The 56,300-nt window shown below is 58.4% G+C and carries 61 protein-coding genes and 2 pseudogenes (2 of these 63 running past the window's edge); 30 read left to right on the plus strand and 33 right to left on the minus strand.

Going from position 1 to position 56,300, the window contains the following annotated elements; translation table 11 throughout:
- From AB3X55_09400 to comE, 3 genes are all read left to right on the plus strand, one after another.
- Positions 1–432: the end of a zinc-binding dehydrogenase gene (locus tag AB3X55_09400; GenBank protein MEX0503798.1), read on the plus strand. 552 nt of this gene lie to the left of the window's left edge; 432 of the gene's 984 nt are visible here — the last part of the coding sequence; the start codon falls outside the window, past its left edge; its stop codon occupies positions 430–432.
- Between the two features lie 81 nt (positions 433–513).
- Positions 514–1,017, plus strand: a complete 504-nt coding sequence (gene comD / locus AB3X55_09405) for a sulfopyruvate decarboxylase subunit alpha (protein MEX0503799.1) — start codon at positions 514–516, stop codon at positions 1,015–1,017.
- 1 nt (position 1,018) lies between these two features.
- A complete protein-coding gene (comE, locus tag AB3X55_09410; GenBank protein MEX0503800.1) occupies positions 1,019–1,573 on the plus strand; it encodes a sulfopyruvate decarboxylase subunit beta in 555 nt (184 codons plus the stop codon).
- A gap of 66 nt (positions 1,574–1,639) precedes the next feature.
- On the opposite strand, the pseudogene AB3X55_09415 reads toward comE, so the two are convergent.
- From AB3X55_09415 to AB3X55_09440, 6 genes and pseudogenes are all read right to left on the minus strand, one after another.
- Positions 1,640–3,205, minus strand: a pseudogene (locus tag AB3X55_09415) (TRAP transporter large permease subunit).
- A gap of 114 nt (positions 3,206–3,319) precedes the next feature.
- Positions 3,320–3,733: pseudogene (locus AB3X55_09420) on the minus strand (TRAP transporter small permease subunit).
- A gap of 33 nt (positions 3,734–3,766) precedes the next feature.
- Entirely contained in the window at positions 3,767–3,889 is a 123-nt protein-coding gene (locus AB3X55_09425) for a hypothetical protein (GenBank protein ID MEX0503801.1), read from the minus strand.
- Between the two features lie 97 nt (positions 3,890–3,986).
- Positions 3,987–5,093 carry a TRAP transporter substrate-binding protein gene (locus tag AB3X55_09430; protein ID MEX0503802.1) on the minus strand — a complete coding sequence of 369 codons (1,107 nt, stop codon included), beginning with the start codon at positions 5,091–5,093 and terminating at the stop codon, positions 3,987–3,989.
- A 241-nt stretch (positions 5,094–5,334) separates the two neighbouring features.
- Positions 5,335–6,948 (minus strand): GMC family oxidoreductase, encoded by a 1,614-nt coding sequence (locus tag AB3X55_09435; GenBank protein ID MEX0503803.1) that lies wholly within the window; start codon positions 6,946–6,948, stop codon positions 5,335–5,337.
- 137 nt (positions 6,949–7,085) lie between these two features.
- On the minus strand, positions 7,086–7,289 hold the full coding sequence (locus AB3X55_09440) for a hypothetical protein (protein ID MEX0503804.1): 204 nt from the start codon (positions 7,287–7,289) through the stop codon (positions 7,086–7,088).
- Between the two features lie 194 nt (positions 7,290–7,483).
- Between AB3X55_09440 and AB3X55_09445 the strand changes: the two genes are divergently transcribed.
- Positions 7,484–8,131 carry a TIGR02466 family protein gene (locus tag AB3X55_09445; GenBank protein MEX0503805.1) on the plus strand — a complete coding sequence of 216 codons (648 nt, stop codon included), beginning with the start codon at positions 7,484–7,486 and terminating at the stop codon, positions 8,129–8,131.
- Between the two features lie 22 nt (positions 8,132–8,153).
- On the opposite strand, the gene AB3X55_09450 is transcribed toward AB3X55_09445, so the two are convergent.
- The 11 genes from AB3X55_09450 to AB3X55_09500 form a co-directional block, all read right to left on the minus strand.
- The gene (locus AB3X55_09450; GenBank protein ID MEX0503806.1) at positions 8,154–8,906 is read right to left on the minus strand and encodes a S1C family serine protease; all 753 of its coding nucleotides are present in this window, start codon (positions 8,904–8,906) and stop codon (positions 8,154–8,156) included.
- Positions 8,893–9,015: a hypothetical protein gene (locus AB3X55_09455; protein ID MEX0503807.1), complete on the minus strand. Its 123-nt coding sequence runs from the start codon at positions 9,013–9,015 to the stop codon at positions 8,893–8,895. The genes AB3X55_09450 and AB3X55_09455 overlap by 14 nt, the downstream gene beginning before the upstream one ends.
- Before the next feature lie 35 nt (positions 9,016–9,050).
- A complete protein-coding gene (locus tag AB3X55_09460; protein MEX0503808.1) occupies positions 9,051–10,442 on the minus strand; it encodes a c-type cytochrome in 1,392 nt (463 codons plus the stop codon).
- A 23-nt stretch (positions 10,443–10,465) separates the two neighbouring features.
- Positions 10,466–11,521 carry a formate dehydrogenase subunit gamma gene (locus AB3X55_09465; protein MEX0503809.1) on the minus strand — a complete coding sequence of 352 codons (1,056 nt, stop codon included), beginning with the start codon at positions 11,519–11,521 and terminating at the stop codon, positions 10,466–10,468.
- A 52-nt stretch (positions 11,522–11,573) separates the two neighbouring features.
- The gene (locus AB3X55_09470; protein ID MEX0503810.1) at positions 11,574–11,768 is read right to left on the minus strand and encodes a hypothetical protein; all 195 of its coding nucleotides are present in this window, start codon (positions 11,766–11,768) and stop codon (positions 11,574–11,576) included.
- 114 nt (positions 11,769–11,882) lie between these two features.
- The gene (fdh3B, locus tag AB3X55_09475; protein MEX0503811.1) at positions 11,883–12,473 is read right to left on the minus strand and encodes a formate dehydrogenase FDH3 subunit beta; all 591 of its coding nucleotides are present in this window, start codon (positions 12,471–12,473) and stop codon (positions 11,883–11,885) included.
- A gap of 11 nt (positions 12,474–12,484) precedes the next feature.
- Complete coding sequence (locus tag AB3X55_09480; GenBank protein ID MEX0503812.1) at positions 12,485–15,376, minus strand: formate dehydrogenase subunit alpha; 2,892 nt, start codon at positions 15,374–15,376, stop codon at positions 12,485–12,487.
- A gap of 27 nt (positions 15,377–15,403) precedes the next feature.
- Positions 15,404–15,601 (minus strand): ubiquinol-cytochrome c reductase iron-sulfur subunit N-terminal domain-containing protein, encoded by a 198-nt coding sequence (locus AB3X55_09485; protein ID MEX0503813.1) that lies wholly within the window; start codon positions 15,599–15,601, stop codon positions 15,404–15,406.
- Between the two features lie 64 nt (positions 15,602–15,665).
- Positions 15,666–16,283, minus strand: a complete 618-nt coding sequence (locus AB3X55_09490; protein MEX0503814.1) for a molecular chaperone — start codon at positions 16,281–16,283, stop codon at positions 15,666–15,668.
- A gap of 218 nt (positions 16,284–16,501) precedes the next feature.
- Positions 16,502–17,302 carry a DUF3306 domain-containing protein gene (locus AB3X55_09495; GenBank protein MEX0503815.1) on the minus strand — a complete coding sequence of 267 codons (801 nt, stop codon included), beginning with the start codon at positions 17,300–17,302 and terminating at the stop codon, positions 16,502–16,504.
- Positions 17,303–17,317: 15 nt separating this feature from the next.
- Positions 17,318–17,926 (minus strand): DUF3305 domain-containing protein, encoded by a 609-nt coding sequence (locus AB3X55_09500; protein MEX0503816.1) that lies wholly within the window; start codon positions 17,924–17,926, stop codon positions 17,318–17,320.
- Positions 17,927–18,112: 186 nt separating this feature from the next.
- Here AB3X55_09500 and AB3X55_09505 point away from each other — a divergent pair, with 186 nt between their 5' ends.
- Entirely contained in the window at positions 18,113–20,137 is a 2,025-nt protein-coding gene (locus AB3X55_09505) for a 4Fe-4S dicluster domain-containing protein (GenBank protein ID MEX0503817.1), read from the plus strand.
- Positions 20,138–20,188: 51 nt separating this feature from the next.
- On the opposite strand, the gene AB3X55_09510 is transcribed toward AB3X55_09505, so the two are convergent.
- The 7 genes from AB3X55_09510 to AB3X55_09540 are packed head-to-tail and all read right to left on the minus strand — an operon-like array spanning position 20,189 to position 24,593.
- A complete protein-coding gene (locus tag AB3X55_09510) occupies positions 20,189–21,175 on the minus strand; it encodes a DUF6352 family protein (protein ID MEX0503818.1) in 987 nt (328 codons plus the stop codon).
- 30 nt (positions 21,176–21,205) lie between these two features.
- Complete coding sequence (locus AB3X55_09515; GenBank protein ID MEX0503819.1) at positions 21,206–21,703, minus strand: DUF6505 family protein; 498 nt, start codon at positions 21,701–21,703, stop codon at positions 21,206–21,208.
- Between the two features lie 10 nt (positions 21,704–21,713).
- Positions 21,714–22,505 carry a biotin/lipoate--protein ligase family protein gene (locus AB3X55_09520; protein MEX0503820.1) on the minus strand — a complete coding sequence of 264 codons (792 nt, stop codon included), beginning with the start codon at positions 22,503–22,505 and terminating at the stop codon, positions 21,714–21,716.
- On the minus strand, positions 22,502–23,584 hold the full coding sequence (locus tag AB3X55_09525) for an Mrp/NBP35 family ATP-binding protein (GenBank protein MEX0503821.1): 1,083 nt from the start codon (positions 23,582–23,584) through the stop codon (positions 22,502–22,504). The genes AB3X55_09520 and AB3X55_09525 overlap by 4 nt, the downstream gene beginning before the upstream one ends.
- Positions 23,577–23,813 (minus strand): DUF6494 family protein, encoded by a 237-nt coding sequence (locus AB3X55_09530; protein ID MEX0503822.1) that lies wholly within the window; start codon positions 23,811–23,813, stop codon positions 23,577–23,579. Before AB3X55_09530 ends, AB3X55_09525 begins: the two co-directional genes overlap by 8 nt.
- Positions 23,814–23,846: 33 nt before the next feature.
- Complete coding sequence (locus AB3X55_09535) at positions 23,847–24,281, minus strand: cytochrome c (GenBank protein ID MEX0503823.1); 435 nt, start codon at positions 24,279–24,281, stop codon at positions 23,847–23,849.
- 9 nt (positions 24,282–24,290) lie between these two features.
- Entirely contained in the window at positions 24,291–24,593 is a 303-nt protein-coding gene (locus AB3X55_09540) for a DUF3144 domain-containing protein (GenBank protein MEX0503824.1), read from the minus strand.
- A 272-nt stretch (positions 24,594–24,865) separates the two neighbouring features.
- Between AB3X55_09540 and AB3X55_09545 the strand changes: the two genes are divergently transcribed.
- The 5 genes from AB3X55_09545 to AB3X55_09565 all read left to right on the plus strand — a co-directional run bounded on the left by AB3X55_09545 (position 24,866) and on the right by AB3X55_09565 (position 29,614).
- Positions 24,866–25,717 carry a substrate-binding domain-containing protein gene (locus tag AB3X55_09545; GenBank protein ID MEX0503825.1) on the plus strand — a complete coding sequence of 284 codons (852 nt, stop codon included), beginning with the start codon at positions 24,866–24,868 and terminating at the stop codon, positions 25,715–25,717.
- A gap of 115 nt (positions 25,718–25,832) precedes the next feature.
- On the plus strand, positions 25,833–26,765 hold the full coding sequence (locus tag AB3X55_09550; GenBank protein MEX0503826.1) for a phosphotransferase: 933 nt from the start codon (positions 25,833–25,835) through the stop codon (positions 26,763–26,765).
- Between the two features lie 46 nt (positions 26,766–26,811).
- The gene (locus AB3X55_09555; protein ID MEX0503827.1) at positions 26,812–27,420 is read left to right on the plus strand and encodes a histidine phosphatase family protein; all 609 of its coding nucleotides are present in this window, start codon (positions 26,812–26,814) and stop codon (positions 27,418–27,420) included.
- A 469-nt stretch (positions 27,421–27,889) separates the two neighbouring features.
- On the plus strand, positions 27,890–28,324 hold the full coding sequence (locus tag AB3X55_09560) for an Hsp20 family protein (GenBank protein ID MEX0503828.1): 435 nt from the start codon (positions 27,890–27,892) through the stop codon (positions 28,322–28,324).
- A gap of 369 nt (positions 28,325–28,693) precedes the next feature.
- The gene (locus AB3X55_09565) at positions 28,694–29,614 is read left to right on the plus strand and encodes a glutathione S-transferase family protein (GenBank protein MEX0503829.1); all 921 of its coding nucleotides are present in this window, start codon (positions 28,694–28,696) and stop codon (positions 29,612–29,614) included.
- A 10-nt stretch (positions 29,615–29,624) separates the two neighbouring features.
- On the opposite strand, the gene AB3X55_09570 is transcribed toward AB3X55_09565, so the two are convergent.
- Together AB3X55_09570 and AB3X55_09575 are read right to left on the minus strand one after the other, a co-directional pair.
- Positions 29,625–30,605, minus strand: a complete 981-nt coding sequence (locus AB3X55_09570) for a 2-hydroxyacid dehydrogenase (GenBank protein ID MEX0503830.1) — start codon at positions 30,603–30,605, stop codon at positions 29,625–29,627.
- Positions 30,606–30,682: 77 nt separating this feature from the next.
- Positions 30,683–32,194 carry a UxaA family hydrolase gene (locus AB3X55_09575; GenBank protein MEX0503831.1) on the minus strand — a complete coding sequence of 504 codons (1,512 nt, stop codon included), beginning with the start codon at positions 32,192–32,194 and terminating at the stop codon, positions 30,683–30,685.
- A 344-nt stretch (positions 32,195–32,538) separates the two neighbouring features.
- Here AB3X55_09575 and AB3X55_09580 point away from each other — a divergent pair, with 344 nt between their 5' ends.
- The 5 genes from AB3X55_09580 to AB3X55_09600 are packed head-to-tail and all read left to right on the plus strand — an operon-like array spanning position 32,539 to position 37,654.
- Positions 32,539–33,282, plus strand: a complete 744-nt coding sequence (locus AB3X55_09580; GenBank protein MEX0503832.1) for an SDR family oxidoreductase — start codon at positions 32,539–32,541, stop codon at positions 33,280–33,282.
- Positions 33,283–33,327: 45 nt separating this feature from the next.
- The gene (locus AB3X55_09585; GenBank protein ID MEX0503833.1) at positions 33,328–35,133 is read left to right on the plus strand and encodes an IlvD/Edd family dehydratase; all 1,806 of its coding nucleotides are present in this window, start codon (positions 33,328–33,330) and stop codon (positions 35,131–35,133) included.
- 49 nt (positions 35,134–35,182) lie between these two features.
- On the plus strand, positions 35,183–36,034 hold the full coding sequence (locus AB3X55_09590; protein ID MEX0503834.1) for a fumarylacetoacetate hydrolase family protein: 852 nt from the start codon (positions 35,183–35,185) through the stop codon (positions 36,032–36,034).
- Positions 36,035–36,042: 8 nt separating this feature from the next.
- Positions 36,043–37,029, plus strand: coding sequence for a 2-dehydro-3-deoxygalactonokinase (locus AB3X55_09595; GenBank protein MEX0503835.1), 987 nt, complete (start codon positions 36,043–36,045; stop codon positions 37,027–37,029).
- A complete protein-coding gene (locus tag AB3X55_09600) occupies positions 37,016–37,654 on the plus strand; it encodes a 2-dehydro-3-deoxy-6-phosphogalactonate aldolase (protein ID MEX0503836.1) in 639 nt (212 codons plus the stop codon). The genes AB3X55_09595 and AB3X55_09600 overlap by 14 nt, the downstream gene beginning before the upstream one ends.
- 24 nt (positions 37,655–37,678) lie before the next feature.
- Here the strand turns inward: AB3X55_09600 and AB3X55_09605 are convergent, their stop codons facing one another.
- From AB3X55_09605 to AB3X55_09620, 4 genes are all read right to left on the minus strand, one after another.
- Positions 37,679–38,593 (minus strand): sugar kinase, encoded by a 915-nt coding sequence (locus tag AB3X55_09605; protein MEX0503837.1) that lies wholly within the window; start codon positions 38,591–38,593, stop codon positions 37,679–37,681.
- Positions 38,594–38,620: 27 nt separating this feature from the next.
- Positions 38,621–39,706, minus strand: a complete 1,086-nt coding sequence (locus tag AB3X55_09610) for an alanine racemase (GenBank protein ID MEX0503838.1) — start codon at positions 39,704–39,706, stop codon at positions 38,621–38,623.
- Positions 39,707–39,766: 60 nt separating this feature from the next.
- On the minus strand, positions 39,767–39,961 hold the full coding sequence (locus AB3X55_09615) for a hypothetical protein (GenBank protein ID MEX0503839.1): 195 nt from the start codon (positions 39,959–39,961) through the stop codon (positions 39,767–39,769).
- Between the two features lie 129 nt (positions 39,962–40,090).
- A complete protein-coding gene (locus AB3X55_09620) occupies positions 40,091–40,333 on the minus strand; it encodes a hypothetical protein (protein ID MEX0503840.1) in 243 nt (80 codons plus the stop codon).
- 273 nt (positions 40,334–40,606) lie between these two features.
- On the opposite strand from AB3X55_09620, the gene AB3X55_09625 reads away from it, so the two are divergent.
- The 6 genes from AB3X55_09625 to AB3X55_09650 all read left to right on the plus strand — a co-directional run bounded on the left by AB3X55_09625 (position 40,607) and on the right by AB3X55_09650 (position 45,613).
- Complete coding sequence (locus AB3X55_09625; protein ID MEX0503841.1) at positions 40,607–40,819, plus strand: hypothetical protein; 213 nt, start codon at positions 40,607–40,609, stop codon at positions 40,817–40,819.
- Between the two features lie 70 nt (positions 40,820–40,889).
- Positions 40,890–41,972: a fatty acid desaturase family protein gene (locus AB3X55_09630; GenBank protein ID MEX0503842.1), complete on the plus strand. Its 1,083-nt coding sequence runs from the start codon at positions 40,890–40,892 to the stop codon at positions 41,970–41,972.
- A gap of 440 nt (positions 41,973–42,412) precedes the next feature.
- Positions 42,413–43,594: a zinc-binding dehydrogenase gene (locus tag AB3X55_09635; protein MEX0503843.1), complete on the plus strand. Its 1,182-nt coding sequence runs from the start codon at positions 42,413–42,415 to the stop codon at positions 43,592–43,594.
- The gene (locus AB3X55_09640; GenBank protein ID MEX0503844.1) at positions 43,584–44,612 is read left to right on the plus strand and encodes a proline racemase family protein; all 1,029 of its coding nucleotides are present in this window, start codon (positions 43,584–43,586) and stop codon (positions 44,610–44,612) included. Before AB3X55_09635 ends, AB3X55_09640 begins: the two co-directional genes overlap by 11 nt.
- 136 nt (positions 44,613–44,748) lie before the next feature.
- Entirely contained in the window at positions 44,749–45,321 is a 573-nt protein-coding gene (locus tag AB3X55_09645; GenBank protein ID MEX0503845.1) for a hypothetical protein, read from the plus strand.
- 100 nt (positions 45,322–45,421) lie between these two features.
- Positions 45,422–45,613, plus strand: a complete 192-nt coding sequence (locus tag AB3X55_09650) for a hypothetical protein (protein ID MEX0503846.1) — start codon at positions 45,422–45,424, stop codon at positions 45,611–45,613.
- Between the two features lie 122 nt (positions 45,614–45,735).
- Here AB3X55_09650 and AB3X55_09655 read toward each other — a convergent pair whose 3' ends face one another.
- Positions 45,736–45,894 carry a hypothetical protein gene (locus AB3X55_09655; protein ID MEX0503847.1) on the minus strand — a complete coding sequence of 53 codons (159 nt, stop codon included), beginning with the start codon at positions 45,892–45,894 and terminating at the stop codon, positions 45,736–45,738.
- A 183-nt stretch (positions 45,895–46,077) separates the two neighbouring features.
- Here AB3X55_09655 and AB3X55_09660 point away from each other — a divergent pair, with 183 nt between their 5' ends.
- Both AB3X55_09660 and AB3X55_09665 read left to right on the plus strand, forming a co-directional pair.
- Positions 46,078–46,827 (plus strand): glucosamine-6-phosphate deaminase, encoded by a 750-nt coding sequence (locus AB3X55_09660; GenBank protein MEX0503848.1) that lies wholly within the window; start codon positions 46,078–46,080, stop codon positions 46,825–46,827.
- 16 nt (positions 46,828–46,843) lie between these two features.
- A complete protein-coding gene (locus AB3X55_09665) occupies positions 46,844–47,593 on the plus strand; it encodes an N-acetylmuramic acid 6-phosphate etherase (protein ID MEX0503849.1) in 750 nt (249 codons plus the stop codon).
- A 26-nt stretch (positions 47,594–47,619) separates the two neighbouring features.
- Here AB3X55_09665 and AB3X55_09670 read toward each other — a convergent pair whose 3' ends face one another.
- Positions 47,620–48,510 carry a BadF/BadG/BcrA/BcrD ATPase family protein gene (locus AB3X55_09670; GenBank protein MEX0503850.1) on the minus strand — a complete coding sequence of 297 codons (891 nt, stop codon included), beginning with the start codon at positions 48,508–48,510 and terminating at the stop codon, positions 47,620–47,622.
- Positions 48,511–48,781: 271 nt separating this feature from the next.
- Here AB3X55_09670 and AB3X55_09675 point away from each other — a divergent pair, with 271 nt between their 5' ends.
- The 5 genes from AB3X55_09675 (at position 48,782) to AB3X55_09695 (ending at position 53,962) form a co-directional block, all read left to right on the plus strand.
- Entirely contained in the window at positions 48,782–49,984 is a 1,203-nt protein-coding gene (locus AB3X55_09675) for an ABC transporter substrate-binding protein (protein ID MEX0503851.1), read from the plus strand.
- Positions 49,985–50,107: 123 nt separating this feature from the next.
- Entirely contained in the window at positions 50,108–51,043 is a 936-nt protein-coding gene (locus AB3X55_09680; protein MEX0503852.1) for a carbohydrate ABC transporter permease, read from the plus strand.
- Between the two features lie 16 nt (positions 51,044–51,059).
- Positions 51,060–51,899, plus strand: a complete 840-nt coding sequence (locus tag AB3X55_09685) for a carbohydrate ABC transporter permease (GenBank protein MEX0503853.1) — start codon at positions 51,060–51,062, stop codon at positions 51,897–51,899.
- Between the two features lie 8 nt (positions 51,900–51,907).
- Positions 51,908–52,945, plus strand: coding sequence for a Gfo/Idh/MocA family protein (locus AB3X55_09690; protein MEX0503854.1), 1,038 nt, complete (start codon positions 51,908–51,910; stop codon positions 52,943–52,945).
- 18 nt (positions 52,946–52,963) lie between these two features.
- Positions 52,964–53,962 carry an ABC transporter ATP-binding protein gene (locus tag AB3X55_09695; protein ID MEX0503855.1) on the plus strand — a complete coding sequence of 333 codons (999 nt, stop codon included), beginning with the start codon at positions 52,964–52,966 and terminating at the stop codon, positions 53,960–53,962.
- A 44-nt stretch (positions 53,963–54,006) separates the two neighbouring features.
- Here the strand turns inward: AB3X55_09695 and AB3X55_09700 are convergent, their stop codons facing one another.
- Complete coding sequence (locus AB3X55_09700; protein ID MEX0503856.1) at positions 54,007–54,936, minus strand: LysR family transcriptional regulator; 930 nt, start codon at positions 54,934–54,936, stop codon at positions 54,007–54,009.
- A gap of 185 nt (positions 54,937–55,121) precedes the next feature.
- On the opposite strand from AB3X55_09700, the gene AB3X55_09705 reads away from it, so the two are divergent.
- A complete protein-coding gene (locus AB3X55_09705; protein MEX0503857.1) occupies positions 55,122–55,988 on the plus strand; it encodes a hypothetical protein in 867 nt (288 codons plus the stop codon).
- 282 nt (positions 55,989–56,270) lie between these two features.
- Positions 56,271–56,300 carry the beginning of a GntR family transcriptional regulator gene (locus AB3X55_09710; protein ID MEX0503858.1) on the plus strand. Its footprint extends 711 nt past the window's final position, so 30 of the gene's 741 nt are visible here — the first part of the coding sequence; it begins with the start codon at positions 56,271–56,273; the stop codon falls past the right edge of the window.

A 56,300-nucleotide genomic window follows, 5' to 3' on the forward strand; every position in this document is an offset into this window, starting at 1 on the left:
AACATTGTGATCCTCGAACCGACGGCAGATCGCCGGGCGATCATTGAACAGGCGGGACAACACCGGGCCCTTGACCCTGACAGGCTGGATCCAGACAGTCAGTTCGATATTGTCATTGATGCCGTTGGCTATGCCGCGAGCCGTGCTATGGCGTGCAAACATGCGCGCCCGGGCGGGATCATCGTCCATATCGGTCTCGGGGAAGCAAGTGGGGGGATCGACTCACGGCGGCTGACGTTGCAGGAAATCACCTTCATGGGCATCTATACCTATACATCGGAAGATTTCCGCAACACCGCGGCGGCCATCTTCAATGGTGATTTCGGCACATTGGACTGGGTGGAAATGCGTGACCTCAAGGATGGTGCCGCAGCTTTTTCCGATCTCAGAACCCACAGGGTGGCGTCGCCAAAAATTATCCTGACCCCATAGGCCCGGACGCCGGGTCACGGTAAGATCAAACGCACAGGAACCCGGGTTTCAATTCACGGGACATGTTACAGAGAGAGGCACATGCAAGAGGATATCAACAAGAGGATCGTCGATGACTTTGTCGCGAATGACGTATCCTTCATCACGACAGTACCGTGCAAACAATTGGCCGGGGTCATTGCCGAGATTGATGCGCGCAAGGAAATCCACCATATCCCATCAAACAAGGAAGATGAGGGCATGGGGCTTTGCGCCGGTGCGTTCATGGGGGGCAAGCGTCCTGCAATCATCATGCAGAACACGGCCATCGGCGTGACAATCAATACCTTGGCGACGCTCACGCAATATTACCGGATGCCGCTGCCGATGCTGATTTCCTATCGTGGTGAACTTGGCGAGCCTGTCGCGTGCCAGGTCGAGATGGCCGTTCACACAAAGGCCCTTCTGGCGCAGATGCACATCCCGACCTATCACTTCCATCAACGCAATGACGTTGAGGAGCTGGACAAGATTCTGAAATACACATTCATGTGCAACAAACCGGTCGCCATTCTGACAGACGCGTCCTTCTGGGGAGGATATTGAGATGATTCGTTCCGAGATATTGAAGGAAATCGCACCTATCCTTCGCGATCATCTGGTGGTGTGCAACATCGGCATTCCAAGCCAGGAACTGCATGCCATCGACGACCAGCCAAGCAATTTCTACATGCTGGGCACAATGGGGCTTGCGTCTTCGATTGGGTTGGGGCTTGCGCTGGCGCAGCCAAAGCCGGTCATCTCGATTGATGGTGACGGGTCGGTACTGACCAATCTGGGAACATTGCCGACCATCGCGAACAACCCGGCTGACAACTTCATCCTGCTGATCATCGACAATGGCTCTTATGGTTCGACCGGCGATCAGCCAACCTATGCTGGCCGCAAGACATCACTCGCCAAGGTCGCCGAGGCCTGTGGTTGCGAGACCGTGATCGAATGTGCCGCCGAGGACACAGGACGAGTGCTTCAGGACGCGCTGGATTCCGGCAAGATGACGATCATTGTCTGCAAATGTGAAAGCGGCAATGCCAAGATGCCGGTGATCACAATGGACCCGGTCGTCATTCGCGATCGCTTCATGACAAGCGTCAAGGCCTAGCGACCATCAGCTGACAGGTGGCCGGGCGCCCGTCCGGCCGCGCTTGCGCCGGTCATCATGGCCGGCTCAATCTCCATAGATCAGATTTGGCAGCCACAGGGCGATTTGCGGGAACAGGAAGATCAGGACAAGACCGATCACCTGAATCACCATGAACTGCATCATGCCAAGATAGATATCCTTCAGATCCCAGTCCGGCACGACGCCCTTCAGGAAATAGGCCGACAGCGCCACCGGCGGGCTGAGCCAGGCAGTCTGCAGATTCACCGCGACAAGAATGCCGAACCAGACAAGATTGACGTCAAGCTTGATCAGTACCGGTATCAGGAGCGGCACGATAATCAGTACGATCGGCACCCATTCCAACGGCCATCCCAGAAGGAAGATCATCGCCATCACCATGATCAGAATCAGGGTTGGTGACAGCTGCCATGCCAGCAGAAATTCGGTGATCATGGTCGGCGTGCCAAGCCGCGAGAACACCGCACCGAAGAAATTGGACGCCGCGACAAGGAACAGGATCAGTACGGAGATTTAAAGCGTCTTGATCAGCGCGTCATAGAACATTCGTGTTGTCAGCTTGCGGTAGGCGATGGTCAGCAACAGCGCCCCGAACGCGCCGCATCCGGCGCCCTCGGTCGGTGTGGCCCAGCCAAACAGAATTGATCCAAGGGCAAAGGCCACCAGCGCCGAGGGCGGCACCAACCCCATGAAGAATTCATGCCACAGATCGGAAAAGAAGAATCCCCCTGGCCGCGCTGTCCGAACCCAGCGTGACGCACCATACATGATGCCGGCCCAGACAAGCGGGACGATCAGCGAGGACAGGGGGAAGAGACCGGCCAGCGATCCTGACAATCCCATCACCATCAGGGTGAAGAGCATGATGATCGAACCAATGACCAGCACGGCCTCAAGCCAGTAATAGGGTGATGTTGGCGGCTGTTCCGCGTCAGTGAGTGTCGGTCCGAGGTCCGGGTTGAGCCAGCATCGGATCAGGGCGTAGGCGGCATAGAGACCGGCAAGCATAATGCCGGGGATGATCGCCGCCGCAAACAGATCGGTCACCGGGACTTCCAGAACAGGCCCCATCACAACCAGCATGATGGAGGGCGGGATCAGGATGCCGAGCGTACCGCCAGCGGTGATGGTGCCGGCGGCAAGCCGCACATCATACCCCGATCGATTCATCGTCTTCGCCGCCATGATGCCAAGGATCGTCACCGAGGCACCGACAATGCCGGTGGCGGCGGCAAAGATTGTGGAGACAAACAGAACCGCCAGATAGAGCGCCCCACGGGTGCGTGAAAGCATCAGCTGGACCGAGGTTAACAGCCGCTCCATCAGACCCGCCTGTTCCATCAGAATGCCCATGAAGACAAATAGCGGCACCGCGGCAAGCGTCTGTTCCAGCATCACATTGTTGAATTGCAGACTTTGCAGATGAAAGACGAGCTTGGTGCCGAAACCCCAGGCACCGAATACGAAACCAAGGAAGATCAGGGTGAAGGAAATTGGAAAACCGACAAAAATCGCCAGCAACATCACCGTGATCATGAAAACCCCGATCATCTGCGGTGAGACGCCGCCAGCACCCTTCAGACTGATGGCGAACAGCGACCATTCGGGCATCGCCTTCGGGAAGAAGACATTCAGGAAAATGATTGCCAGCACCAGCGCGTAGACTGGCAGCAGGCGGATGATCCATCGCCGTATCGACGGCGACAGATTGTGGATTGCCCGCGCCAGTTCGGCCACGCCCTGCAGAATGAGCAGTGCAATGCCGACCGGCATGGCCGTGCGCATCGGCGCCAGCGGTGCCATCAGCGCCGAATCCATGGTCAGCTCCCAGCGACTCCATGTCTTCACACTGTATTCAAACGTGATCCAGAAGAAGAACAGCATCGCCGGGAAATAGAACAGCAGATACAGAAGACCATCGACAAGCGCCTGGGTCTGCGGCGGCCAGTTGCGGTACAGAAAGTCAGCCCGGATGTGGATGCCGCGCATCAGCGCATAACCTGCACCAAGCATGAACATGGCACCTGACAGCATGCGACTGGTGTCGTAGGCCCAGTCGGTCGGTGCCACGAACAGCTTGCGCGCCACCACCTCATAGACCATGGCGATGATGACCGGCACAAGAAGCAGACAGGTCATCCGCCCGGCCCAGTTGTTCAGAATATCAATTCGCTAGATGATCCGGCGCATCGCCGGATGCATATCCGCGGGCGTTGCGCCGACCGTGCCGGCGCGTCGTTCCGCAATCAGTTCGTCAGCCGTTTCAAGCTGATCAATATCTGGTTCCTGTGCCATGGCTTCCCTCCCCGGACCGGCATGAGTCGGCATCACCTTTCAACATGATGTGAAAAAGCGGTGGGCCATCCCGTGGACAGCCCACCGCGACACATGGTTACTTCACACTGTCGGCAAAGGCCTTGCCGAGACCCGCATTGGATGCCTGCGCACCGGCCCAGAAGGGAACGGCGATGGCTGCGAAATCCTTTTGCGACTGCCACACCTCGGCAAAGAAGGCGTTATTTTCGGCATTTTCCTCAAGCAGGTTGCTGGCAGCCTCCATATAGGCCGGAAAGTAATCTGCCGGCGTATCATGAAGAATCACCCCGTGATTGTCGGTCAGGTCCTTGAGGGCCTTGCCGTTCTCGATGATGCGGTATGAGATGGCACGCATCAGCGAGGCATTGGCGGCAACCTCGATGGCCTTCTTCTGCGTCGGTGTCAGCGCGTCATAGACATCACCGTTCAGATACAGATCGGCGTTCACGACAACCTGATGCAGGCCCTGGAGATAATAATGTTTCAGGACCTTCTGGAACCCGAAGATGGAGTCAGGCTTCGGACAACACCATTCGGCGGCGTCGATGGTGCCCTTTTCCAGCGCCGGCAGGATGTCACCGCCGCCCATGGCGACCGACGCAACGCCGATATCCTTGTAGGACTGCCCCGGAATGCCGGGAGGCGTACGGAACCGGTATTTGCGGAAATCATCCATCGAATTGATCGGCTCCTTGAACCAGCCAAGTGCCTCGGGGCCAACAGGCTGCAGCATGAAGCCCTTTACATTCACACCCATCTCGTCCCACAGCCGGTCATACAGCTCCTTGCCGCCGCCATATTGGAACCAGGACATGAAGGCGATGTTGTCGATGCCGACACCGGCACCGGCGACAGGCGAGCCGAACAGCATGGCCGCCGGATGCTTGCCCGACCAGTAATGGGTCCAGGCAAAACCGCCATCAACAAGGCCGGAATCCACCGCATCGATGATGTCACTGACACCGACAACAGCGCCTGCCGGCAGAAGCTCAAACTTCACCTCACCCTTGGTAAGGGCCTCGACATCACTTGCGAAGCTGTTGACCATGACGGCTTCATCCGCGCTCAGCGGCACCGCCAACTGGATTTTCAAGGTTGTTGCCGCCATGGCACTGGTCATCATGATTGCGCCCGCAGCAATGCCGGCGACACTCGCGCCGACAATCGTCAAGAGTTTAGACATAGTGTCCTCCCTGCTCTCTATCGCCTTCGCGGTACAAAATTGATCCAACGTCGCCAAAGGCTCCGCGACGCCCTTACCTCAATCACATTCCTTTCTTTGGTCCCACGCAGGTCACGTTGACCTGCCGTTTCGCAAAAACCCGTTTGTCATGGCCATCATCATGCCGATCACCAGCGCGTTGTCCCCCGACAGGATGATGTCGGCAAAATGAACTGCAGGATGTCGGTGATCGTCTCGAAACTCACATCGCATCCTCCAGCACCATCCCCGATGCCTTTTCACCGATCATGATGGACGGCGCGTTGGTATTGCCGGATGTAATCACCGGCATGATCGAGGCATCGGCGACACGAAGCCCGTCGATACCGTGAACACGAAGCCGTGCATCGACAACAGCCATCGGATCCTGCCCCATCTTGCAGGTTCCGGTCGGGTGATAGATTGTCGTTGCCGTATTGCGTGCCCATTCCAGAATCGCCTCATCATCATCCACCGCCACTGTCGGACCAGGTGAATATTCACCCGTGATCATCGAGGCAACCGGCTCGGCCCGGCAGACCGCGCGGGCAATCTTGATGCCGGCAACAAGCGTGTCACGATCGGTCCGTGTCGCCAGATAATTCGGGTGAATGGCGACATGGTCGTCTGGCGAGGCGGACTTCAAGGCCAGATGGCCGGTACTTTCCGGACGAAGCTGAAGCACCGAAGCGGTAAAGGCCGAAAATTTATGCGTGCCTTCACCCGGCCTGTCGGCGCTGAACGGCTGGATATGAAACTGGATATCGGGTGTTTCCAGTTCAGGGCGGGTTTTCAGGAACGCCGTGCCAAGGCTTGCCGCCATTGCCATCGGCCCGGTGCGCCGCATCGCATATTCCAGCGCAATGCCAAGATATTGCAGCGGGTGACGGGTCTCGCTGTTGATCGTGCTGGCCGTGGTCTGATAGACGGGCCGCGCCTGAAGATGATCCTGAAGATTCTTGCCGACCCCCGGCAGGTCCCTGACCAGCGTAATACCATGCTGCCGCAATTCGGACCCGGCGCCAATTCCCGACAGCATCAGAAGATGAGGTGACCCAAGAGAGCCGGCAGACAGGATCACTTCATGCCGCGCCCGAACGTCAACAAGGTCGGTGCCGCGCCGCACCTGAATGCCGACAGCACGCCGCCCCTCCAGGATCAGCCTCTCGGTCTGCGCCCCGGTGAAGATATGCAGATTGCCACGGTTGCGAGCCGGCTTCAAAAAGGCGGCCGCGCTGCTGCATCGGCGGCCATTGCGCATTGTCATCTGGAAATAGCCGACGCCTTCCTGATCCTCGGTGTTGTAGTCAGAGGTATATGGATAGCCAAGCGACGTCGCCGCCTCGACCCAGGCATCGATCACCGGACGTTTCAGGCGGTTTGCCACAACATTCAGCGGACCGCCCTTGCCCCTGACATCGGATGCGGGGTCCGGCTCCGGTCCATTGCCTTCCCAGTTCTCCATACGGCGGAACAGCGGCAATACATCGTCCCAGGCCCAGCCGATATTGCCAAGCTGGCGCCAATGATCGAAATCCTGCGGCTGTCCGCGCACGAAAAGAAGGCCATTGATGGAACTGCTGCCGCCAAGAACACGTCCACGCGGCCAGTTGATGGCGCGGCCATTCAGACCCGGATCAGGTTCCGTTCGATAACACCAGTCGGTTGCCGGGTTGCCCATCGTCTTGAAATAGCCGACAGGAATATGAATCCACGGGTTTGTATCACGCCCGCCAGCCTCGAACAGCGCCACCTGATACCGTCCATCCTGCGACAGGCGATTCGCCAGCACACAGCCAGCCGAACCGGCACCAACAATGATAAAATCAAATTCCATTCCAAACCCCAGATATCGACACCACCACCATCATATTCTTCAGGTTTTTTTCATTTTATTCAATACAATAGAGGGACGCACACATGGGTAAGCAACGCAAGCCCCTGTCAGTCACAATAAAGGGAGGTGGCAGGGTTTTACCCGGTCTCGGCAAGCGTATGTTGGCGGCGCGCCTCCTCAAGCGCCCTGACGGCAAGAACGGCCACCAGATAATAGGCTGAAAACTGGTCCAGCAGCGTGTCGGTCAAAGGTGTATCGGCATCTCCCGAATGGGGGGACGTCCCGCCACCGTCACGGCTGCCGGATGATGGAGAATCCGATTGGTCTTCCCTTTCGGTCATGCCATGTCTGCCATACTGCCACTCATTCCCCGATCCCTTGTTCCGCCCCGGGCACCTCCCTCCAGTGTCAACGCCAGCGCCGTTACACGTCAAGACACGCGTTGCATCCATTCACCTGCGGCAATGCCCCGCTGTTACCGGCCCGGCTTTACCGCTATTCTGCGGTCACGTCATCACGCTTTGGAGTGTTCATCATGGCCACGCCCCCACCCCCCGAGGGACAACCGCAATTCCTGAATCTCTGGCCAACTCAATTCATGCGAATCCGGCTTCCCGGTGCCGAAATGGCAAACCCCGCGCTGTCGGCGGCGATCATGGAGCGCAATGCCGAGATCGATGATATGACGGTTGATTACACGGCCGACAATCTGTTCACCATGGATCACCCGGCAATACAGTGGCTGCGACAATGCTGTGACCGGGCCGTCCTCGATTACGCGACCGCAGCCGGCATCGACTATCAGCTTGAATGGACACTTCAGGGCTGGGGCAATGTGAATTTCCGCGGGGATTACCACAATCTTCACAACCACCCGCATTCCTGGCTGTCGGGGACCTATTATGTGAATGTTCCCGACCAGAGCGACGCGGAAACCTATCGGTCAGACCTCAATCCGGCATCAATCAGCTTCTTCGATCCGCGGCCACAGGCCAACATGAATGCCATCCGGGGCGACGGGCAGGTCGATCCGGAACATCGGATCCTTCCAAGTGGCGGCGATCTGTTGCTGTGGCCGGCCTTCCTGCATCATCTGGTGCATCCGAACATGGCCGAGGTGCCGCGGATTTCGGTATCTTTCAACGTCGTGCTGAAATGGAAACCAGACTATATCCCGCGCTGATCGCCACCGGTCGGGTGCCCGATCACCGGGCCTGCGGGATGGACGGATTGGACTGACGGATCTCGTCCAGTGATTCCAGTATCATCGGCACGGACACCGCAAAATTCACCCCGGCGTCGATATCGGCTTCCTTGGTGAAAATGCCGTCAATCAGGCCGATGAGCCGTCCCTGCGGGTCGACAAGCGCGCCACCCGAAGCGCCGGGATTGACCGCGGCGTCAGTCTGCACAAAATCCTCTATGGCATTGAAGCCCACATCGCGGCGATGAACAGCCGAGACAACACCGCAGCTGAAGCTGAGGCCGAGGCCAAAGCTGTTGCCAATGGCACAGGCGTGAAGCCCCACTTCCGGCTCTTCCCGGCGCAGCACAATCGGCTGCCCGGCCAGGCTTGATCTCAGCACCGCAAGATCACGTGCCCCGTCAATGGCGACAATTTCGGCCTCGTGGCGGCCCCCGTCACTGTCAACGGTCTCGACCCTGACAGCCCGCGCCACCACATGCGCGGCGGTAAGAATGTAATGGTCGGGCGCTCCGGTGCCGAAATAAAAGCCGGTGCCGGCCGGTGCCGTGCCGGGCGGCGCGCCAAAGCCTGGACGCTCAAATCCGGGCCAGGTCGGCTCGACCACCACCACTGAAGGCGCGGCGGCGCTGTAAGTCACAGGCCCGTGATCCGCGCGCGGTGCAGATGCCAGCATGAACAGGCCAGCCAGCACGCAAAACCATGCGGCACCGCCACGCCAGCGCTGTGTCAGGTCAAGTCTAAAGCCGGACATCCGGTCCGGACAGAACCGATGCGGTATCCATGCCTGTCGTCTGCAGCATATAGAAGGCGACTACCGCAATCACGATTGCGATACCGGAACTGATAAGGAACATTTTCATCTCTGTCTCCTTGGCAGACGGCGACGAGGCCGCCGTCACTGTTCAACTATTGTCTCTTTGGTAGCCATTTTCAAGAACGTTACAAGATCAATCCGGTCCTGCGCGTTCTTCATTCGCTGGATCGGCATTTTGGTGCCGGGCGTAACCACATCGGGCCCGTCTGCGAACAGGCGGTTGATGGAGTCCTCGTTCCACACGATGTCAGAATCCAGAAGCGCCCTCGAATAGGGATAGCCTGCCAGCGTTCCCGCCGTGCGGCCGAACACACCGAACAGCGTTGGTCCAGCACGGCGCTTGCCGTCCGGACTCAGCGTATGGCACACGCTGCATTTCCGGGCAAATTGCCGCTCTCCATTGCTGATGGCGTCGGTCGGGTGGAAGCGACGTGCCGGGCCGGGTCTGACGAGATATTCCGGCGGAAATTCGAACAATTCCCATCTGGTGATGAAATCATCCAGCCCGGCCACCACAAGCGATTTGCCGTCCGGCATGATCACCACCGACCAGATCGGGCCATTGGCAGCGTTGAAGTCACGCACGATAGTCCAGTCGGATGTGTTGATGACCACAACACGGCCCTTGGCATTGCCGAACGCCAGCATCTGGTAAACAGGGCTGCCATAGATCGCCAGAACCGGTACCCGTTCATCACCAAGCCGCATCACCTCTTCGCCTGTCGACAGTCTTTCGACATTCATCGTGCCGTCGGACGATCCATAGGCGACAATGTCGTTGTCCTCATCGATCGCAAAGACCGATACGCTCCACCCGTTGCGGACAATGCTGCGGAGATATTCACCATTCGACAGACGCCATTTGCGGATCTGCCCATCATATCCGGCGCTGAAAAGATGCTCGCCATCGGCCGAGAACTGCACACCATTTACCGGGCCGTCATGACCACGGATGAAACGGCTGTTGTCGCCGGCGGCGTCAAGGTCGCCATCAAGCGGCCAGATCCCTATGGACCCGTCCCAGCTTGCCGAGGCAAGCAATGTTCCATCCTCCGAAAAGGCAAGATTGACGATCTTGCCCTGGTGACCGGTCAGGATGATTGGCTGCGGATCCTCAAGCTCCAATATGGACTGCGGCCACAGATAGATGCGGCCATCATCGCCAGCCGTGGCCAAAATCCTGCCGTCTGGTGAAAACCGCGCCGTATTCACGGCGGCTTCATGCGCATATAGCGTATTGCGTTCTGTGATATCCGGCGCCTGCCAGATCACCGCCGAATAGTCGAAACTTGCCGATACAAGCGTGCTGCCATCCGGTGACAAGGTAAGATCGCGAACCGGACCGCCATGTGCCGTGTATCGGTCAAAGGCACTCGCAGTGCTGACAGCTGAGAATGACAGCATCAGGACAAGCAAGGCCGCCCGGACAAGTCCGGACGGCCTCAGCGATATCAGATTGGCGTCACGTGCCACGGTTTCACCCGGCGCCGACGGTTCTATTCCGCCGGCTTGGCTGCCTTCTGGTCCTCTTCCTCGACCCAGAGGCTGTGGTGTTCCTTGGCCCAGTTGCGGTCGACACGGCCGGAGTTCATGGCGTCAAGCGCCCCTTCCATGCCAACCGAACCGATATAGATGTGAGCCATGATCATCACGATCAGCGCCAGTGACACAAAACCGTGCCACAGCTGGTTCAGCTGCTGTTCCTGAAGCGCTGTAAAGTCTGTCGGCAGGTTGAAGCCAAGGCCATTCAACAGCGCGAAGGTATCGGCAAACATCGTGGTCTGGAACGGGAACATCAGCGCGATGCCGGACATGCTGACCGACAGGCCGCCGATCATGACAGCCCAGAAGATGATCTTCTGACCGGCATTGAACTTCTTTGCCGGAGGATGGACACCTTTCTTGACGATGCCGCCGCCCATCTTGATCCATTGCAGATCGACCTTGTTCGGGATGTTGTGGCGCACCCACAGGATAAAGGACAGCGCCAGACCAACCATGAAGGCAAACGCCAGGAAGTTATGCGCGTATTTGCCGGCCGCGGTCAGCGCGGCAAACGCGTCCTTGCCGATAACAGGCAACAATACATAACGACCATAAAGCATGTTGAGGCCCGTGATGCCAAGGATCACAAACGATCCCGCCATCAACCAGTGGGCAAATCGGTCTATTGTTCCAAACCGCAGGATGGTGTCACCCGACGGCCCGCTGTCGATCCTGATCTTGCCCCGGACCATATAGAACAGTCCAAGCACGAAAATGACGACAATCAGTCCAATCGCACCAAAGGCCGAGATGGGGCCGTTTCGAAAGGCGCGCCAGTTGTCGCCTTCGGACTGGATCATCACCGCTGACAATTCGTTCTTCATCTGTGTGCTGCCGGCATTTCCCGTCCGCACAAAGCGCCACAGATCGGAATCCGAGTTCAGTCCGAGCGAGTCACCCGGAACCGCGCCCGCCTGCTGTGCCACGGCATCGGCAGGAAGGTTTGTTGCACCACAAAACAGCACCGCCAGCAGCGCGAGAATTCTGAATGCGTTTCCTTGCATCATGATATCACCCCTTGTCGGTCCGGTTGCCGGAAGGCACCCCGGATATCGGTACCTAGTACCAGGCCTGAAGGTTTGTCCTGGCTTCGATTTCGCGAAGCTGTTCATTCGAAAGCGACTGATCTGCGGGCCCCAGATAGGTTCCCTTTTGATATTGCAGGATCCGGCCACGCTCTTCCTGTTCGCAAGCCTGCAGAAATCCGGCAATCGCAATCAGCGCGAGCATGCCCGTGAGTTTTTGACCGGTCATGGCGTCCAGCTCCCTGTCCAGCCACGCCGGAGACGTGGCCTGATAGTCTGTTGAATCTCTGATAGTGGAGACTCCCCCGCCGAAGCGGGGGAGTCCGATTTTGGTGACAGCCTGTTAGCTCTTGATCGTGTAGGCCGTGCCCCAGCCCCAGGCGCCGGATCCGAACCCGCGGGCGACAACACGCTCGCGGAAGATGTTCGAGACCTGGTCGCCATCGCCGGCCAGAAGCGCCTTGGTCGAGCACATTTCCGCACAGATCGGAAGCTTGCCCTCAGCCAGACGGTTACGGCCGTACTTCTGGAACTCGGACTGACTCATGTCATCCTCTGGGCCACCGGCGCAGAAGGTACATTTGTCCATCTTGCCACGCGATCCATAGTTCCCGGCCTGCGGGTACTGCGGCGCGCCGAACGGGCACGCATAGAAGCAGTAACCACACCCGATGCACAGATCCTTCGAATGCAGAACCACACCCTGATCGGTCTGGTAGAAGCAATCGACAGGACAGACGGCCATGCAAGGCGCGTCTGAACAGTGCATGCAGGCAACCGAGATCGAACGTTCACCAGGCTTACCGTCCTGGATGGTCACCACGCGACGGCGGTTCACACCCCACGGCACCTCGTGCTCGTTCTTACAGGCGGTGACACAGGCATTACATTCGATGCAGCGCTCTGCGTCACAAAGAAACTTCATTCTTGCCATTAGTGCCTCCCTTACGCACGTTCAATGTTGCAGAGAGAACATTTCGTCTCCTGCATCAGGGTTACCGAGTCATAGCCGTAGGTCATGGCCGTGTTGGCAGCTTCACCAAGCACATATGGATCCGACCCTGCCGGATACTTCTCGCGAAGGTCCTTACCTTCCATGTGACCACCGAAGTGGAATGGCAGGAAGGCAACACCACGTGCAACACGCTCCGTAACCTGGGCCATAACCTTGATGCGCGCGCCTTCCGGCGTGTTCACCCAGACCATGTCACCGTCGCGGATCGACTTGCCATTCGCATCGAATGGATTGATCTCGACGAACATGTCCTGTTGCAGTTCGGCCAGCCACGGGTTCGACCGGGTTTCGTCACCGCCACCCTCATATTCGACCAGGCGACCGGAGGTCAGAATGATCGGATAGGTGCCTGAGTGATCGACATCCTGGATCGACTTGTACAGTGTCGGCAGGCGATACAGCTTACGGTCCGAATAAGTCGGATAATCCGCAACCAGATCACGACGCGACGTGTACAGCGGCTCACGGTGAAGCGGGATCGGATCCGGGAATGTCCAGACCTTGACCCGTGCCTTGGCGTTACCGAACGGGGCACAACCATGCTTGATGGCAACACGCTGGATGCCACCCGACAGGTCGACCTTCCAGTTCGTCTTGTCACCGGCAATGCCATCGATCACACCGCGCTCTTCAGCGGTAAGATCGCCATCCCAGCCAAGCTTCTTCAGCATGCCCATTGTGAACTCGGGATAGCCGTCCTTGATTTCCGATCCGACCGGGTAGGAGCCTTCGGCAAGCAGATTGTTGCCTTCATGCTCGACCCCGAAACGGGCGCGGAAACACAGACCACCCTCGGCAACCGGCTTGTTTGTGTCATACAGCAGCGGCGTGCCCGGGTGCCCCATTTCGGCAGTACCCCAACACGGCCACGGAAGGCCGTAATAATCACCGTCAAGCTCGCCACCGACAGCCTGCAGCGTTGTCTTGTCGAAGACGTGCTGGTTCGCCATGTGCGCTTTCATACGCTCTGGCGACTGGCCGGTGTAGCCGATTGTCCACATGCCCTTGTTGAACTCGCGGGTCACGTCTTCGATCAGCGGCTCATCACCATTCACCGTGATGTTCCGGAACATGCGATCGGCAAATCCCAGCTTCACGGCAAACTTGTAGATGATGGTGTGGTCAGGCAGCGAGTCGAAGGACGGCTCGATAACCTTTTCACGCCACTGCAGCGAGCGGTTCGACGCGGTTACCGACCCGTAGGTCTCGAACTGTGTCGTTGCCGGCAGCAGATAGACGCCATCTGTACGATCGGACAGAACCGCGGAAACGGTCGGGTATGGATCGATCACGACCATCAGGTCGAGCTTTTCCATCGCCGTCTTCATTTCCTTCATACGGGTCTGCGAGTTCGGAGCATGACCCCAGAAGACCATCGCCCGGAGATTGTCAGGCTGATCCATGTTGTCCTTGTTCTCAAGAACACCATCGATCCAGCGTGACACGGGGATCCCGTTCATGTTCATCAGGCTCTTGGTCTTGCCGTCTTTGCCCTTGATGGAGTCGAAGCGGGCCTTGATCCACTCGTAATCCTCACCCCAGACGCGCGACCAGTGCTTCCAGGCACCTGCCGACAGGCCATAATAGCCAGGCAGCGAATGCGACAGAACGCAGAAGTCGGTTGCGCCCTGAACGTTGTCGTGACCACGGAAGATGTTCGCGCCGCCACCGGCAACGCCCATATTTCCGAGAGCCAGCTGCAACGCGCAGTAAGCACGGGTGTTGTTGTTACCGTTGGTGTGCTGTGTGCCACCCATGCACCAGATGAAGGTGCCAGGACGGTTGTTTGCCATCAGCTGGGCCACACGGCGCAGCTGCGAACCGGGAACGCCGGTTACACGCTCGGTCTCTTCCGGGGTCCATTTTGCGACCTCGGCCTTGACGTCTTCCATCCCGTAAACACGCTGGCGGATGAACTCTTTGTCCTCCCAGCCGTTTTCGAAGATGTGCCACATGATGCCCCAGATCAGGGCCACGTCGGCACCCGGGCGGAAGCGCACATATTCATCGGCATGCGCTGCCGTACGCGTAAAGCGTGGGTCACAGACGATCAGCGGCGCATTGTTCTGCTCCTTGGCCTTGAGAACATGCATCAGGGATACCGGATGCGCCTCGGCCGGGTTGCCACCAATGATGAAGATCGCACGCGAATTGTGAATATCGTTGTACGAGTTCGTCATTGCACCATAGCCCCAGGTGTTGGCAACACCGGCGACTGTGGTCGAGTGACAGATACGCGCCTGGTGGTCACCATTGTTGGAACCCCAGTAGGCGTACAGCTTGCGGAACAGATAGGCCTGTTCGTTGTTGTGCTTTGCGGAACCGAGCCAGTAAACCGAATCCGGTCCTGACTGCTCGCGAATCTCAAGCATCTTGTCGCCAATCTCATTGATGGCATCGTCCCAGCTCATGCGGGTCCATTTGCCACCGACAAGTTTCAGCGGATACTTCAGACGGCGTTCGCCGCTTGCCGTTTCCCGAACGGATGCGCCCTTGGCACAGTGGGCACCAAGGTTGATCGGGCTGTCCCAGCCAGGCTCCTGACCTGTCCAGACGCCGTTCTGCACCTCTGCCATGACGGTACAACCGACAGAGCAGTGCGTACAAACGGTCTTCTTGATTTCAGCTGCTGCGCCGGACACAGTTGCCTGTGCCGGACGAACGTTGCTGCCTGATACCGCAACCGCAGTGGCGACGCCACCAATCGCGAGACCAGAACCGCGCAGGAATGCACGACGGTCAACAACCTTTTCCGCAACCTTGCCGAAAAAAGACGATGACTGGGGGCTTTTCGCTACCCCTGACCTCTTCTTCTTAAGCATTGTTGTCTCCTCCAGTTGGAAAGCTGATTAGAACCGAGCCGACTTGTAGAAAGCCTTGACGTGATCGGTTTCGCGATAGCCGGAACCGGTCACCTCCGTTACGTCATCAGCAGATGCTGTCTTGCTGGCAACCGCTACCGTACCGGCAGCAGCGACCGACAAGGCAGCCTTCTTGAGAAAGTCACGCCGATGCTCGACGCCAGTCTTCTCCATGTTGTCTGTCATTTTCTATACCTCCAAAAATGACGCCGCATAAGGCCGCGGCCTGCCATGTTGCGGGGGCGTTTCGCTACCCCGCATCATCCATGTCGAAAGCTTCGCTTTCAATCTCCATAAATGCGCGGCCGATCGTGCCGACCGGCGCATAGAATACAGCTGATTTCGCCGCCTCGATGTCCTGCATCAAAAGCGGCGCCCAGGGATCGATATGTGTCTTGAAAAAGGTCGCCTGCGCCGCCAGATCGTTCGGCGCGTCGAACGTGCCGCGGATCAGCCCGGCCATGATGTCGAACAGACTTGCAATGTGGTCTTCCGGATCCTTGACACCCTCGGCCCGCTCAATCCCCATCACCTGCATTTCGTTGCGAAGCTTGGCCAGCGGCTTGTCGTTCAAAAACCCTGTCAGATAGTAGGATGCATAGGGCAGCAGTTCGCCGCGCCCCACGCCAATGAACAGGCGCATATATTCATCGCGGATTTCGTCATTGGCTATTTTCGAGGCAAGCGTTGCCAGCACCGTGCTGGCGGACCCGATGGATGAACTGTCGCCCTTCAGGCCCGCGACAAGACCGATCAGCTCGTCACTCGGCTCCTGGCGCAACATCATGGCCAGAAATTCATACATTTCCGCCCGAAGCCGATCATCCTCGGTCAACGAATTCTGGTCGTTTCTAGCCACAGCGGCCATCCTCACCTCCCCAGGACATCAAGCTGTTCGCGTCAACCGGACGGAGTGCGAACATACTAATGCCCAGTTAATCAACCGTAGCATAAGATCTCGCCGCGCCAAGAGCCGATATGCCCGGCGGCGCATTATGTTATGTGACTTTCTGACGCATTATGCCGCAGAGCAGGGAATCCGCAGCAAAACAGGCCATCCTGCGGGCAGATCATACAGCGGGCGGGTTATGCGGCAGATTTATCCGTTGGCCGCCGAAAACTCATGCGGCGCGGCCGTGGCGGCGGCACATCATCCTCGCTGTCATTGCCGGTGTCGCTCTGAGTGTCAGTGTCATTGATCCTCACCGCCGGCGGATCCGGTGGGGCCAGTTCATTGGCGGGGCCAGGCGGCGCAGCCGGTTCGATCGCCGTCGCGGCGCTGTCACTGTCACTGTCACTGTCGCTGTCACTATTGCTGTCACGCGACGCAAGCTTGTCATCTTCCTCGGCCTTGCCAGCCGGATCATCCTCATCACGGCGGGACGGATCGTCGGCAAGCCTTGACCGATCGGCCTCATCGGCAAGCGCCGTCCCGGCATCGTCGTCATCAACTGCGTCGAACGCCTTCTGCAGATAGCCCTTGCCGACCTGATAGGCGGTCTGCATGCCATCGATCACTGTTGCCGCATCGGTATAGTTTTCGCCATATTCGACCATTTCATCGGCAAATCTGAACAGCGGATTCAGCCGCCACATGCGGCGCAGTGCCATCTGCCGGATCCGATCCGGAAACTGCCCCTGCAGCAGCGTGTCCAGCTTGTCCTGATCCTCGATGGATTCGGGATCATCCACCCCGTATTTGGCAAGAAGCTCGTCGTCGGACAGCGCCGCCTCTTCCTCGGACTCTTCAGCCGGCAGATCCGCGCCGGGTGGCAGGCCGGTTTCCGGCATATCCGGGACCGCCTCACCACGCGCCACCTGCGATTTGCGCCGCAGACGCTCTGAAAGGGATCGTTTCAGTCGGGTCGGGCCCTCTTCTTCAGCCATTACGCTGCCCTCCCGCTATTGCCGCCGCAGCCTGGGGTCTGCACGACCGCCGACCCGTGCGTCGAGATTCGCCCGGTCACGAACCCGCTTCTTGAACGGTTCGGGGTGGTAATGCGCCTCGACAAAAGCAGCCACGAACTGTCTGATCGGTCCGGCAAGCGGCAGTTTTTCGATCAGATCCTCGCCACAATCCTCATAATCCTGGATATTGTAGGGGGACAGGCTGAGTTCGGCGACATGCATGTCCGGCGCATCCTCGTCGTCATCGCCAGCCGGCAATTCCTCGTCGTCCTCATCCTCGCCGGACCGCAGAACGAGATAGATTGCCGGATCGCTCGAGGCGAGGTTTTCGGCATAGGCCTCGGCCTCGGCGTGGTGCAGGTCCAGAAAGGCATCGGCAAAGAACAGATCGTCGGCCACCGCGCCACCACCGGAACCACGAAGGCGTTGCAGGCGGGTGTTGTTGATCGGCGGCGCGCCCCCACCACGTTCGGGTCGCAACGGCAACAGATCGCTGATCACCCAGCGAAATGGCTGCCACACATTGTCAAGCGGCTGTTTTTCGACGATCACCCTGACGCCATACAGGACATGTTTCGTCTGTGGTGTAACCTCGTCTGACATATTCCCCCCAGTCGGAACAATCGCGGACCATTGCCGGATCGTCCTCTGGATCACCCCGTGACCTTTTTACCCACCCCAGCCCGGCATTTGGACCGTGTGAATTTTCAACACTGCGTTACTCTAGGCATCATTCGCGAGTATTGGAAACATGCCAAAACATCGCGCTTGCAGAACCGGGAGGCCCTGATGATGAAGCTTGCAGAGCGTGACATACTTGTCTGCGATTGCGGTGGCACGATGGATATTGACGCCGCGAAGCTTGGCAAGGCCTGTGGGGCGGCAGGTGGCTGTGCCGTGGCAACGGAACTGTGCCGGTCCGGAATCGAACGGTTCGAGAGCGCCCTCGAGGCATCAGGCGACCGCCCGCTGATCGTTGCCTGCACGCAGGAAAGCGCGACATTTGAGCAGCTTGCCGAGGAAAGCGGCAGGCCGATACCCGAATTCATCAATATTCGCGAGGCTGCGGGCTGGAGCGACGATGGCGCGGCAGCGCTGCCGAAAATCGCCGCCCTGCTTCGCGCTGCCACGGACAGCGTTCCGGCGGCACGAAGCCTGACACTGACCTCGTCCGGACGCTGCCTCATCTATGCCGATGGTGCGCGCGGCAACGGTGTCGATGCCGCGCTGGACATGGCGGCAAAGCTGAAGGACTCGCTCGGCGTTACCGTGATGATCACCTCGCCCGGCGAGGACATCATGGCAAGTGGCATTTCAGGCCTGGTGACGATGGGGACGATTCGCAGCGCCAAGGGTCACTTCACCGCCTTTGACCTTGTCATTGACAGCTTTGGCACAGCACTGCCGAGCAGCCGCGCCTCATTGCGGTTTGAAGACCCGCAGAACGGAATCGAAACCGGATGCGACATCATCATCGACCTGACCGGGGCGCCGGCACTGTTCACCGGCTGGGAAAAGCGGGACGGCTATTTTCGTGTCAGCCCTGATGATCCGGTGCGGCTGGCAACCGTGACAGCGGAAGCCGCCGAGATGATCGGCGCTTTCGAAAAGCCGATCTATGTCGATTACGATGCCAATCTGTGCGCACATTCCCGCAACAGCCTGAACGGCTGTTCGCGCTGTCTTGATGTCTGCCCTGCCGGTGCCATCATCAGCGCTGGCGACACTGTCGAGATTGACCCCGCCATTTGCGGAGGCTGCGGCTATTGTGGTGCTGTCTGCCCGTCCGGAGCCGCGCAGACAAACCTTCCCGCCGCAGATGCTTTCGGTCAACAGATGGCAAGCCTTGTCGATCATTACCTCGAAGCCGGCGGAAAAACGCCGCGGCTGCTTCTTGCCGACTCCAGCCACGGTGCCGGCATGATCGACATGATTGCCCGCTTCGGTCCCGGTCTGCCGGCCGATCTGCTGCCGATGACCATGCACAGCACCGGCCGGGTCGGGCACGACCTGCTGGCCACCGCCATTGCACAGGGCTATGTGCAGGTGATCATCCTTGCCAATCCGAACAAGCCTGATGAGACGCCGCAGATTAGCCGCCAGATCGAACTGGCACGGGCGCTGATGGCTGGTGTCGGGGCCGATGACGAGTCTCGGTTCGTGCTGATTGACGATCCCGATCCCGACAATGTGGCGGCACAGCTTCGCGGCCCACGACCGGGCGGCAAGGTCACACCGGCACCGTTCAGCCCCCTTGGCAGTCCGCGCGCCATCACACGGCTGGCGATTCGTGGCCTTGCCGGCACACAGAAGATTGAACCCGCTGCCATCCCGCTTCCCGAAGGCGCGCCCTATGGCCGGGTCGACATCGACACCGACAATTGCACCATATGCCTGTCATGTGTTGGTGCCTGTCCGGCAGGCGCGCTGCAGGACAATCCGGACGCCCCGCAGCTGTTGTTCCGCGAGGATGCCTGCCTGCAATGCGGCATCTGCGTGGCAACCTGTCCGGAAAAGGTGATCAGCCTGGTGCCGCAATTCAATCTTGCCGACAGCGCGATGAATGCCGAGCTGGTCATCGAGGATACGCCATTCCACTGCACGGGCTGTGGCAAGCCATTTGGCAGCTCGCGGTCAATCGAACGGGTAATCGACAAATTGTCGGGACACAGCATGTTCAGCGGCGAGCGCCAGATCGACATGCTGAAAATGTGCGAGGACTGCCGGGTCGAAGTCATGTTCGACAAGGATGACAGGCTGATGGATATCGGCGAGCGCCGCAAGCCGCGGACCACCGACGATTACCTGAACTAGGTCTTGTCCGAACCAGATCTCGGCCACCCTGAAGGCGCAGTCGGCGTCGGCTCAGCTGGTCGCCAGCGGCAGGTTGGCAAGCAGGTTCTGCGGCTTCATGCGCACGCTGCCCGTCTGGTCCATTGCAAGCCCCAGATATACGGGCTTGCCGGCCATTTCGGGCACAAACCCGTCCTCCGCCTCGAGCTTGAACAGGCACAGGATCGAGCGCAGCCGGTCCTCGCCAACGTCAGCCCCGGCATAGAGATCGTTGAACAGCTCGTTGGCAACGGGATCAAGTCCGATATGCCATGACCAGCTTTCATCCTCGATCTGATGCATCGGCTGGATACGGGTCGTAACCCCCAGAAAATAACCGATCCACGCTTCCATCACACGGCACAGCCCGTCGAGAGCCGGCTGGGTAAAGGCGATATCCACCGAAGTGTTGAACATGTCGGACCGGGCCCAATATTCATCCGCCGTTTCGGTGGCGAGGATATCGATGCTGACCTCGTCGGGGCTCGGCCCTTCCTGAAGCATCCGCGCCATGCCGGCCTGAAGCTGGACCGTCGCGTGGTCAGCCACCATGATTCGACCGTCATCCAGCGTCACCGTCTGTTGCCTGAACAGACATTCAGCCGCCCTGATCTTCAGAGTGTCGGTTTCGCCATCGAGAATATTTCTCAGGATGATCTGCGTCAGCTGTTCAACGAACAGGGGCGGAAACTCGATTCTGGCCCCACGGACAATCGCCATATAGGCAGCTTCGAGGGTCGGATATTGCGCAAGAAAGGCACGGAAGGCCAGGACAGCGCGATAATTGTGGACAACGTCACGGTCAATGATGGGATCAAAATCCGCTTCAGACACCTCGGCAAAGGGATTTTCGGTAAGTCTGGCATGAAGCGCGCGCTCGGCCGGGCAGGACTCGTCCTGCGGGGCGATTTCATCGCGCGCATAATAGGCCAGCATGAAATCCGCGCTGGGGACAAGCCGGCCCTCGGCATCGCGGTCAAGAAGGTGCCAACCCGAGGTCAGCCAGAAATCCTGTGTCATGTCCATTCCCCGGGTTTGCGGTGCCGAACCTCAGTCGGCATCGGCAGGTTCCTCATCCTCGATCACTGTCCAGATCTTCTGCTCGGCGCAGGAATCGGCCTTTGCCAGACTGCGAAAACTCTCGGTGATGCCGGCATCGCCAAGCTGTCGCTGGATTGCCAGCAGCGTGCCGGTCTTATGCTGCGCGCACAGCTCCGCCATGAAGCTGATTTCCCCGGCGGCGGCTTCGCGCGCCACATCCATATCAGGCGCTCCGAGCCGGTCCACAAACTGGGTCGCCACCTGTTCGGTCAGGCTGGCCAGGTCTTCCTCGCTGGCATTGACAACGCTGACCAGCGTCGAGAAGCCGAACGACGTGGTGCCGAGAAAGCCGTTGCTGAAAGCCTGTTTGACCTTGCCCGTCAGCGCTTCGGGCGCGAGATCGGCAAAGCAGAACGTGCCGACAAGGGCCCATTCACCTTCCTCGGCAGCAGCCGGAAAGACGTTCAGATCGGAGGAATCAAACCTGATGGTGCGCGCCAGTCTCACGATATGTCCTTCATGCCCCGGCTTTCAGCGAATGCAGCTCTGCCGGACCGCAGACACTCTCGAATTCGGTTGGCGTCAGCCCGACAGGGCGGCCATCGATCTTGATCAGCGCCGTACCGTCTTCATCCAGTCCGATCCAGTCGGCCATGGTGCCGTCGGCAAGAGCCATCTCGCCACCTTCCTGAAGGCGCTGAATCCACAAATCATGGAGCGGCCGGAACCCGTCATCTTCCCATCTGTTGACCCATGCCATGAAATGCCTGCAGATCGATTCGACAAGCCTGGTCCGCGAAATGAAACTGCCACCCTCCTCGGCAAGCGAGGTATATTCAAGGCCGCCAGCATCGCGCCACACATCTTCCGATCCGGTGCGCACCGACAGATCTATCGTCGCGCCGACAACCATCCATCCCGGCACATCCTCGCGGCCTGTTGACGGGTCTGCGGTGATCCACACCCGACCGGCACGGCCCCGGTTCAACAGGATATATCCCGGCAGCTGATAGGACACGACAACCTCTGGCGGGGCCAGCGCGCCAATCGCGTCGCCGACACCTATCATCAACGCATACAGCATCTGACCGGCCTGACGAAGCGGCACCTCGGGGCCAAGGATGACGGCAAAGTCGGCAACCTTTGTCGCCTCGGAATACAGAACTGTCCCGACCTCGGCGGTCGCCACGGCGGCAAGCGCCTTTGCCGCAACATCCTGTCCCTCGGGAACCGGCACCGCAGTCAGCAGCGGCGGCAATTGCGGTGCGTCGCCATCCTCGGCCGGAAATTCCTCGTAATAAAGGCTCATGCCTCTTCCTCCTCGCGCCGCAGATCGGCAATCTCCATCAGGCGCCGCGCAATCTTGCGATAGGTCTTGGCCTGAACCGACCGCGGGTTGGCAACAACGACAGGCGTTCCGGAATCACCACCGGTACGCACTTCCAGAGACAGCGGAATCTCGCCCAGCATCTCGATGCCGCGACGTGACGCCTCGCCTGCCACACCGTCATTGCCGAAGATATGATCGGTACGGCCACAATCCGGACAGGACCAGTACGCCATATTCTGAATCATGCCAAGTACAGGCACCTCGGCCTTGTCAAACATGGTGATTGCCTTCACCACATCAAGAAGCGCGATGTCCTGCGGTGTCGAAACCACAACCGCACCGGCAAGGTTGACCTGCTGTGCCAGTGAAATCTGGATATCACCTGTGCCCGGCGGCAGATCGATAATGATCACATCCAGCGTTCCCCAGGCAACGGAATCAAGCATCTGTGTCAATGCCGACTGCACCATCGGCCCGCGCCAGATCATGGCTGTATCGTCAGGAACCAACAGCCCCATCGACATCAGATGCACGCCATAATTTTCCAACGGGCGCACCATGTCTCCCCCGGCAGAGGCGGGGCGACCGCTGATACCAAGCATGCGGGGAAGCGACGGCCCATAGACATCGGCATCAAGAAGCCCGACCCGCAACCCTTCCAGCCGCAGCGCAATCGCCAGATTCACGGCTGTGGTCGATTTCCCCACCCCGCCTTTTCCAGACGCCACGGCGACAAAGCGCCTGACCTTTATTTCATGAACCTTTTCAACAATTTCATCCTGTGGCGCGGCAGCAGCCGAGGTCGCGCCGGCATGCGCCGTGACAACGACCGTGGCACTGGTCACGCCCGGAATGTCGCGGACCGCTTTTTCAGCCGCCTGGCGTACCGGCTCCATGGCCGGGCCACGATGCGCCGGGACTTCCAGGGCAAAATTGACATTTGTCTGTTTGACATGGACCGTGCTGACCATACCGAGATCAACAACGGACTTGCCCTGCGAGGGGTCGATCACGCCCCGCAATGCCGCAATCACATCATCTTCGGAAATGTCAGCCATCGGCGCCTGGTGCCAGAAGGTTGCCGTCGACGCGATGCACAAAGCCAAGCTCGGTGATCGTCACCTCGGCATTCACCGCGACCTGCGATCCGGGGGTAATCCTGCCCTCGGCGACCGCCGCCTGCAGCGCAGCTTCCAGCTCTTGATGCGCTGTCACGCCAAGCTGCTTCAGGAATTTGCGCATGGCGATTTCGTCTTCGCTCATCTCATCGCGTTTATCTTTATCCATCGGAATATCCTTTCTGGTTACCCGCAACCCGTCCTAACGGGCCGGTGACGGCAGCGTCCTGACAAAATCCAGAATGTCGTCGACATCATCAAGCGTCAGCACAATTTCATGAACAAAAGCCGGTCTTTCGTCGGATCGCGCGGCGCTGACCTCGCTGATCCGGACAAGCGCCGGGTGTGGCGGCAGAATATAGAATTCCTCGAATCGACGCTCCCAGTCGGCAAGATATTTCATGCCGATGAAAGACGGTGTCGATTCAATGCCGCCATAGGGGTTGATATCACCGACAACATGGCAGCGTGTGCAATGGGTTGCTGCGATGTCGCGCCCCCGATCGACATCGGCATGTGCCGATGGGGCGGCAATCATTGCCAGCATCCAGACCGCGACACCGGCAACAGACAGCCGGGTGGCCGGCACATCCGGCATGGTGACGGCTGTTCCGGCGGTGTTGGACGGGGCTGTCATGACCAGGCCTCAGACATTCGGGTCTGCGAAATGGCCACGCAGCATATCGGCATACTGGGCTGTCATATGCTTGATAAAGTCTTCCTGATCATCGATTTCGATCACATTCTTGCCGACATGTGCCGCGTAGCGCGCCGCAGCAAACAGCATCACCATCTGCAGTTCGGTGGCATCGATCTTGCGATTGCGCTGGTTGGCAAGCGAAATGAACTGGTCGGCAATCCGGATGAAGGATTCGCCATCAAGCCTGCCGGGGACAGATGTTTCAGGGTCAAAGCGTTCCGGGCGCTGATGCCAGTTGGGGTATGTCATATTGAGTTCCACTTTCCTGCGCGTTTTCCTGCGCGTTGGCACCAAGACAAAAGCAAACCGGCCATGCAAGCAAATGACAAGGTGTCGCAACCGCCCGTCCGGGCGGCAGCAGGCCAGTCAGGGTTCCGACAGGGGCGCGTCAATCTGCACCCTTTGCATTCGCTCACGCGGCGCTAGCGTATACGCTGCAGTAGTTTGTAGTACGCCACGAAGTGAGGTTACCAATGATATCCTGCGTCTGCCATCACCTTGTTCGGGTCGGACGTAACGTTATGGCGCCGTGGCATGGCCGGACCATCGGGCTTGTCGGTCTGCTGACTGCCAGCCTTTTTGCCGGGGCCGCACAGGCCAGCACATCATTGATTCTGCAATCCACAACCTCGACCGACAATTCAGGGCTGTATAATTACCTGCTGCCACACTACGCGTCTGTCAGCGGCGTCGAGGTGAAGGTGGTTGCAGTCGGAACCGGCCAGGCACTGGACAACGCCCGCAATTGCGATGGCGATATCGTGATTGCACATGCCCGCGACCTGGAGATTGATTTCGTCTCCGCCGGCTTCGGCACCGAACGCCATGATCTGATGTATAACGACTTTGTCATCGTCGGCCCAAACCACGACCCGGCCGGTATTGCCACCGCCAAAACCGTTGATGACGCCATGCGGGCCATTCATACCGGCAACGCGACATTCGCCTCGCGCGGTGACAATAGTGGCACCAACCGTGCCGAGCGGCGGCTGTGGACGGCAAGTGGCCACACACCGGACAGCGGGGACAGCGGCTGGTATCTGGAAACAGGCATGGGAATGGGCGCGACGCTGAATTTTGCCGTCCAGGCCGAGGCCTACACAGTCAGTGACAGGGCCACATGGCTTGCTTTTGGCAACAAGGCCGACCACCGGATTCTGTTTGAAGGCGATCCGAATCTGTTCAACCAGTATGGGGTAATCCCGGTATCGCCGACACGCTGTCCGATGATCCAGCATCAGGCCGCGCTGGATTTTCGGGACTGGCTGGTGTCCGACGAGGGTCAGGCCGCCATTGCCGCCTTCCAGAAACATGGCAGCCAGCTGTTCTTCCCGAACGCGGCCAAGGATGGTGCGGCGGTCGCAAGCCGGTAGGCGGGCAGGACAGAAAACGTAAATTGCCGCACAGTTCCGGGACGGTCTCATTACATCCTGACAGGTGACAGTCATGATGCCATCATGGCAGCACCCGACCGGGAGGAGCTGATCCATGGCAACAACATTGTTCACATCATCAGGCAACGTATTTCGTGGCAATCTGCACGGCCACTCGACACATTCAGACGGACAGAACAGCCCGCAACAGGTTGTGCAGCTGTACCGCGAGGCAGGGTATGATTTCACCTGCCTGTCGGAACATTACTGGACCGACCCGCGCTTTGCCGCACCAACCATCATTGATGCCACGGAATTTGACGGGCCTGATTTCATCACCATCATTTCGGCTGAACTTCACTGTCCCGGCAAGGCATATGACCGCGATGGCCTGTGGCACATTCTGGCCAATGGTCTGCCGGTCGACTTTGCGATGGCGGATGAATCCGAGACCGGACCGCAGCTTGTTGCGCGTGCGGTGGCGGCGGGAGCCTATGTCACCATTGCGCATCCCGAATGGTACCACCTGACCGATGACGAGGCACACAGCCTGGCGAAGGCAGGCGCGCATGGGGTGGAGATCTACAATCACAGCTCGGCCATAGAAACCGCGCGGGGTGGCGGCATTGCGGCACTCGACCTGCTGCTTCACAAGGGTCATCGGCTTCATCTGGCGGCAACCGATGATTCGCACCACATCCCGGATGACGGCTTTGGCGGATGGGTCATGGTGGCAGCCGACCGGCTGGCGGCGACAGACATTGTTGCCGCGCTGAAGCGCGGCAGCTTCTATGCCTCGACCGGGCCAAGCTTTACCGACCTCGTCCTTGACGGAACCACCCTGCATGTCGGCACCTCGCCGGTGGATCGGGTGATTCTGGCGGCTGAGAATCACCAGGCGCTTTACGTTGCCGGATCCGGTCTGACGACGGCACGGTTCGATCTGGGCACACTGGACAGCAGCTTCATCCGCGTCGTTGCCATTGATGCACAGGGGCATTGTGCCTGGTCAAACCCGTACTGGACCGAAACTATTCATCAGCAATGACAGCGTGGTGGTTGTGTCGGCGGCGGCCACACCCCAAATCAGAGACATGACAATATATCGTTTTGCCCGCACCCTTGAATCCCTGCGCACAGGATGCCGGGCCATTCTCATGGCCACCCTGATCGCCCTGGCCGCGATCTTGCCAGTATCGGTTGTACAGGCCGAGCCGCTTGCTGAGGCGATAGCAAAGATCGACGCCGACGTCCTGTTCCTGCGACACGCACTTGCCCCGGGCTATGGCGATCCGGCACAGTTTGATGTCGCCGACTGCGCCACGCAACGCAATCTGAATGATGAAGGACGTGCCCAGTCGCGGGCCATTGGCGCCTACATGATGCGCCATGACATTGTGCCGGATGCCATCTTCAGCAGCCAATGGTGCCGATGCCAGGACACCGCCAGCGAAATGGCCATCGGCCCGTTTACGACCCATATCGGGCTGAATTCCTTTTTCAACGGGCATGTCGACCGTGACCGGACTCTGGCGGCGCTTCGCGCGCATATGGCGCAGATCGCGCCAAACAGGCTGGAATTGATGGTCACCCATCAGGTGGTCATCAGCGCCATCACCGGCATCGCCCCGCGAAGTGGCGGCATCGTTGTCTATAACAGCCGCACAGGCGATGCTGTTTCAGTGCCGATCATGATCGACTAGATTTCCGGCATCCCCCACCCAAAAACTTCGACAAATATAACAAACGGGCCGGCCATGCCGACCCGCCCAAAACTTTGATAAATATAACAAACGGGCCGGCCATGCCGACCCGCCCAAAACTTCGACAAATATAACAAACGGGCCGGCCATGCCGACCCGCCAAAAACTTTGACAAATATAACAAACGGGCCGGCCATGCCGACCCGTTTGCAGGGAGGAACCATGAAGGTATGGTCAAAGAATGGGCTGCCAGCATGGTCGTAAAATGGTCCGAAAAAGGCCATTTGAAGGCAGAGTCACATATCCTGACGGCAGGCTGGCACGTTGGTCTCAAGGCCCTCTTGAACAGCCGTTCTGCCGCCCTATATCAGGTGTGTAACGCCGAAACGGGTTACAAAAACCATATGTCAAACCGTCGTCTTGCCTGAAAGGGAGACGACACCAAACTCGCTTGAAAGAGGAGATGAAAATGACTCTGTTTACCACCCCTATGGCTCGCCAGTTCGTTGGCTTTGACTCGCTTTTTGATGAGCTGAACCGCCTTGCCGACCGCAAGGAACCGAACTACCCCGCCTACAACATCGCCAAGGATGATGAAGAGCATTACCGGATCGAGCTTGCGCTTGCCGGATTTGGTGCCGATGACATCAGCATCCAGACCGAAAAGGGCGTGCTGACCATTGAAGCCAGCAAGGGCGAGGATACAGGCAACTATGTCTATCAGGGCATCGCGCAGCGCGGCTTTTCGAAAATGTTCCGCCTTGCCGAATATATGAAGGTCGAGGACGCGCAATTTGTCGACGGAATCCTGACCGTCTTCCTGAAGCGTGAAATTCCGGAAGCCGACAAGCCGAAGCAGATCAGCATCAGCAACAAGCCGAAGAAACTGATCAAGGCAGCCTGACGCCTGGTATCACGGCCCACAACAGGGGTGGCGGTCATCTATGACCGCCGCCTTTTTTTGCGCGCCGAGTCCTGTATGGGCATCCGTCTGCGGGGGCAGATGATGACAACACCCACAAGGATGGATCATGTCATGCCAGAAAAAGATCCCCGGTGGCGAAAGCCACCAGGGAACCGAGTTTCAGGAGGGAGAAACATGAAAAACTGCTCATGCACCCTCTGTAACGTCGATCCGAAAAATTTGTTTAATCTGCCGATACCGTGCCGGCTACATAACCCGGCCAGAGATCCCGGCCAAATATCATTGCCGGAGCGGGTAAAACTATCCTAGAGACAATACCGGCCCCCACTTTTCAGGAACAGATACACAATGTCCGCATTCATTCTTCACCATTACTGGCCGTCCCCTTTCGCCCACAAGGTTCGTATCGCCCTGAACATGATCGGCGCGCCATGGATATCGGTGGAAATCCCCCGCGTGCCGCCAAAACCCCTGCTGATGCCCATGACAGCAAGCTATCGACGCACCCCGGTCATGCAGGTGGGGGCGGATATTCACTGTGACACACAGAATATCGCCCGCGCGCTCGGCGAGGCCGGATACGAGGACAAGCTGTTCCCGAATGGCAGCCGCGGCCAGGTCATGGCGCTGTCCAGCTGGATCGATCAGGCGATCGTCGAACTCGCCATCCGGATTGTCATCACCACCTCGATCGGCACCGCGCCGCCAGAATTCATCAAGGATCGCGGTGATCTCTATTTCGGGCCAGGCTGGAGCGAAGCGACGCTGAAGGCAGAGCTGCCAGCGGTGGTGCTGCAACTGTCAGCGCAGCTTGATCAGATCGAGGCAGCCCTGTCGGAACAGCCATTCCTGGCGGGTGACCGTCCCTCATGGGCGGATGCCGGAATGGCCTTTCTTGCCTGGCTGCTTCGTGGGCGCTGGGACGGCGGGGGTAATCTTCTGGCGCGTTATCCGGCGATCGAACGGGTTGAAACGGCGCTTGCCACCAATGCGTCCGACCATGACCCGACAATCACAGCCGAGGAGGCACTTGCCATCGCCCGTGATGCCACACCACTGTCGCCGACAGGGCTGCACAATCCGGCCTCGAACCTGACACCCGGCCAGAATGTGATCATCCGGCCAAAAGCGCATTCATCCGACCCGGATATAACCGGGCGACTGCGCTATCTCGATCCGACCCGTGTGTCGATCGATCATGAAAGTCCCGAGACAGGGCCGGTGGCCGTGCATCTTCCTGTCGCGGGCTACCGGATCACCGCGGCCTGACAGCAGGGCGCTAGCCGGTGAATCTGTCGGTGATCATCGCCAGATCGCGACATTCGGGCACCGGGCTGATCACCCGCCCGTCACCGGCATGCTGGAGCAGATTGTCGACGACAAGGTTGCCCATGGCGCGGCGGGTCTCGACAGTGGCACTGCCGATATGCGGTGTCAGCACCACATTCGGCATGGTGAACAGCACCTCGGGCACATTCGGCTCGTCGGCAAAGACATCCAGTCCGGCCGCACCAAGTCGTCCGTCCTGAAGCGCGGCGACAAGCGCCGGTTCATCCACAACCGACCCACGCGACACATTGACCAGCAATCCATCCGGCCCCAGCGCGTCAAGCACCTTGCGATCGACGATGCCACGCGTATCGGCCCCGCCGGGGGTAACCACAAACAGCACCTCGCAGGCAGCAGCCATCTCGGCAAGATCATCATAATACCGGTAGGGAACATCACGCGGTGTACGGTTGTGATAGGCGATTTCGGCATGAAATGGCGCCAGCTTTTTGGCCAGCGCAAGACCGATCCGGCCAAGACCGAGAATCCCGACCCGCCGGTGATCCGCCGAGCGGGACAGTTTGATGTGGCCCTCGCTTGCCCACTGCCCGGCCCGGACATAGGCGTCACTGGCCAGAAGATTGCGATAACTTGCCAGCATCAGCATCAATGCCGTTGTCGCCACCTCGTCATTCAGCACCTGCGGCGTGTGCGTCACAAGCACGCCCCGCGACAGCGACAGCTCGACATCGATGGCGTCATAGCCAACGCCATAATTGCTGATCAACGCCAGATTCGGCATCGCATCCATCCAGTCGCGCGGCACCCCGTAATGCCCGTCGGTCAGCGCATATCTGATGGTCTTGCCCTCGCGATCGAGGAAGGACGGCATGTCATCAATCCGATGTGCGTCATGCAGGGCAAGGCGGCCTTCAAGCCGGCTGCGCATCTCGTCGGTGATATCACCGATGATAAGAAGGCCATCTGTCATTGGCTGGTTTCCATATGTTTGTCTTCACCTCTATTGCGCCTCACCGCCCCACCGGCACCCATCCCGGCATGATGGCATTACATGGTCGCACCAATCTGCCAGGGAACGAATTCATAATCACCAAGCCCCTGCGCCTCGGATTTCGACCGGGCCCCGGACGCCACATCCAGCAGCATGTCATAGATCTGGCGTCCCATCTGCTCGAGTGACCGCCCCTCGGTCAGCATCGCGCCGGCATTGATGTCCATATCCGCGATCAGCCTGTCATACATTTCGGTATTTGTGGCAATCTTGATACAGGGAGACGGCTTGGACCCGAAGGCAGACCCCCGTCCGGTCGTGAAGGTCACCAGATTGCAACCGCTGGCAATCTGACCTGTCACCGATGCCGGATCATAGCCGGGCGAATCCATGAAGGTGAACCCACGCGCCGTCACCGGCTCGGCATATTTATAGACCCCGGCAAGCGGAGATGTGCCACCCTTTGCCGCCGCACCAAGTGATTTTTCAAGAATGGTTGTCAGCCCGCCCCTTTTGTTGCCGGGGCTGGGATTGTTGTCCATCGATCCACGATTGCGCTCTGTATAGTCCTGCCACCAGTCAATGAGATCGACGAGCCGGCGACCTGTGGCCGCATCGACAGCGCGCCGCGTCAAAAGATGCTCAGCCCCATAGATCTCGGGGGTTTCGGCAAGCACCCCGGTGCCCCCCTGTGCCACCAGCAGGTCACAGGCATAGCCAAGCGCCGGGTTCGCGGTAACGCCGGACAAGGCGTCCGATCCACCACATTGCAATGCCACCATAAGTTCCGATGCCGGGCAGGGCGTGCGGGTTGACTTGTTCACTTCGGGAAGCATCTCGCGCACCATCGCGATGCCGGCCTCGACCGTCTTTGCAAGCCCCATCGAATCCTGAATGTTCATGGTCTTGAAAAGCGGCCCCTGTTTCAGGCCATAGGCCTCGAGCAACCAGTCGATCTGGTTCATTTCACAGCCAAGTCCGACCATCAGCACGCCGCCATGGTTCGGGTTTTTGGCATAACCCCACATGACCCGTTGCAGCGCTTCAAACCCCTCTCCGGACCCGGCCATGCCACAGCCGGTCCCGTGAACAAACGCCACCACACCGTCAACATTCGGATAGCTGGCCATTTCCTCGGGCCCGAAGGCGGAGGCAATCATCCTGGCGGCCGTGGCCGAACAATTCACCGATGTCAGGATGCCGATATAGTTGCGCGTGCCGACCCGGCCATTCTCGCGCTGGAACCCCATGAAACTGTCCCGCGCCGAAGCCTCGACAGGCACAACCGGACGCAGGTCGGTGGCGAACTCATAGGTCGCCTCGGTGGCGCGAAACTCGACATTCTGCACATGGACATGTGCGCCGACCGGAATGTCTTCGCTGGCATAGCCAATCACCTGCGCATATTTGCGGATTTCCTCGCCGGCCTTGATCGGGCGCGTTGCCAGCTTGTGGTTGCGCGGAATGATGGCCTGCGTCACCACATCCTCGACCGGTGTTCCGGCCTCGAGGGTCTGGGTGGCGGTGATGACATTGTCAGCTGGATCGAGGCGGATGGTCTTGGACATGTCGGAACGACTTTCATGAAATACAGTGCGGTTGGCGTGATGGTGCGGTTGGCATGCCGCCACCGGAAACGGCAAAGCTGTTTCCGGACCGAAGGAGGTTTGCGGTCTTCCTGTGCGGCGGGCCGTTCACCTGAGCTGAAAGTAAAGGAATGCCGGCCAGCGCTTGTCAAGCTGGAAACCCTTGAAATTGTGGATTGCTCATGGCCAAAGGCGTGACCGCGTGGCAGGATAGCGCCAGTAATGACAGGCACCGAAACCGGCCCGATAATGGGCCGACCGGCCAGCGCGTCAAAGCGTGATACAGGTCGACACCTGTGGGGACGAATTATCTTGTGGAGGGACGCATGACACAACAGGGCAGACTGGCCGGCAAGACGGCACTGATCACCGCCGCCGGCCAGGGAATAGGCCGTGCCACGGCGCTGGCAATGGCGGCCGAGGGTGCCGAGGTTTTCGCCACAGATATCAATGCTGAAACCCTGGCAAAACTTGACGGCACCGACCGGATCACCACCTTCACACTGGATGTCATGAATGCGGCGTCAATCACCGATGGTGTCACCCGCATCAATCCCGATATTCTGTTCAACTGCGCCGGGTTCGTTCATCACGGCACCATTCTTGACGCCACCGACGAAGAGTGGAATTTCGGGTTCGAGCTGAATGTCAGATCAATGTACTGGACCTCGCGCGCCGCCATTCCCGGCATGGTTGAGCGAGGTTCCGGATCAATCATCAACATGTCCTCGGTGGCTTCATCGGTCATCGGCGCGCCAAACAGATTTGTCTATGGTGCCAGCAAAGCCGCGGTGATTGGCCTGACGAAGTCAATTGCCACCGATTTTGTTACCACCGGCCTTCGCTGCAACGCGATCTGCCCCGGCACGGTTGAAAGCCCCTCGCTTGAGGACCGGCTGAACAACACAGGTGATTATGACAAGGCCAGAACGGACTTTATCGCCCGCCAGCCAATGGGCCGCTTTGGCAAAGCCGAGGAAATCGCCGCGCTGGCAGTCTATCTGGCCTCTGACGACAGCGCCTTTGTGACGGGTCAGGCCATCAACATTGACGGCGGCTGGACTGCCTGACAGCGGGCACAGCAGAATAATGGACAGGGTAGCAGGGTTACAGCCATGACAGACCGCAAGATCAAACCGGCAGAGCTGCGCTCGCGCCAGTGGTTCAACAATCCGGATGATGCCGAGATGACGGCGCTCTACACCGAGCGTTATCTGAATTACGGGCTGACCCGCGAAGAGCTTCGCGATGGCCGTCCGATCATCGCCATCGCCCAGACCGGGTCCGATCTTTCGCCCTGCAACCGGCATCATCTGGAACTGGCAAAGCGCGTTCGTGACGGCATCATCGCGGCGGGTGGTCTGCCGATGGAGATACCGGTACATCCGATCCAGGAAACCGGCAAGCGACCGACCGCCATGCTTGACCGCAACCTTGCCTATCTCAGCCTTGTTGAAACGCTGTATGGCTATCCAATCGACGGTGTGGTGCTGATGATCGGCTGTGACAAGACCACACCGGCGCTGCTGATGGCGGCGGCAACCGTGGACATTCCCGCCATCGCGCTGTCGGTTGGCCCGATGCTGAATGGTTGGCACGACGGTGAACGCACCGGGTCGGGCACCATTATCTGGAAGGCACGCCAGTTGATCGCCGCCGGCGAAATCGATGATGACGGGTTTCTCGACCTTGTGACTTCCTCCACCCCCTCGACGGGCTATTGCAACACCATGGGAACGGCGACCACGATGAATTCCCTTGCCGAGGGTCTTGGCATGCAGCTTACCGGCTCGGCGGCGATTCCAGCCCCCTATCGCGAACGGGGACAGATGGCCTATTACACCGGCAACCGTATTGTCGACATGGTGTGGGATGACCTGAAACCATCGGACATCATGACCCGCGCCGCCTTTGAAAACGCCATTGTCCTGAATTCAGCCATCGGCGGGTCGACCAACGCGCCAATCCATCTGAATGCGGTTGCCCGGCATCTGGGGATCGAACTGACCAATGATGACTGGCAGGCCCATGGTCACAAGGTGCCGCTGCTGGTCAATCTGCAACCGGCGGGTGACTATCTCGGCGAGGATTATCATCGCGCCGGCGGGGTGCCGGCGGTCATCGCTGAATTGATGCGTCACGACCTGTTGCCAAACCCGCAGGCGATCACAGCGAACGGACAGACCATCGGCGACAATTGCCGTGACGTGCCCATCGCCAATGCGGATGTCATCTGGCCGGTCGACGCCCCGATGAAGAATGAGGCCGGTTTCATCAATCTCCGGGGCAATCTGTTCGACAGCGCGATCATGAAGACAAGTGTGATCAGCCCGTCCTTTGTCGCACGGTTTCTGTCAAACCCGGATGACCTGAATGCCTTTGAGGGAACAGCCTATGTTTTTGACGGGCCGGTCGATTTCCACAACCGGATCGATGATGAATCGCTCGGCATAGACGGCACCGCCATTCTGGTGATGCGCGGCGCCGGGCCAATCGGCTATCCGGGCGGCGCAGAAGTCGTCAATATGCGCCCCCCCGCCTATCTGATAAAACAGGGAATAGACGAACTGCCCTGTATTGGCGATGGGCGGCAATCCGGCACTTCGGGATCACCCTCGATCCTGAACGCCTCGCCGGAGGCGGCAGATGGTGGCGGACTGGCGCTGATCCAGACCGGCGACCGCGTACGGGTCGATCTGAACAACTGCACCGTCAACATGCTGGTGCCTGAGGACGAACTGGCGGCGCGCGCCGCCACACTGGCGCAGAGCGGCGGGTTCCCGAGTCCGCAAAGCCAGTCGCCCTGGCAACAGATCTTCCGCGAGAAAGTCCGCCCCTTTGCCGAGGGGATGGTGCTTGACGGCGCAACCGACTACAAATCCATTGTTCGCACGCGTGGCCTGCCCCGCGACAACCACTGAACCTATTCACCACCTAGACGCCCAACATGACCGCAACCGGAGATTTCTGATGAAACTGATTCGTTATGGTGACGCTGGCCAGGAACGCCCAGGCCTTGTTGATTCAAAGGGTACGATCCGTGATCTGTCCGCCCATATTGCCGACATCACCGGCGCCACCCTCGACAATGCCACACTCGACAGGCTGCGCGCCCTTGACCCGGACTCGCTTCCGGCAGTTGACAGCGCTGTCAGGATTGGTGCCTGCGTCGGCGGTATCGGCAAATTCCTGTGCATCGGGTTGAACTATACCGATCACGCTGCCGAAACAGGTGCCGACATCCCCGAACACCCGATCCTGTTCATGAAGGCCACTTCGGCCGTCGTCGGGCCGAATGACAAGGTGATGATGCCCCGGCAATCGCAGCATAGTGACTGGGAAATCGAACTTGGCGTGGTGATTGGCACGACGTGCAAATATGTCTCGGTTGAAAACGCGCTTGACCATGTCGCCGGATATTTCATCTCGAACGACGTGTCGGAGCGGCATTTCCAGAGCAAACTGACCGGCCAGTGGACCAAGGGCAAATCCTGCGACACATTCGGGCCAATCGGCCCCTGGCTCGTCACCGCCGACGAGGTTCCGGACCCACAGGATCTGGATATGGCACTGGACGTCAATGGAATCCGCCGCCAGACAGGCAATACCTCGACGATGATTTTCACCGTCGCCGAATGTATCTCGCATCTGTCGGAATTGATGACGCTGCATCCGGGCGATGTCATTTCCACCGGCACACCACCCGGCGTCGGACTGGGGATCAAGCCGGAACCCGTCTTCCTTCAGGAAGGTGATGTGATGGAGCTGACCATCAAGGGACTTGGCCAGCAGCGTCAGGAGGTTGGGCGGGATCCCGCCTGACACCAGCCATGACAGCTGGTGCCGCAGCCGACATCGTGCTTGCCGACTGGGGCACCAGCAGCTTGCGTGTCTGGGCGCTTGACCGGAATGCGCGGCTTCTGGATGAACGACGATCGGACCGCGGTATGGCGACCATGCCACGGGATGCCTATGGCCGGGAGTTGGACCATCTTCTGTCAGTAATGGACGTGCCGCGCGACATACCGGTTCTGATCTGCGGTATGGCTGGCGCGGCGCAGGGGTGGCAGGAAGCCCCCTATCTGGACATGCCCGTCGATTTCACATCGCTTGCCGACAGGGCCATCCGTGTCACCGGACAGGACCGCGATATTCGGATACTGCCCGGCATTGCACAGCGTGACCTCGACAACCCCGATGTCTTGCGGGGCGAGGAGACAATCCTTCACGGGCTTGTCTGCGCCGGCATGCAGGAAGGGATCGTCTGTCTTCCCGGAACACATTCGAAATGGGCCCGGATCAAGAATGGCAGGCTGGTTGGTTTCCGCACCATGATGACAGGAGAGATGTTCGCCCTTCTCGGCGAAAGCTCGATTCTTCGCCATACTGTCACATCCGATGGATGGTCCGATGATGATTTCATCACCGCTGTCCGCGAGGCGCACGCCACACCGGCACGGGCCTTTGCCAGCCTGTTCGGGCTTCGCGCCGGCCCGCTATTACATGCAGACAAGGCACCGCACGGGGCTTCACGACTGTCAGGCCTGATGATCGGTGCCGAAATATCCAGCTGCCTTGCCGACCGTCAGCAGCTTTATCTGGCGGCGACCGGCACCCTGGCGGCGCGCTATGCAACAGCGCTTGACTGTCTCGATATCGATTTTGACATGACCGATGCCGATCAGGCGGTGCGCGCAGGGTTGTTCGATCTGGCATCGCACATCTGGCCCGAAGCCCTGACCGCAGCCACAACCCAAGCCCCGGCCCAAGCCCCGGCCCAAGCCCCGAAGGAGGCACGGCAAGATGGCGCAACGTGACCATGAAAGACGCCTTGTCGCGATACTGCGCGGGATCACGCCAGCGCAGGTCGAGCCGGTTGTGGAAGGGTTGATTGACGCGGGATTCGATGCCATCGAAATCCCTCTGAATTCTCCGACACCCTTTGCGTCGATCAGGCTTGCCGCGACAATCGCCGCGCGGCACGGCGGCCCGGCGCGACTGATCGGTGCCGGCACGGTGCTTCACCCCGACGACGTGGCGCGCGTGCATGAATGTGGTGGCAATCTGATCGTGGCACCGAACACTGACCGGGCCGTCATCACCCGTGCGCTTGATCTTGGGCTGACGGTGATGCCGGGGGTGATGACCCCGACCGAGGCCCTGGCAGCCATCGATGCCGGGGCGCGTGATCTGAAATTCTTTCCGGCAACGCTGCTTGGCCCGGCCGGGATTGCCGCCATCAACGCGGTGCTTCCCGACGATATCCGGATTTATGCCGTTGGCGGTGTCGGGGCGGATGATTTCGCCGCCTATGCCGCAGCCGGTGTTCATGGTTTTGGAATCGGGTCCAGCCTGTTCAAACCCGGCCGGGATGCCACACAGGTCGGCGCGGCCGCGCATGCCTGCATGGCCGCCATGCGCCGCGCATTTGACGGCACCTAGTCGCAAAGGACTATGCAGCCAGCTTCACGAGCGCGGAATGATCGCCCCCGGCACCGCCACAACCTGGGCCGCAAGCCTGTGTCCAGCCGCCAGCCGGTCAGCCTCGTCGGCACCGGCCAGGAAGGCGGCAAGATACCCACCATTGAAACTGTCACCGGCGGCGGTGGTATCGACAACATCCGGAGCCGGCGGAAAGTCGGGCAGCTCTGCCCCCGCCAAATGCGGCGACATCGGACCAAGAGCGCCTCGCTTGATGGCTATGCCGTCCCAGTCACGCGCGGCAAACCGCGCGACGACGGCAGCTTCGCTGTCCAGCCCATGCAGTTCCATTTCATCATCGATGGATGGCAGGGCGATGTCGGCCAGCTGCCACATCCGGTCATTGGCGGCGCGCGCCGTTTGATGATCCTCCCACAGGGCCGGTCGGAAGTTTGAATCAAAGGCCAGCTTGATGCCGTGGACGGAACGGGCCTCTTCAAGCATCTCGAACAGGGCCAGCCGCGCCGGCGGCGTCAGAATGGCAAGCGTAATCCCGGACAGATAGACAAGTTCCGCCTGCGGCAGGGGTGGCACCGGCCCCGGCGCCGTGAACAGCCGCCGCGCGGCCGAGTTGGCACGCCAGTAGGAAAAACTCCGCTCGCCGCTGGCATCGGTCGCGACAGCGTAGATGCCGATGTTACGCTCCGGATCAGTAGTGATATGACTGATATCCAGCCCCTCGGCGCTGGCGTGATCAAGCAAGCCCTGTGACAGCGGGTCCGTGCCGATGCGGCTCATATAGCCGACCTGGTGAGGCGCGCCAAGCTGGCGTGCCGCATAGATAGCGGTGTTGTAGCTGTCGCCGGCAAAGCCGACGGCAAAACCGCCCGCAAAGCCGTCACCCTGCGTCCGGATCTCGGCCATCACTTCGCCAATCGCAAGCAACCTGACGGATGACATGCTATCCAATCCTTTCCAAAGGGCTTGTCAGACAAGCCGTCCGCGGGCCGCGACAGGCAATATGTCCACAATGTCGTTCCCGCGCACCGCGACAAGCTGGTCAAACATATTCACCGCCACACACACATGGTTCGGCACTACCCGCAGGATATCGCCGACTTCCGGCAGAGTCGGGCACTCCGACAGATCCAGAAACCCGTGTTCCTCGGCCATTTTGTGGATGCGCGCCTCGGGATGTTCAAGGATCAGACCGTGTCCTTCAAGGCCACCGATATCGGAGGTGAAGGTCTTTGACCCTGCATCCAGGATCCCGCGCCGCGCCCCGGCCCGGCTGACCACGGTGGTAAAAATGCGCAGCGCACAATCATCAATCCCGGCCATACCGGCAGCCATCATCATTCTGTCATTGAAAATGCAGGTCCCGGCGCGATGTTCCGTGGCACCTTCAAGCTGGGTCATATTGCCAAGATTAGGTGTGCCACCAGTCGAGATGATGTCCGCCACCAGCCCAAGATCGGCAAGACCGCCCTGTGTATCATCCAGAAATTTCTGCGTTGCCGGCCACCCGTCACGTGGCGGGTAGAACAGCAGCCCCCCAAATTCCAGCGCAGGATCATCGCGCACCAGTTTCGCCAGCGCCACCGCCTCGGCGGGTGTTTCCACCCCGGCACGTTTTTGCCCGGTGTCACATTCAATCAGAACCCGGATCGGCCGTTCGGCCACCCGCCCCGCCTCGGCATAGGCAGCAAGCGATACCGGATTGTCGGCACAGAGTTTCAGCCCCATGCGGCGTTGAAGCGCCGCCAGTCTGCCCGACCGCGCCGCGCCGATGATGTTGGTGGCAATCAGGATATCCTCGATCCCGGCCTCGGCCATCACCTCGGCCTCGCCAAGCTTCTGACAGGTAATGCCTATGGCACCTTCATCCAGCTGGCGGCGGGCGAGAACAGGCGATTTATGTGTCTTTATATGCGGTCTGTTGGCCCGGCCAGCCTTGTCACACAGCGCCTGAACACGCGCGATATTGCGGTCGACGACATCCAGATCGACAACCGCACAAGGGGTTCCGAACCGCTCGATAACCGTATTTTTCAGTGACACGATGCCCGTCATTACCGAAACAACCCGTCATTACTGCGTCTGCCTTGCTTGTTGCGCATCTTCAACGCGTCGTCATTGATCGACGGGTGGGCGCTTTGGCGGGAAGATAAGGTCGAGTGTCTTGTGCGCGACAAAGGCGGCAATAAGGACCATCAGCCCTTCAATGGCGCCAAGCAGAAAGACATCCGAATTGCCAACGCGGATGGCCGCGAACGCTGCGGCGGCTGCCCAGATGACAAGATTTATAATACCGCGATGCTTGCTCATGGGGACAGCATAGACCAACTGGCCCCACGGTTTCCAGCAGCGTTTTCAGTGGCGAATTATGGCAGTGTTTGTTGGTGGCGCTTCGGGACGTCTTGCATATCGGCATTGCCCATCAGGTGCCGGTCAGCGTCAATAACCTGCGCCCTGACAGGCCGCCAGAAAGAGTCCAACAGCCGCAATCAGCAGCAACGGAACCCACATTCGGGTGTGCCAGCGGCGCGAGCGGCGATGCCCCTGCACAATGGCGTTTGTTGGCCGGGAAAGGTTCAGATCACCATCAAATATGTTCACCGCCGGAATGGCGTCATAGGCCGCCTGATCTTCATCCAGCGCGACGGTCATGCGAGCCGAAGCGAAAATTTTGTCATCCATGTAAACCTGCCTGTTGGTATTGGCGGCTGGCGGCATAAGCCCTGATGACAGAATGTCGCGGGTATATGGGGTCGTCCAGTTGGGACTTGGCAAAAGACTTTTCCCGATTCTGTGAGATAGACATCATGAACCTGTCGTGTCTGGCCCGGCAGAACAAGGACCGCGGCAGTCAACCACACCGCGGACGGTGATTTCGGATTTGCCGGATGGATGACCCGGGCGCTAGCATTGTTCCAGACAAAACGACACGTCCTCTCTCTAAAGGAGATCGAGATGGCCGATGATGATGCGACAAGACGGCTGGCCGGCATGAAGCGGGACCAGCGTGCGCGTGCGGGCAAGGATGATGCGCTCAGACAGCTCCTGTCCAGTGGCGGTCAGACATCGGACGACAAGCTTGCCACGGTCAAGGTTGTACAGAAAGTTGACCAGCGACGCGTGCTGTCAGCTGTCAGGCATCTCCTCGACAAGGACGGCACAGCTTGAACGGCGCGGCGCGTCGGCATTACACTGTAAATCAAATCAGATGGGTGAACATCAACGGACGCTGACCGCAATGGCTGACGGGACACGGGAATATTCGCTTCTTGGGCATGACGGCAAACAGGCACTGGCGACAGGTCTTGCCGGCGCACGCTGGTACCAGACCGAGATCCCGCGCAAGCAACTGGCCGCGCTGATGCAGCGTCGTGACGGGCCGGCCATCCGTGACACCATGATCCTGTTCACCGCGATGGCGGCACTTGGCACGGCCGGGGCCTTGCTGTTCCCATCCTGGCTGGCGCTGCCGGCCTTTCTGGCCTATGGGGTTCTCTATGGCTCGGCGATGGATTCGCGCTGGCATGAATGTGGACACAAAACAGCCTTCAAATCACGATGGCTGAATGACGGGGTCTATCAGATCGCCTGTTTCTGCATGATCAGGAACCCCTATAGCTGGCGTTGGAGCCACGCGCGCCATCACACAGACACGATCATTGTCGGCCGCGACCCCGAAATCCAGCTGATGCGCCCGCCTGCCTTTCTGAAATGGATGGTGAATTTCCTGGGTTTGATCGATGTGCCAGCCGGGATCAAGCGCATGCTTGTCAATGCCAGTGGCAGGCTGGATCCCCAGGAAGCCAGTTTCATCCCGGACATCGACCACCCCAAGGTTATCCGTGTGGCGCGGGTCTGGGTGCTGATCTATGCCGGCACCATTGCCAGCGCCATCCTGCTTGGCAGCTGGATACCGATCCTTCTTGTCGGCACCCCGCGTCTCTATGGCGCGTGGCACCATGTCATGACAGGCATGCTTCAGCATGGTGGCCTGGCTGACAATGTTGTCGATCACCGGCTGAATTCACGAACCGTCCATATGAACCCGATCTCGCGCTTCATCTATTGGAACATGAACTATCATATCGAACATCACATGTTCCCGAAGGTGCCGTTCCACGCGCTTCCCGAGCTTCACAGGCTGATCCGGCACGATCTGCCAGCCGCCTCGCCGTCAATTGCCGCCGGGTTTGCCGAGATGTGGCCGGCACTGGTGCGCCAACTCAGGAACGAGGATTTTTTCATCCGGCGCGACCTTCCCGACACCGCACAGCCATACCGGGAATTGGATCCTTCCGATTCGGCCTTTGTTAAATCCTGAAGGGTCTTTTGACAAACAAGGCGTAGATACTTCCCGTACGGTGCGACATGATGTCAATGCGGTTGACGTTCCCCTCCCCCGAACGTCCCGCACCTTTACCAACCCCCAGTGGCCGGCACCGCCACTGGGGGTTTTTTCGTCCGGGCCTCCAAAATATCCCGGCATCAGGTCAAAACCCCCAGAAAATCCCCAGAAAACCGGTAGAGAGCTGGCAGAAGACGGGCAGAAAACAACCCTGAATTTACCCGTCATATCGCAAGGGGCTGGTGCCATTCGACTGTGGCTGACACTGGCTTGTTTGATGAAAACAACGTTCGGTGATAGCGTTCCGGACACGTTCTGCCCCGACAATCTTCAGTGGTGACAGGCGGCAGAATGAAGGCTCACACGCATGGTTATCACACGCCTGACAGGCAAAATGGATCAAGATTGAGGCGGGAATGTCCATGTCACAGCTTATGAAAGCCATGCTGTTAACAGGTCATGGCGGCATGGATCGTCTTGAGTACAGGGACGATATTCCGGTGCCGGTGCCAGGCGATGGCGAGGTGCTGATCGACGTGTCCGCCTGCGGGATGAACAACACCGACATCAAGGTTCGCGAAGCGCAATACACAGTCGATCATGATCCCAATAGTGGCCGGGACGAAAGCGCCGCCGCGGCCTCGATCAGTTCTGCGGATGGCGCGACAAGCCTGTCATTTCCACGCATTCAGGGCGGTGACATCGTGGGCAGGATTGTCGAGGCTGGCGCTGGTGTCGACAGGAGCCGTATTGGCCAGCGCGTACTCGTCGATTTCAGCATCTATCATGGGCGGGACGAAGACGGAAACCCGACCATGGATCTGGCGAATGTCGACTATATCGGCCATGGCTGCGACGGCGGATATGCGGAATATGTTGTGGTCCCCGCGGCCAATGCCCACCATGTAAACCGGGCCATCAGCGACGCCGAACTGGCGACGTTCGGTTGTGCCACGGTCACGGCCGAACATATGCTGTCACGCGTCCAGCTGTCACAGGGCCAGCTTGTCGTCATTACCGGTGCCGGTGGCGGCGTCGGTTCGGCGGCTGTGCAATTGGCGCGGGCGCGCGGCGCAAGACCGATCGCGCTGACCAGTCGCGGCAAGGAAGACGCCATTATGTCCCTTGGGGCGGAGTGGTGCCTGTGCCGGGACGAATTCACCGATCCTGAAGGCGTCTTCCAGGGTGACGCGTTTCTGGCAGGAATTGAAAAGGCTGCCGGGGGCAGCCACCGCATCGATGCCGTGATCGACCAGGTCGGCGGTGCCATGTTCCACAGTCTGCTTCAAACCCTGAAGCCTGACGGGCATTACATCACGGCTGGCACGATCGCCGGATATACACCGCGGGTGAATCTGCACACTGTCTATATGGCGTTCCTGAACATCCACGGCTCCTCTCAGGGTACGCCATCGGATTTTCGGCGGATTGTCGACTATATCGAACGCGGATCGCTGCAGCCTGTTCTGGGAGGCACCTTTCCGCTTTCACAACTGGTGGCAGCCCAGAAAGCCTTTCAAACAAAGCGGCATACCGGAAATCTGGTCATCATACCGGACAGCAAGTGGGATTTGCATGGAGCGCCCCATGCCACATGAGATCAGGATTGCCGATATTGATGTCGGCGGTGACTATCACCGGATCATCCTGGACGGCATACCCTGTCCCAAAGGTGCAAGCGCGTTCGAGATTCGACAGCATTTCCTGGAAAATCACGATCAGCTGCGGCGACTGCTTCTGTCCTTTCCCTTCGGAACAGACGAGATGTGTGTCGATCTGCTGTTCCCATCCAGTGACGAAACAGCCGAATATGGGCAGATCGTCATGGAATGTATGGGATATCCATATTTTTCCGGATCCAATACCTCGGCGACCATCGCGGCGATGCTGGAATTTGGATTCATTCCCAAGAACGAAGGCACCCACAGGATCACGCATGAAATGCCAAGCGGCCTTGTCGGTGCTGAATACAGCATCCGCGACGGGATCATCGAGGACATCACCATCGAGGGTGACGATTCCTATGTCATGCAGGATCGGATCAGCGTTGCGCTGAACGGCTATGGGCAGGTTGACTGCGCGCTGGTATGGAGCGGCGCCATCTTCATCATGGTCGATGCAGGCCAGTTCACCATCGACATTGACGCCAACAATCTGGAACGAATGAAATCCATCGGGCTGGAGCTGACAGAGGCGTTCACGACAGGGTTTTCATATGAACACCCGATTCTTGGTCGCCTTGATCCCCCGAAATTCGTCAATTTCATGGGGCCTGTACAGCATGATGATGGTGACTCCTATTCTGGATGTGGTGCTGTTTATGGCCATCCCGGCACCATATTCCGCTGTCCCACAGGGACCGGCACCGCGGCGCGGATGGCATTTGAGATCACCCGTGGCAACATGCCTGCGAATGCGGTTTTCCATAACCGGTCGGCCACGGGAACACGGTTCACTGGCCGGGCGCTTGGCTGGCGCAACCAGAATGGCACCGACATGCTGCGCACCACCATATCCTCACGTCCCTATCTGTTGTCGACAAGTACTCTGAATGTGGATTTCAACAATCCGACACTTGGCGAATTTGCCGGTCTTCAGTCGCTTTTCACCGCCTGACATCACCTTGCAGACACAATGTCTTGCGCCACGCACCGGTTGATATTTGGTATCAAGTCGCGTTAATTTTTCAGACAGATGTTTTAAGGTGACGTCCGCCAGATATCGCAGGCGGGCTGAGGATGGTACGGTTTTTGTGGCTTATGTGATTGCGATTGCCGGATTCGTTCTGGTCTGGTTCTGCCAGCTTTATCTGGTATTCCCGATTGAACAGTCGATCAGGGGCGATGATTCAGCAGTCAATGCCTTCAGCTACATGTTTCTGCCGCATGGCGTAAAAGTGCTGATCGTGCTGCTTTTCATGCAGCGGGGCCTGCCGATCATTCTGGTGGTCAGTTTTCTCTTTGGCATTCATTTTGGTTACGCGTTCGATTATGCGCTGTTCGGGGCCGCCATCGCATCGCTGACCGCGATCCTGCCTCTGTGGCTGGTGAATATCACCTTCCAGAGGCCACTTAATTACCAGTTCTGGAATGTAACGCGTGATAATTTCAGCCTGTTCCGATTTGCCTTTGCCATGTCAATCGCGGTGGCAGTGTTGGACTCGATCTTTCAGGCAGCGCTTGCCAAATTCATGTTGAATTTGGATCCCGATGTTGAACTCTCACTCGGCTTTTTGACAGGTGATATCGTAGGTGGTTTTATATGTATCATTCTTGCGATATTCGCGGGTCGGATGGCCTTCAAAAGGTATGGAAATGTCTTCTAGCTTTAAGTCATATCTGGCGTTGCTCAGACTTGTAGACGATGCTTCGAGGGAGCTGGGGCTCTCGCATTTGACCTCGTCTGACAAACAGGTACTGCTTGCGATGACCGAATTCGCGGGCACCGGCAACATTGCCAAAAGCTTTACCTATGCCAAATACAGCGACGTTGTCGGACCGGAGCATGCTGTGTCTCGCGCCCAGTTCTTCAAATCGATCGACCGCCTTCTCAGCGCCAGGGTGGTGAAAAAACAGGGCACAGGGCGGAGCGCAACATTTCTCGTCGACGCCACATGACCGCAGCCCGGTGACACCCTGACAGGATGTCACCATTGCCATGACGGGATCGCGATGCGGTTATGCGTCAGGCGTCACGAGTCAGGCGTCACGCCATCTTCGTCCGGATCGGAGGCCTGTGATCACCACAGCTCGAAGATCGACATCAGAAGGAATCCGCCAGCTGCCATTGTAATCCAATAGACTGGCCTTGGCACATTCATCCTGCCGGCCATCTTGTGATATCCGACCATCAGCGCCAGCAACCCCAAAGGAACGACAATTTTCCATACGCTGTCCATATGACTTCAGTAACACAAGGCCCATTTCGGATGTGCTTTTTTCTTGTATGACCTTGCGGACAGGATCTTTGGCTTGCCAGCACACACGGCGTTAATCATACTTTTTGCGAAATTCAGGTGCATGATAGGGATCCTGCATGGCCAATTTCCATGTCTGTATCCCGATCGAAATAGCGGTGTAAGTTGAAGATCGTAATCAAGAGCAACGCGCATGAGGCCGCGCACCAGGTGGCGGATCAGATCGCAAATCATCTGATCGCCAAGCCGGACATCGTAATGGGGTTGGCAACCGGCGAGACGATGCGGCCTGTCTATAGCCATCTTTGCAAGTTGTTTGAGGCTGGAGACGTCCCATCGGCCAGTTTCACCAGTTTCAATCTCGATGAATTTTCCGGGGTTCCCCCGACCCATCCCGGCAGCTTCAACGCCTATATGGTGGAGGCGCTGTTTACCCATATCGCGAATGCCGGGCACCGCTGTTTCCTGCCTGACGGGATGGCCGATGATCCGGAAATGGCAGCTGCAGCCTATGAGGCGAAAATCGCGCAATGTGGCGGTATCGATCTCCAGCTTCTGGGAATCGGGCGAAACGGGCATATCGGATTCAATGAACCGGGAACCCCCTTTGACAGCCGTACCGCTTCGTTAGACCTGAGCCAGCAGACACGCGAGGTCATGACGGGTTTTGAGTCCAACAGGCCACACAGGGCGATTACCATGGGCATTGGCACCATCATGGAGGCACGACATTGCCTTCTTCTGGCGACGGGCGAGGCCAAGGCGGCAGCCGTCAGCGCCATGCTGAGCCAACCGCCCTCGCCCGCCTGCCCGGCAAGCGCCCTGCAGGCGCATCCCGAGGTGATGATTGTTCTGGACAGGCAGGCCGCCAGTCGCCTTACTGAACAGCAATTACTGGATGCGGACGCCTCTTGACCGGGACAGGCATGACATGACAGCCAAAGCAGATACCGAAACAGTGCCAGATGCGGAAAGCTGGCTCGACCAGCTTGATGACGCGACCGCACTCGAAGTGATGTTGCAGGATCATGGTCGTGCGATTGACGCTGTGAGAGGGGGAATCGCCGAGCTGGGAATGGCGGTGACGGCCATTGTCGACCGCCTGCAGGCAGATGACACCGCGCGTATCATCTATGCCGGGGCCGGGGCATCCATTCGCATCGCGGTACAGGACGGGGTGGAGTTGCTGCCGACCTTTGACTGGCCGCGCGACCGCGTCGCCTATCTGGTGGCCGGAGGAGACAGGGCACTGATCGAATCCGTGGAAGACGCAGAAGATGATGAAACCGCCGCCCGGACGATGGTGCGCGACCATGCGATCGGCAGACAGGATGTCGTACTGGCGCTTGCCGCCAGCGGCAGGACCACTTTCACCTGTACGGTACTCGCCGAAGCCAAAAAATTAGGCGCGCTTGCCATCGGCATTGCCAACAACCCCGATGTTCCGCTTCTGACGAATGCCGATATTGCGATACCGCTGCTTACCGGAGGCGAGGCGCTGGCCGGCTCAACCCGTCTGAAGGCCGCCACCGCCCAGAAGATATGCCTGAACATGATTTCCACGCTGGTGATGACACGCCTTGGACGTGTGCGCGACGGCAAGATGATCGCCATGCGCCCGACCAACGCCAAGCTGCGTGACCGGTTTTCCCGCATTCACGGTGACGAAGCGGCAAGCTGACATGAATGCTGTCCGCAATGCCGTTGTCAGCCTGATCTGACAGCAGGAAGGTGTCGCACAAGTTCAAGGCCAAGACCGACAGCTCCCGACAGCCCGTCTCCGGAACTTGGCTGGACCAGTGCCCTCAAATCTTCGCTGAGCAGCGACGCATAGCGTTTGCCAACGCTGCCACTCAGATAAAGTTTCCCGGTCTTGATCGCATCGATGGATCGCAGAATGGTTTCCAGATCGCGCAGGGCCTGGTCGATAATCATCGCAGCCCCCCTGTCCCCTGCTTCATGGGCATCAAAGATTGCGGGGGCGAACTCACCATAATTCTGCGGGGTGGCGGTTTTGCCGAACAGCACAATGTCGGAAGGGTTGTTGCTGAAGCGTGCCAGCGTGTGCGTCAGCAGGTCTGTTGTCTCGACAAGTCCATCATGCGCCCTCAGCGCAAGGCGCAGCAATTCACGACCAAGCCACGCGCCGCTGCAATCATCACCAAGCTGAAGTCCCCAGCCGCCAACCTGTTTCAGCACGCCCCGATGGCGGCTGACGAAAAAGGATCCTGTTCCCACCTGGGCCAATGTCCCGTCACCATCTGCCAGAATGCCGGCAACCGTAATTTCGCGATCCGACATGACGCGAACCGCGGCGAACCGCAGCGCGGCGGCAAGCCGATCAGCCACATCGCCAACATTGGCACCGGCGCTGCCAATGATAGCGACATCATTTGTCCGGGATTCCAGAGGCACCCCGGCGGCGTCATAGACGGCAGAGATGACGGTTTCGATATTTCGCAGGCTGCCGTCAAAATCACTGGTCAGGTTTGAAAAAGCCCCTGTAGCGTGGGCGATCACAAGGCCGTCGGATTGCGCGAGGGCTGCCCGCGTTTTCGTACCGCCACCGTCGATGGCAAGGATATGTCTTCCCGTCATCTCAATGTCTCCTGTCATCGGTGAAGCGACCGGCGGGGCAGATCATCATGCCAACAAGCGCCGACGTCATGATCTTTGACCCTGTGCGACAATATTGACCAATCTGTATCTTTGCCCCACTATTTCCGGTGTACCGCACGTGGTCGGTGTTCGTCTGACGATAAAAAGTGACAGAAAATGTCCAGCGGCACATCAGAAAATATAACAGGGGAGGACCCAAATGAAGTTCAAGTCTTTCATGGGCACGGCCGTTGCTCTTTTGGTTGGTTCTATGAGTGTTGCATCGGCCGATGTGACGTTGACCATAGAAAGCTGGCGTAATGATGACCTGTCGATTTGGCAGGAAAAAATCATCCCTGCCTTTGAAGCCCAGAATCCAGGAATCAAGGTGGTTTTCGCCCCGACAGCACCGGCGCAGTACAACTCGGCGCTGAATGCCAAGCTTGAAGCCGGCACAGCCGGTGATCTGATCACCTGCCGGCCCTTTGACGGCTCGCTGTCGCTCTACAAGGCCGGGCATCTTGCCGAGGTTGGCGACCTTGCCAACATGAAGAATTTTGGCCCTGTGGCCAAATCCGGCTGGAGTACTGATGACGGTTCGGCCACCTTCTGCGTGCCAATGGCATCGGTGATTCACGGCTTTATCTACAACAAGGACGCGTTCAAGGAAGCCGGCGTGTCGGTACCGACCACGGTTGACGAGTTCTTTGCCACGCTCGAGGCAATCAAGAAAGACGGCAACTATGTGCCGCTGTCCATGGGCGTTGCTGACCAGTGGGAAGCCGCGACCATGGGATATGCCAATATCGGCGTAAACTACTGGAAGGGTGAGGAAGGCCGCCAGGCTGTGATTGCGGGCAAGATGAAGCTGACCCATCCGGACTGGGTGGCACCATACGCGCAGCTCGCCAAATGGGGCCCCTATATGGGCGACGGCTATGAGGCCCAGTCCTATCCCGACAGCCAGAACATGTTCACACTTGGCCGCGCCGCAATCTATCCTGCCGGTTCGTGGGAAATTTCCGGCTTCAATGCACAGGCGGATTTCGAAATGGGCGCCTTCAAGGTGCCGGTTCAGTCGGCTGGTGATGAATGCTACATCTCCGACCATGTCGATATCGCGCTTGGGATGAACAAGGCGACAAAGAATCCAGAGGCTGTCCGCACCTTCCTGAACTGGGTTGGCTCGGCCGAATTCGCTGATCTTTACGCCAATTCACTGCCAGGGTTCTTCTCGCTGTCGAACCACAATGTAAGCATGACCGACCCTCTGGCGCAGGAATTTGTCGGATGGCGTGGTGAGTGCAATTCCTCGATCCGGCCTTACCACCAGATCCTGTCTCGTGGCACACCCAATCTGGCCAATGAATATTGGGTGACGTCGGCGAATGTCATTCGTGGCACGATGACACCGGAAGAAGCCGCCGCGCACATGCAAAAGGGCCTTGCCAGCTGGTACGCCCCACAGCAGTAACCCTGCCAGATCACATGAAAAAAGTCAGACAGCCCCGTTGCGGGGCTGTCTGCACCCATAGGCGCTTTGCCGCGTATTTTCGAATTTGACAGTCATAGTCTGCAAGCCAGTGGAGCCCCGGCATTGACCCAGGAACAGGCAACATCCAGCCGCCGCCCGATCCGATGGCATATCGGTGTATTCCTGGCACCTGCGGTTCTGGTTTACAGCACCTTCATGATTTTTCCGCTTTTCGGCACCTTGCAGCTGTCGCTCTTCACCACTTCCGAGCAACAGACATATTTCGTCGGGCTGGATAATTTCAGGACGCTGTTTGGCGATCCGCGCTGGTCTGGTGCGTTCTGGAACGCGCTGGTCAATAACCTGTGGTTCTTTGTCATCCACATGCTGGTGCAGAATCCGATCGGCATCCTGCTCGCCGCCGTACTCTCGAACCCGAAATTACGGATGCGCGGGTTCTACCGTTCGGCGATATTCGTGCCGACCATCATGTCCTTTGTCATTGTCGGCTTTGCCTGGAAGCTGATCCTGTCGCCCTTGTGGGGGATCGCACCGGACATGCTGAAAGCCGTCGGGCTGAAGTTCCTGTTCGCGCCTTACCTTGGCAAGGAGGAATATGCGCTGACAACGCTGGCCCTGATTTCGGTATGGCAATATGTCGGCATCCCGATGATGCTGATCTATGCGGCGCTGCTGTCGATACCGCAGGAAGTGATCGAGGCCGGCGAAGTCGAAGGGGTCACCGGCTTTTCCGCCTTCTGGAAGATCAAGCTTCCCCTGATCCTGCCGGCGATCGGAATCATTTCGATCCTGACCTTTGTCGGCAATTTCAACGCCTTTGATCTGGTGTATGCGGCACAGGGGGCGCTTGCCGGCCCCAATTACGCCACGGACATTCTGGGGACATTCCTGTACCGCACCTTTTTCGGATTCCAGATGCAGCTTGGCGACCCCAATATGGGGTCGGCGGTGGCGATGATCATGTTCCTGATCATTCTGACCGGGGTTTGCATCTATCTGTTCGGCATCCAGATGCGCATGACGCGCTATCAGCTCTAGGAGGCGCAGACGCAGGATGAAACGCGTACGCCACACACTGCCGAATGTTCTGCTCGCGCATGGCGCGCTGGCGGCCTATACGGTGGTCGCGCTGTTTCCGATCTTCATCATCATCATCAACAGCTTCAAGACACGCAAAGCCATCTTTCGTGATCCGCTGGCACTCCCCAACCCGGAAAATTTTTCGCTTGTCGGGTTTGAAACCGTATTCCGGCAGGGCGATTTCTTTCTCTATATGCAGAATTCGCTGATTGTCACTGTCGCCTCGCTTTTCTTCATTCTGCTGTTCGGGGCGATGGCCGGGTTTGCGCTGGCCGAATACAGATTCAAGGGCAACACGCTGATGGCCCTGTATCTGGCAATCGGCATCATGATACCGATCCGGCTTGGCACCATCTCGATACTTGAAATCATGGTTGCCAGCAATCTGGTCAACACGCTGACAGCGCTTGTCCTTGTCTATGTCGCACAGGGTCTGCCGCTGGCCATTTTCATCCTGTCCGAATTCATGCGCCAGGTGTCGGATGACCTGAAGAATGCGGGCCGGATAGACGGGTTGTCGGAATATCGTATTTTCTTTGTTCTGGTGTTGCCGCTGGTCAGGCCGGCACTCGCCACGGTCGCGGTTTTCAACATGATCCCCATCTGGAACGACCTGTGGTTCCCGCTGATCCTGGCCCCTGGCGAGGAAACCAAGACCCTTACCCTTGGCTCGCAGGTATTCATCGGCCAGTTCGTGACTGACTGGAACGCCGTTCTGTCAGCCCTGTCGATGGCGATGTTTCCGGTGCTTGTTCTGTATCTGATTTTTTCAAAACAGCTCATCAGGGGCATAACTTCGGGCGCTGTGAAATGAGCTGTAAAATGATACGTGTTCTTGTCGTCGGACTTGGCAATATGGGACGCAGCCACGCGCTGGCCTATCACCATCAGCAATCCTTCCAGATTGTCGGACTTGTGAACCGGACTGCTGTCGACCTGCCGGACGAGCTGACCGGCTATGACCGTTTTGACGACTTCCATGACGCTCTCGAAACGACATCACCCGATCTTGTCTGCATCGCCACCTATTCGGACAGCCACGCCGATTATGCGATTGCCGCGATGAAGGCCGGCGCGCACGTCTTTGTGGAAAAGCCGCTGGCAACCAGTACCGCCGATGCCATCGCCGTGGCCCGCGCCGCGCGGGACCATGACCGCAAGCTGGTTGTGGGCTATATCCTGCGCCACCATCCGAGCTGGCAAAGAATGATAGCCGAGGCGCGGGCACTGGGAGGCCCCTATGTATTTCGCCTGAATCTGAACCAGCAGAGCAAGGGTGATGAATGGTCAACGCACAAACAGCTCATGCAGACAACACCGCCCATCGTCGATTGCGGTGTGCATTATGTTGATGTGATGTGCCAGATCACCGACGCCGCGCCGGTTCAGGTACGTGGCATGGGGCTGCGCCTGTCCGAAGAAATCGCGGCGGATATGTATAATTACGGCCATTTCCAGGTGCTGTTTTCCGATGGATCGGTCGGCTGGTACGAGGCCGGCTGGGGTCCGATGATGTCGGAAACGGCGTTTTTCGTCAAAGACGTCATCTCGCCGGGTGGCGCCGTGTCCATCGTCGCACAGGATATCGCCGGATCGTCGGATATCGACAGCCACACAAAGGTCGGTCGATTGCTTGTGCATCCAACCGGCGGAGAGGACAGGTTCATCGCGCTGGAGGATGAACCCGGCCATCAGGAATTGTGTGATGCGGAACAGGCATTTGTCGGGCGCGCCATTCTGGAAGATATCGATCTGTCGCGCCACGCGCTGGACGCGGTGCAGTCGCTGGCCATCTGCCTTGCCGCTGATGAAAGTGTGCGGTCCGGCAAGGCGGTCGATCTGCAACCGCCGCAGCTATAGTTCGCAAGGAGAGCCGTCATGGGGTCGCTCGGTTTGAAGAATATCCACATGTCCTTTGGCAACAATGAGGTACTGAAGGATATCAATCTCGAGGTTGATGATGGAGAGTTCGTCATATTCGTCGGGCCTTCGGGATGCGGCAAATCCACATTGCTGCGGATCATTGCCGGGCTTGAAACACCGGTGCAGGGCGATGTGGAAATTTCGGGACAGCTGGTCAACAACCTGCCGGCATCCAAGCGCAAGATCGCGATGGTCTTCCAGACCTATGCGCTGTACCCGCATCTGACAGTCGAAAAAAACATGAGCCTTGGCCTGCGCCAGGCGGGGGCATCCAGCAGCTATATTGACCGGCAGGTCAGCCTTGCTGTCGAGATGCTGGAGCTTGAACCCTATCTGAATCGAAAGCCCGCCGAACTGTCCGGCGGCCAGCGTCAGCGCGTTGCCATCGGGCGCGCGATTGTACGCAACCCCGATCTGTTCCTGTTTGACGAGCCGCTGTCCAATCTCGATGCGGCGTTGCGGGTGAACATGCGGATCGAGATCGCCCGGCTGCATCGCGAGCTGAAGTCAACGGTCGTCTATGTAACCCACGACCAGATCGAGGCCATGACCCTTGCCCAGAAGATTGTCGTGCTTCGCGATGGGCGAATAGAACAGGTCGGGTCACCCATGCAGCTCTACAAGGATCCCGACAACATGTTTGTTGCCGGCTTTTTGGGATCGCCCGCGATGAATTTCATCGAGGCCGGGCATCTTGGCGTTGGCGGCAAGGCGGTGACGGTCGGCATGCGCCCGGAACAGGTGACGATATCGCGCCGTGGCAAGGTGGCAGGCACCGTCAGCCACCTCGAACATCTGGGGGCCGAAACGAATATTTTCGTCAACACCGAAGGCGGGATGATCACGGTACGCCAGTTCGGCGAGGTCAATCATGATATCGGGGCGAAGGTCAGCCTCGCCTTCAGGGACGAGGACATGCTGTATTTCGACGGGAATGGCCTCAGGCTGCGCTAGCCGCCTGTCAGGGCAACCAGTCTTCAGCCTCCACCCTTCAGAATTCATGACAGGTCTGTCGACATTTTCTCGGTGACCTGCCGTGCCACGGTTTCCACCCTTTGCCGCAACCATCTATGCGCGGGATCGTTATGGCTTCGTTCATGCCAAACCATATAGATGGCAACAGGGTCACTCGCAAAGGGGAGAGGCGCCAGATCCAACGCCTGAAGGGTTCTCAATCGCATCAAATCCATCTGTGTGGCGATCAATCTTGTGCCTTTGACAAAGGGCGGGATGGCATTGAAATTGGAAACGGTGACAACAGGACGACTGATCCGCGATTTATCCAGTTCATTGCTTGACCAGATGGCCCAGGACGTTCGCCCCTCCATAAAGCGCACGCTCAGATGCTGTGCGGTGTAATATTCGTCAAGGCTCTGCGGAGGCGGACCCATTTCAGCATCAAAGAAACACATCATTTTGCCCCTCAGAATGATCTTCTGAAAGATATCCGACGCCTCTGGCGGCAAGGGTGTCAGCGCCAGATGGCACCTTGAATCCCGAATCCAGGGCACACTTGGCTGGCCGGAGGGGATGAACTGAAGTTCAAGCGCAATGTCTTCGGCCATTGCATCCCTGAGAAGTTGGGGAAAGATCAGGTCGCGCTGCATGTCATTTGCGGCAATGACAAATTTCATTTCCTCCTGCCGCGGGTCGAAGGCGCGCTGCGCCGTCATACGCTGCAGGCTGTCCAGCGCATCAATGGCAACCGTCTTCAACGAAAGTGCCGTTTCTGTAGGTGTTAGACGTTGGCCTGTCCTGATGAAAAGGGGGTCTCCAAGAATGTGTCGAAGCCGGCGCAGAATGTGACTGACCGCAGGCTGTGTCAGATCAAGCTTTTCCGCTGCCTTGGAAACAGAAGACAGTTCAAGGACGGTCAGGAACGTGCGCAGTGTATGACCATCCAAATCCATGAAATTTCCGCTCTTCATCCGCTCTTCCCGGAATTTGTGTTTGATGACATGCAGGCATTATATTAAATTTTTTAATATAATAAATAAAATCACATGAATTGCTTGAATTGCACTTCTTGCCTAGCCTTTTGTCAGTGGCTTCATGCCAATGTCAGAAGACGCCAGAATGAACGCGCCGAATGGCGTGAAGCAGGGAGAGAAGAATGGCAGGAGAATTTGTGATCGCGCCTCACATGAGGCTTCACGAGTGGGTGGCTGTTGAAAAGGGATATTTTGACGATGAGGGGTTGGTCTATGTGCTTGAAGACCAACTGCAATCCGCAACCAATCACATTCACGATCTCGGCGACAGGGTTGGTGCCTACCAGACGTTTGAAAAGGGACGGACCAGCGATGTCAGCTGCGCCTGTCACTGGACGGTGAATGTGGCGGCAGCCTCTGGTCATGGAAAGCTTTACGGCAGGCTCTATTCGGTTTCGCCCTGCGGTATCTTTGTGCCCGCCGACTCCGACATCAGGACACCCGAAGATCTGGCAAATGTGCCGATCTCGGTTGGCTATCAATCGGGGAGCCATTATTCGACGATCCAGGCTCTGGAGCCGTTCCTGAAGCCCGAGGACATCAACCTGTCCTTTTCCGATGGCCTGCTCTTCCGCCGGATGGAGCATATGATTGACGGCAACATTCCCGCGGTCAGCCTGTTCAGCGGTCCCTATTACTTCATGCAGCAGCTTGGCTTCAGAAAGGTCGTCGATACGACGTTCATGATGGCGGCCATGGTAGCCGAAGACTCCCGGATGGAAGATGTGGAGAAATATTTCGCCGCACTGAAACGGGCCCAGTCCGATATCGATCTTCGGCCGGAACTCTACACCCATTACTATCGGGAAGAATTTCCCGAAAGGTTCAGGGACCAGATCGACACCCGGCTTTTTGGCCCAGGTGAACGGCTTGTCTTTGAGGAATATTCGAAGGAGGTTTTTGAAGAATCGCAAAGATGGATCGACGAGCGCGGGATCTTTGAAAATGGCCTTGGTGACCGTTCATTCGATGAGGCCGTCATCCTCTAGATCGGGAATGGCCAGCCGGGCGACGCACTGAACCTTTCCAAGGCAGGGCCATGGAAACAGCCCGCGCCGGACGCAATTGCATACATTGTGATCGGACATGGAGGGCAACCTTATATGTCTGGGCACCGTCTTTCTGCGCGTCAAACCGGGGTCACGCCTGTATGGGTGCGATATTGACGCAATACAGATATTGAAAAATTGTATACAGTTGCTACGGTCAGATGTGAGTGCCGCAGGTGAAGCGAGTATTCCGCCCGCAACTGTATAAAGACGAATCGATCGGTGGATAAGTTTAAGGAAAGACCCGAAAGT

It is taken from the genome of Alphaproteobacteria bacterium LSUCC0719 (genome assembly GCA_040839025.1).
In the GTDB taxonomy this organism is placed as follows: Bacteria; Pseudomonadota; Alphaproteobacteria; order Puniceispirillales; family Puniceispirillaceae; genus UBA8309.

Excerpts from the sequence above, each read along its gene's own strand:
- AB3X55_09615 (MEX0503839.1), bottom strand. The coding sequence starts at position 39,961 with ATGAGCAAGCATCGCGGTATTATAAATCTTGTCATCTGGGCAGCCGCC.
- AB3X55_09485 (MEX0503813.1), bottom strand. The coding sequence starts at position 15,601 with ATGACAGACAACATGGAGAAGACTGGCGTCGAGCATCGGCGTGACTTT.
- AB3X55_09450 (MEX0503806.1), bottom strand. The coding sequence starts at position 8,906 with ATGTCCGGCTTTAGACTTGACCTGACACAGCGCTGGCGTGGCGGTGCC.
- AB3X55_09440 (MEX0503804.1), bottom strand. The coding sequence starts at position 7,289 with ATGACCGAAAGGGAAGACCAATCGGATTCTCCATCATCCGGCAGCCGT.
- AB3X55_09455 (MEX0503807.1), bottom strand. The coding sequence starts at position 9,015 with ATGAAAATGTTCCTTATCAGTTCCGGTATCGCAATCGTGATTGCGGTA.
- AB3X55_09435 (MEX0503803.1), bottom strand. The coding sequence starts at position 6,948 with ATGGAATTTGATTTTATCATTGTTGGTGCCGGTTCGGCTGGCTGTGTG.
- AB3X55_09490 (MEX0503814.1), bottom strand. The coding sequence starts at position 16,283 with ATGGCCGCTGTGGCTAGAAACGACCAGAATTCGTTGACCGAGGATGAT.
- AB3X55_09520 (MEX0503820.1), bottom strand. The coding sequence starts at position 22,505 with ATGAGCCTTTATTACGAGGAATTTCCGGCCGAGGATGGCGACGCACCG.
- AB3X55_09555 (MEX0503827.1), top strand. The coding sequence starts at position 26,812 with ATGACAATATATCGTTTTGCCCGCACCCTTGAATCCCTGCGCACAGGA.
- AB3X55_09595 (MEX0503835.1), top strand. The coding sequence starts at position 36,043 with ATGACAGCTGGTGCCGCAGCCGACATCGTGCTTGCCGACTGGGGCACC.
- AB3X55_09590 (MEX0503834.1), top strand. The coding sequence starts at position 35,183 with ATGAAACTGATTCGTTATGGTGACGCTGGCCAGGAACGCCCAGGCCTT.
- AB3X55_09650 (MEX0503846.1), top strand. The coding sequence starts at position 45,422 with ATGACCGAATTCGCGGGCACCGGCAACATTGCCAAAAGCTTTACCTAT.
- AB3X55_09480 (MEX0503812.1), bottom strand. The coding sequence starts at position 15,376 with ATGCTTAAGAAGAAGAGGTCAGGGGTAGCGAAAAGCCCCCAGTCATCG.
- AB3X55_09600 (MEX0503836.1), top strand. The coding sequence starts at position 37,016 with ATGGCGCAACGTGACCATGAAAGACGCCTTGTCGCGATACTGCGCGGG.
- AB3X55_09430 (MEX0503802.1), bottom strand. The coding sequence starts at position 5,093 with ATGTCTAAACTCTTGACGATTGTCGGCGCGAGTGTCGCCGGCATTGCT.
- AB3X55_09465 (MEX0503809.1), bottom strand. The coding sequence starts at position 11,521 with ATGATGCAAGGAAACGCATTCAGAATTCTCGCGCTGCTGGCGGTGCTG.
- AB3X55_09670 (MEX0503850.1), bottom strand. The coding sequence starts at position 48,510 with ATGACGGGAAGACATATCCTTGCCATCGACGGTGGCGGTACGAAAACG.
- AB3X55_09560 (MEX0503828.1), top strand. The coding sequence starts at position 27,890 with ATGACTCTGTTTACCACCCCTATGGCTCGCCAGTTCGTTGGCTTTGAC.
- AB3X55_09470 (MEX0503810.1), bottom strand. The coding sequence starts at position 11,768 with ATGACCGGTCAAAAACTCACGGGCATGCTCGCGCTGATTGCGATTGCC.
- AB3X55_09580 (MEX0503832.1), top strand. The coding sequence starts at position 32,539 with ATGACACAACAGGGCAGACTGGCCGGCAAGACGGCACTGATCACCGCC.
- AB3X55_09690 (MEX0503854.1), top strand. The coding sequence starts at position 51,908 with ATGATACGTGTTCTTGTCGTCGGACTTGGCAATATGGGACGCAGCCAC.
- AB3X55_09705 (MEX0503857.1), top strand. The coding sequence starts at position 55,122 with ATGGCAGGAGAATTTGTGATCGCGCCTCACATGAGGCTTCACGAGTGG.
- AB3X55_09625 (MEX0503841.1), top strand. The coding sequence starts at position 40,607 with ATGGCCGATGATGATGCGACAAGACGGCTGGCCGGCATGAAGCGGGAC.
- AB3X55_09530 (MEX0503822.1), bottom strand. The coding sequence starts at position 23,813 with ATGGATAAAGATAAACGCGATGAGATGAGCGAAGACGAAATCGCCATG.
- AB3X55_09640 (MEX0503844.1), top strand. The coding sequence starts at position 43,584 with ATGCCACATGAGATCAGGATTGCCGATATTGATGTCGGCGGTGACTAT.
- AB3X55_09425 (MEX0503801.1), bottom strand. The coding sequence starts at position 3,889 with ATGGCACAGGAACCAGATATTGATCAGCTTGAAACGGCTGACGAACTG.
- AB3X55_09605 (MEX0503837.1), bottom strand. The coding sequence starts at position 38,593 with ATGTCATCCGTCAGGTTGCTTGCGATTGGCGAAGTGATGGCCGAGATC.
- AB3X55_09505 (MEX0503817.1), top strand. The coding sequence starts at position 18,113 with ATGATGAAGCTTGCAGAGCGTGACATACTTGTCTGCGATTGCGGTGGC.
- AB3X55_09565 (MEX0503829.1), top strand. The coding sequence starts at position 28,694 with ATGTCCGCATTCATTCTTCACCATTACTGGCCGTCCCCTTTCGCCCAC.
- comE (MEX0503800.1), top strand. The coding sequence starts at position 1,019 with ATGATTCGTTCCGAGATATTGAAGGAAATCGCACCTATCCTTCGCGAT.
- AB3X55_09570 (MEX0503830.1), bottom strand. The coding sequence starts at position 30,605 with ATGACAGATGGCCTTCTTATCATCGGTGATATCACCGACGAGATGCGC.
- AB3X55_09675 (MEX0503851.1), top strand. The coding sequence starts at position 48,782 with ATGAGTGTTGCATCGGCCGATGTGACGTTGACCATAGAAAGCTGGCGT.
- AB3X55_09535 (MEX0503823.1), bottom strand. The coding sequence starts at position 24,281 with ATGACAGCCCCGTCCAACACCGCCGGAACAGCCGTCACCATGCCGGAT.
- AB3X55_09585 (MEX0503833.1), top strand. The coding sequence starts at position 33,328 with ATGACAGACCGCAAGATCAAACCGGCAGAGCTGCGCTCGCGCCAGTGG.
- AB3X55_09685 (MEX0503853.1), top strand. The coding sequence starts at position 51,060 with ATGAAACGCGTACGCCACACACTGCCGAATGTTCTGCTCGCGCATGGC.
- AB3X55_09655 (MEX0503847.1), bottom strand. The coding sequence starts at position 45,894 with ATGGACAGCGTATGGAAAATTGTCGTTCCTTTGGGGTTGCTGGCGCTG.
- AB3X55_09495 (MEX0503815.1), bottom strand. The coding sequence starts at position 17,302 with ATGGCTGAAGAAGAGGGCCCGACCCGACTGAAACGATCCCTTTCAGAG.
- AB3X55_09630 (MEX0503842.1), top strand. The coding sequence starts at position 40,890 with ATGGCTGACGGGACACGGGAATATTCGCTTCTTGGGCATGACGGCAAA.
- fdh3B (MEX0503811.1), bottom strand. The coding sequence starts at position 12,473 with ATGGCAAGAATGAAGTTTCTTTGTGACGCAGAGCGCTGCATCGAATGT.
- AB3X55_09620 (MEX0503840.1), bottom strand. The coding sequence starts at position 40,333 with ATGGATGACAAAATTTTCGCTTCGGCTCGCATGACCGTCGCGCTGGAT.
- AB3X55_09545 (MEX0503825.1), top strand. The coding sequence starts at position 24,866 with ATGGCGCCGTGGCATGGCCGGACCATCGGGCTTGTCGGTCTGCTGACT.
- AB3X55_09510 (MEX0503818.1), bottom strand. The coding sequence starts at position 21,175 with ATGACACAGGATTTCTGGCTGACCTCGGGTTGGCACCTTCTTGACCGC.
- AB3X55_09540 (MEX0503824.1), bottom strand. The coding sequence starts at position 24,593 with ATGACATACCCCAACTGGCATCAGCGCCCGGAACGCTTTGACCCTGAA.
- AB3X55_09610 (MEX0503838.1), bottom strand. The coding sequence starts at position 39,706 with ATGACGGGCATCGTGTCACTGAAAAATACGGTTATCGAGCGGTTCGGA.
- AB3X55_09500 (MEX0503816.1), bottom strand. The coding sequence starts at position 17,926 with ATGTCAGACGAGGTTACACCACAGACGAAACATGTCCTGTATGGCGTC.
- AB3X55_09575 (MEX0503831.1), bottom strand. The coding sequence starts at position 32,194 with ATGTCCAAGACCATCCGCCTCGATCCAGCTGACAATGTCATCACCGCC.
- comD (MEX0503799.1), top strand. The coding sequence starts at position 514 with ATGCAAGAGGATATCAACAAGAGGATCGTCGATGACTTTGTCGCGAAT.
- AB3X55_09695 (MEX0503855.1), top strand. The coding sequence starts at position 52,964 with ATGGGGTCGCTCGGTTTGAAGAATATCCACATGTCCTTTGGCAACAAT.
- AB3X55_09635 (MEX0503843.1), top strand. The coding sequence starts at position 42,413 with ATGTCCATGTCACAGCTTATGAAAGCCATGCTGTTAACAGGTCATGGC.
- AB3X55_09700 (MEX0503856.1), bottom strand. The coding sequence starts at position 54,936 with ATGAAGAGCGGAAATTTCATGGATTTGGATGGTCATACACTGCGCACG.
- AB3X55_09550 (MEX0503826.1), top strand. The coding sequence starts at position 25,833 with ATGGCAACAACATTGTTCACATCATCAGGCAACGTATTTCGTGGCAAT.
- AB3X55_09525 (MEX0503821.1), bottom strand. The coding sequence starts at position 23,584 with ATGGCTGACATTTCCGAAGATGATGTGATTGCGGCATTGCGGGGCGTG.
- AB3X55_09665 (MEX0503849.1), top strand. The coding sequence starts at position 46,844 with ATGACAGCCAAAGCAGATACCGAAACAGTGCCAGATGCGGAAAGCTGG.
- AB3X55_09445 (MEX0503805.1), top strand. The coding sequence starts at position 7,484 with ATGGCCACGCCCCCACCCCCCGAGGGACAACCGCAATTCCTGAATCTC.